The organism is Peribacillus sp. NPDC046944 (assembly GCF_050272735.1).
Taxonomy (GTDB): Bacteria; Bacillota; Bacilli; order Bacillales; family DSM-1321; genus Peribacillus.
On record NZ_JBNNML010000015.1, the window covers coordinates 1 to 56,457 of the forward strand.

Sequence of the window (56,457 nt, forward strand, 5' to 3'; positions counted from 1 at the left end):
AAATGTTTGACTTGCTCATTTTGCTTTTTTATAGTGTGTGCTCACTCAAAATTTACGTTGGCGCTTTGTTTTGTTCAGTTTTCAAAGAGCAATTTGTGTCACTCTGTTTCAGCGACTTTAATATCTTATCATGCTATTACTGTTTCGTCAATAACTTTTTTTAAAAAGTTTTTTAAACTCTTTTTAAAAGCTAATGTCTTGCAGCAACTTTTATAATATACCAGCGAATAAATTAATAGTCAATAGATTTTCAAAATATTATTCTTAATTTTTTTCTGTGTTTTGTTTTTCTCTCACATACGCTAGACATTCTCTTTCCGTCCCCATTCTTTTAAACAGATTGAATAGGATCTTATACTTCTCATTGATAGCCCTTTTCACTACATGGTCAATCCTCCCATCCTGTAAATCGAATAAAATTTCATCCATCTCTCTTTTAAGGAGATACATCAATTCCTCCTTTTCCTTTTCATTGATTAGAAGACCCAGCATATATCTAACACCTCCACAAACCATCTTTCCCCACTCTCCCCGTTTATATAAAGTTTCATATTATATTTTTTTGCATATCTCTACAATGCGCGCATAAATATGTGACAAGAGCATTTGGACAAGGGGATGGGTGAATGAAATTCTTCATGGTGCTTCAGGCAAAAAACATTAAACAGTATTCGTTAATTATACTTACGGCTTTATTCACCGCTTGGTTTCTTTTCGTGCAAAATATCATACATGCCCCTGTTTTCTCTACAGAGGATGGGCCAAAAGCCGTTTATAAAGGGGATAAGAATATTGCTATCACATTCAATATTGGCTGGGGGGATGAGAAAGCCGCTCCTATATTAGAAACGTTAAAGAGGGAAAAAATTAAATCGGCCACCTTTTTTCTTTCAGGTTCTTGGGCTGAGCGCCACCCAGACATGGTAGCCACCATTGAAAAAGAAGGATATGAAATAGGAATCCTAGGTTATGACTATAAAGATTACTCCGATCTCAAAGATCAGGAAATCATCCGGGATATTTCCAAAGCGCAGGAAGTATTCAAAAAGCTAAATGTTAAAAATATCGAGCTTTTACGTGCGCCCACCGGTCACTTCGATAAGCGACTTCTTAAAATCAGTGAGAATTTCGGTTATACCGTGGTCCATTGGAGCATAGATTCAAAAGATTGGACCAATCCAGGCGTTGAACAGATCGTCCAAAATGTTAACAAAGCCCATAAAGGGGATATCATCTTATTGCATGCCTCGGATTCTGCAAAACAAACGAATAAGGCATTGCCTGATTTAATAAAGGAACTTCGTGCAAAAGACCTGAACTTCGTTAATGTTTCAGAGATGATTTCTAATTCTTCAGCAAGAAGTGAGGAAATTAAGTAATCGACTAAGCACAATTTAAGAACATAAAAAACCTGACCATAGGATAGTCAGGTTTTTTTATGTCGGCAAGCATCTCCGCTTTCAGCGATTTTACTTACCTCCTATTCCATCAGTATTAAAATTCTTCTTAGGGACTTGCATCCTCGCTTTTTTGCCTGCCAACTCCTTTTGGGATTGATTGATCAATTTGTTTAAAATCATTAATTGATAGGCATTACAGACAAGCAGGGGAAACAACATAAAATAGAGCCATCCGTCATCATTGGTCCTTAAGACTGGCACCCACTCCAATACTGTCGCCACCACCATGAAGAACAATGCAGGAATAAAAGCTTGTCTATTCGTTTGCTTCATTTTAAAGTAGGCCGTCACCAACCCGATCAACAGCACTACCACAGCTGATGAGATATATGAGCCAAGCCCCTCACCGGATTCAAACTTAATATACCGTAAATAGACTAAATCAAATAAAACAAAGATAATCAGTACAATTTGCACCGCATTCCACAAGTACACACTTTTAAAAATTCCCAGACCGAAACGATGTATCGTTAAATAAGCAAAAAAGCCAGCTTGGCTTATTACACTGAAAATCAATCCCACTCCAAACAACCAAACAAACGTTGAAAGTATGGATGTAATTTCTAACGATGTGAAATACGATTCAAACTCACTCCACCGGGCTATAAATCCCACAACTCCGCCCGTTACTCCACCTATAAGTAATGTTGTCATAAACAATCGAACTAAATTACGGCTGTTCATCATTTTCCTCCATACATTTCTATTTCTTTCATTAATTGTACCAACCATATTTGGAAAAATCCACTTATTATACCAATGGATAATATCCTGCAAAGAAACCATATTAACAGTATGGAAGATTAAAGAGGGGGGCTCTACGTATGAAAATGGGGTTTACTTTGTTCCTTGCTTCATTCTTGTTCTTTTGTACGGGCTGTTCGCAGAATGGAACGAGTGAAGGAAAAATGGATTATGAGGAAACAAAGAAGATGGTCGTCGATATCTTGAAAACAGATGAGGGAAAAAAAGCCATCCAGGATACCATTGCTGATGATAAAACAAAAACTGAACTTATTATGAACTCGGATATCATAAAAAAATCCATTGAAGAGACTGTTACCTCTGATAAAGGAAAGGAGTTCTGGAAAAAGGCCTTTAAAGATCCTGAATTCACCGCAGCCTATGCCAAAGCTCTAAAAGAAGAACACAAAAGGCTATTAAAAGACTTGATGAAAGACCCACAGTATCGGGGAATGCTAATAGAGGTCTTACAAGAACCCGATTTAGAAAAAGAAATGAACAAGTTACTGAAAACGAAAGAAATGAGAGCCGTATATAAAAAGACGATCATCGAGACGATGGAAAGCCCTCTCGTTCAAGCTAAAATGCAAGAAAGCTTAGACAAGGCCGCTACTAAGGCTACAGAAAAGGCGGAGAAATCCAAAACCGAGGATAAGTCAAAGGAATAAAAAAATAAAGGCTACTTCCAAATACGATGGGAAGTAGCCTTTATTTTTATTTCAATTTTTCAATGACTTTATTCGCAATATCTTCATAAATCTTACCTAATCTATGGTCAGCCGCATATATAGAAGGTGCGAAATCTTCTTCATTCCAATCTGGTTGTTGAAGAGGTAGTTGTCCTAAGACCTCTGTACGAAGTTCTTCTGCAAGCTTCGCCCCTCCACCTTTACCAAATACGAATTCCTTCTCACCAGTGGTCTTGCTTTCGAAATAAGACATATTTTCGATTACACCGATAACCTCATGTTCGGTTTTAATGGCCATGGCTCCTGCCCTTGCTGCCACAAAAGCCGCAGTCGGATGTGGAGTTGTGACGATGATTTCTTTACATGAAGGAAGCATCGTATGAACATCTAATGCGACATCTCCTGTACCAGGTGGTAAATCCAGTACCAAATAGTCCAATTCGCCCCATTCCACTTCATTAAAGAAACTGTTTAACATTTTTCCGAGCATTGGCCCTCTCCATATAATAGGCGCGTTATCTTCCACAAAGAAGCCCATCGAAATAACCTGAACGCCAAAACGCTCGACAGGGATGATTCTCTCCCCGCGTACGACGGGTCTTTTTGTGATCCCCATCATATCCGGTACACTGAACCCATATATATCAGCATCAACCAGTCCAACCTTTTTACCAAGACGAGCAAGGGATGTGGCTAAGTTAACCGAAATCGTGGATTTACCCACTCCACCTTTACCACTTGCGATGGCGATGAATTGTGTTTTGTTATTTGGTCCAAGCAACCCTAAGTCTTTCTCTTCCTCAGGCATACTGTCACGATGTTTAGCCAATTCTTCTTCCGATAGTTCTGCGAAACGTATTCCTACCGAATCCGCCCCGTTCCCTTTCAAGAGACCGACAACTTCTGTTTGCATTTCCATTTGCTCGGCAGTTCCTGTCTTTGCGATAGCAAGCTTAACGCTCACATGACTTTTCTCAGGCTTTATTTTTACTTCTAAAATTCCATTTGTTTCTTCAAGGCTTTTATGTAGAAAAGGGTCCTTAAGATCCTTTAATAAATTTAGTACTTTCTCTTCAGTTAACAAGTCGAGCACCCCTTTGTATTCGTTTTCTTTTCCCAATTGTAGTATAACATAATCCGGAAATAAAGCTTATTATCTGCACCAGGGGGTTAACCCTTTTTCACCATAACAAAAAGGCCTTGTACACCCACCAAGACCTTACAAGGTGTCAATCCGGTTCCGATAGCTTCTCCTCAGTGAAATACCGCAGAATACCCATATATATCGAACTTGCAATCTTCTCTTGGTATTTGTCACTCATTAACCTTTCGCGCTCCTCGGTATTAGAGAGGAACCCAATCTCCACCAACGCCCCAGGTTTCTTGGCATAATTCATCAAATATACATGGTTGATCGTTTTTGCATCCCGTGTTGTATTTTCTAAGTTTCTTATAATTTCGGTCTGGATAAACTTGGCCACCTGTTTATTTTCCTCGAACCGGTTTGTATAAAAAGTTTGAGCCCCTTTTGAGGAGGCAGATGGAAATGCGTTCAGGTGGATGGTTAAAAATAAGTCCGCTTCCGAATCATTGATCATTTCAACCCGGTTCCTGAGATCTTCCTGTTTTCGTTTACGGATCCCTTGTGTATCTTCCGTTGCCAAATCCACATCTTTTTCCCGTGTCAACATAACAAGGGCACCTTGTTCCTGCAAATAGTCCCTTACCTTTAGCGTAACCGAAAGCGCAATTTCTTTTTCCATTACATCCTGAACATTCGCCCCTCCGTCCATCCCCCCATGACCCGCATCCAGAATGATGACCTTACCCGTCAACGGAAGGTTCCAAGACTCCCAAGAATCATCTTCAACGAATTTGAAAGTCACAATCAAAAAAAGGACAAACAATCCGATAGAGATCCCTGTATATTTCAGTTTTCTACGCATCACCGTTCTCCTCCCACAAGTCCCTTTATCTATAAAATATGGGACAACCCACGGAAAAAGAACTGATACTTTTCAGGGATCTCCTTCAGCTTAATGAAGCTTCATCTTATAACGCTTTTCACCCGTCTTAAACCCATCCTTCCACCATTCTCCTACAAACCCTTCACAGCAATAAAATACCCCTTCATCAATAGCATTGCTTACCGTGACTTCACGCCAATATAGGATAAAATTGAAGAGAGTATCGATCAAAAACTTTTCTTCCCTTCTGCACCGGGCCCTCACATCATCTTCCGACTCTCCATAATACCCAAACTTGCTATAGTTTGCCCCTAATAAATACGCCTCTATAGCCACATCAAAATACCCCTCTTCCAGAACGTCCTGGTATTCCTCTCCAAAGTACCGTTTTATCCTCCCCCTCATATCCTCGATTGATAGCTCCCTAAGTAACCTACGTTCAAACTTCAACTGCCGTTCTCGTTGCATCTCCTGCAAACCTATAACCACACTCATCCATTCACCTCCGGGGTCAGACCCCATTTCCCAAATTATTTCCCATGATGCCATTAGTTTTTGACGTAACACCCTGAACGATTCATTGATTCCTTTGGAAATATTTAATGAGAGTAATCCTTAGTCGGCAAGATAACAAAAAAAGCTCCAGCCACATAAGAGTGGCTGGAGCTTTTTGAAGTTCCAAACGATTAACGTTTTGAGAACTGAGGTGCACGACGTGCGCCTTTAAGACCGTATTTTTTACGTTCTTTCATACGTGGGTCACGTGTTAGTAATCCAGCAGTTTTAAGAGCTGGACGGAATTCTGGGTCTACATGAAGCAATGCACGAGCGATACCGTGACGGATTGCTCCAGCTTGTCCAGTGTATCCACCACCGCTAACGTTTACAAGAACGTCGTAATTTCCAGTAGTTTCTGTAGCAACTAGTGGTTGGTTTACAACTTCACGTAATGCTGCGAAAGGAATATATTCATTAATGTCACGACCGTTGATAACGATGCGACCTTCGCCTGGTACTAAACGTACACGAGCTACTGAGCTCTTACGGCGACCAGTACCATAATATTGAACTTGTGCCAAGATAGTAACCTCCTTAGTAATTATCCGCGTAATTCGTAAACTTCTGGTTGTTGAGCAGCGTGTGGGTGCTCAGCTCCAGCGTATACGTGTAATTTTTTGTAGATTTGACGACCAAGAGAATTCTTTGGAAGCATACCTTTGATAGCAAGTTCAAGCATTCTCTCAGGGTAGTTTGTACGCATCTCAAGAGCAGTTCTAGTTTTAAGACCGCCTGGGTGCATAGTGTGACGGTAATAAATTTTGTCAGTCAATTTTTTACCAGTCAAGTGGATTTTTTCTACATTGATTAAGATTACATGATCACCAGTGTCGATGTTCGGTGTAAAAGTTGGTTTATGTTTACCACGTAAGATGGATGCTACTTCAGTAGAAAGGCGACCTAAAGTTTTGCCTTCAGCGTCAATCACATACCATTTACGTTCTACTTCATTAGCTTTCGCCATAAATGTCGTACGCATGGTTAACCTCCTAAAAAACTTTTAATTTTTTATATTTATTTTCAATCACAATAAACTTCCGGGGCTTATCGTGGGATTAAAATACATACCATATTATATTAACTTCTCCCAGTTTCATTGTCAAGCGAATGTTACACTAGGATAAGTTGTCTTAAAAAAAGAATCGATCACTCCACGAAAAGATTCTACATGGCGTTAGGCCATAACCATAGCGCCATTCACGGATTCAAGTCTTTTCATTACTTGTAAAAAACTTGGTCTGGCACGAAAAAATTATTTGTAAAATACTTTCCATAAATACAATCCATGTCCGGGTGCTGTTTTACCTGCGAAGCTGCGATCCTTTTTGTTCAAAATATCTATCATTTCCCGAGGTGCTATTTTCCCGCTGCCGACTTCAAGCAGCGTTCCGACCAAGATACGAACCATATTATACAAGAATCCTTCTCCAACGAAGCGAAAAACTAAAAATCCATCAGTCTCTTGGAAATCAATCTCCTGAATGGTCCTTACTTTATCCACCACTTCCGTCTTCGCCGAACAAAAACTTGTAAAATCATGGGTTCCCACTAAATACGAAATGGCTTCGGTCATTGCACCCTCATCTATTGGATAAGGGTAATGATAGGCGTAATTGCGCTGAAATGGATTTCTTAGGGTAGAGCGGTCAATGATATACCGGTATTCCTTGCCTGTTGTGTGGAATCGTGCATGGAAATCATCAGGAACGACCTCAACTTCCAACACAATGATATCATCTGGAAGAAGGGCACTGAATGCCTTCACCCAATTATCCGTAGGAAAGACAAGAGGCGAATCGAAGTGAAGAACCTGCCCCTTGGCATGAACCCCTGAATCTGTCCTTCCCGAAGCAGTCACTTTGACAACTGTCCCCTTGTGGATTTGGGCTAATACCGCCTCGAATTCACGTTGTATCGTTCTTTTCTCTGGCTGTACCTGATAACCAGCAAATTCCGTACCATCATAGGCGATTACACATTTATACTTTGGCATTTACTCTTACCTCTTATGAACGTAATATGAATAACATGACTGTAAGTACAGCCATTGATACCATTAACAGGCTATCACTGATTTTCCAATTTAATTGCCGGTATTTCGTACGGCCCTCCCCGCCACGGTATCCCCTGGATTCCATGGCAGTTGCTAACTCTTCCGCCCGTTTGAAGGAACTGACAAACAAAGGGACCAGTAATGGCACAATGGATTTAACTCGATCCTTAATGGGACCTGAAGAGAAATCCACCCCTCTTGCTGTTTGTGCCTTCATGATCTTGTCCGTTTCTTCCATAAGTGTCGGGATAAACCGAAGAGCAATCGACATCATCAATGCCAACTCATGAACGGGCATTTTCCACTTCTTAAGAGGTCCTAAAAGTTCCTCCATTCCATCCGTTATGGAGATAGGGGTAGTTGTCAAAGTTAGGAGCGACGTAACCAATATCAATAACGTGAATCTTACAGATATGAATAAGCCCTGAATTAAACCGCCTTCGTATATCTCTATCCACCCAAATTCGTAGAGTAATTCCCCTTCCTTCGTAAAAAAGATATGGAGAAGGAAGGTGAAGATGATTAAGAATAGAATAGGTTTTAAACCATTATAAAGATAACGAAGCGGAATCTTGGATAAGGCAATCAGCAATACTGTGAATGCTGCAAGAAGGGCGTAAGAAACTACATTATTCGCCAAAAAAATCACGCAGACAAAAAGGAACACCAGCAATAGCTTTGCCCTCGGATCCATTTTATGCACCACAGAGTCAGCAGGGACATATCGCCCGATAATCATTTTATCAAGCATCAGCGGTTCCCCCGTTTCATGGCTTTATCGATTTCTATCGCCAAATCCTCGATGTTGAGACAGGGATGATCAAAGCGAACACCCAACTCTTTCTGAAGTTTAAGTTGAAAGCGAACCGTGTCCGGCACATCTAATCCCAACTCAATCAATTGTTCCGGTTGAGAAAAGATCTCTTGAGGCGTTCCTTTCCGAAAAACGGTCCCCTGATGCATAATGATGATATCGTCCGCGTACTTAGCGGCATCTTCCATACTATGGGTCACCAATATAGTCGATAAGCCTCTCACTTTATGCAATTGATAGAACATATCCATGATTTCTTTCCTACCACGCGGGTCAAGCCCAGCCGTCGGCTCATCTAATACTAATACTTCAGGTTCCATCGCTAAGACACCAGCAATCGCCACTCGACGCATTTGTCCACCGGATAAATCGAAAGGAGACTTATCAAGGATATCTTCACTAAGGCCTACCTGAACGATGGCCTTTTTGGCCAGTTCTTTAGCCTCTGCTTCAGAGACTCCAAAATTCATCGGCCCAAAACATATATCCTTCTCGACCGTTTCATCAAAAAGTTGATGTTCGGGAAACTGAAAGACTATCCCTACTTTTTTTCTAATTGGTCTCAAAAGCTTTTCTTTTCTTCCAGCTTCTATCGTACGGTCGCCAATGATGACCTGCCCCTTAGTCGGTTTCAGGAGAGCATTTAGATGCTGCAGTAGCGTGGATTTACCTGAACCCGTATGACCGATGATTGCTGTATACGTCCCCGATTCCATCGATATATTGACATCATGAAGGGCCAAATGTTCAAATGGAGTATTCACCTGGTAGCGGTACTCTACATCATCGAGTGTAATTCGCATAAATCCTTCACCAACTCTTCCTCTGTCAAATGCCCATTCACGACACGGATGCCATTTTTCTGCAGTTCTTTGCTTAGTTTCACAGAAAAAGGTATATCCAGTCCAAGCGCAATCAATTCATCCTCTAGTTTAAAGATGTCCTCTGGAGTCCCTTCACGGAATAACCGGCCTTGATTCATGACTATCATCCTGTCAGCTTTCGCAGCTTCCTCAAGGTCATGGGTAATGGATATGACGGTAATCTCATTTTCTTGCTTTAATTGTCTAACCGTTTCAAGCACTTCTTCACGGCCTCTTGGGTCAAGCATGGAAGTTGCCTCATCTAAAATGATTATATCTGGTTGCAAGGCAATAACACCGGCTATAGCCACTCTCTGCTTTTGACCGCCGGATAGATGGTGCGGCTCTTGATTAAGAAAGGCATTCATTTTAACCTTATTTAGTGCACCATGAACACGCTCCACCATAACCTGCTGAGAAACACCGGCGTTTTCTAAACCAAAAGCCACATCATCCTGAACTGTAGTGCCTACAAACTGATTATCGGGATTTTGAAAAACCATACCAATCTTTTTTCGTACGTCCCAAACTGTTTCTTCTGTCAATGTTTGATCATTAATCAAAATTGCACCTGAGTGGGCGAACTGAAGTCCATTCAACAATTTCGCTAAAGTCGACTTGCCGGAACCGTTATGACCAACAATTGCAAGCCACTCCCCTTGATAAATATCAAAAGAAACATCATCTAAGGCGTTTCGAGACTGCCCCTCATATTTGAATATAATATTATTTAAAGAAACCAGCTTCTTACTCATGTGGCCCTCCTCATCCTCGACTGCACTCATCTTACTAACTCGGCTCAATACTAAAAACATCAATGAACTAGCTATATTTATTTCTGAACATATAAAAAAACGCTGCACCCCTTCCACCGAAAGAATTTTCGGTAAATTAAGAGCAGCTTAAAGCAGTCCTGTTACGAAAAACAGGTTATCTTATTGAATCGCTTATCAAAAGCGGGAAGGGATGCTTGAGCTAGACGTGAAGGCTCCCTTATATATAAGGTTTCGCCAGCCATCGTAACACTCAATGCGAATTTCTAACATACAGAATTAAAAATAAAAAAAGAAAAAGGGCAAAGAACAAGTGAGTATATTCCTTTGTCCTGCCCTTTTTCATCGTTGTTATTAAACTAATTCAATAACCACGACTGGTGCACCGTCACCGCGGCGTGGACCAACTTTCATGATACGAGTGTATCCGCCTTGACGTTCTTCATAACGTGGAGCAACGTCACTGAATAGCTTTTGAAGGGCATCAGTGCCTTTCTCAGCGTCAGCGATTTCGTTACGGATGAAAGATGCAGCTTGACGGCGTGCATGCAAGTCACCACGTTTACCAAGAGTGATCATTTTATCTACTACAGAACGTAATTCTTTAGCACGTGCTTCAGTAGTTTCGATGCGCTCATGGATAATAAGATCCGTAGCTAAATCACGAAGTAATGCTTTACGTTGTGCGCTAGTGCGTCCTAACTTTCTGTAACCCATTAGAGATTCCCTCCTTTGTTGAAGTTCTATATTGTGTGTCTAGTACAAGGCTCACAACATAATGGATGATTCCGCCATGTTATCAGTCGTCTTTACGAAGACCTAAGCCTAATTCTTCTAGTTTCGCTTTCACTTCTTCAAGTGATTTACGACCTAGATTACGAACTTTCATCATATCTTCTTCCGTTTTATGAGCAAGCTCTTGAACGGTATTGATTCCAGCACGTTTCAAGCAATTATAAGAGCGAACAGAAAGATCCAATTCTTCGATAGTCATCTCAAGAACTTTCTCTTTTTGGTCTTCTTCTTTTTCAACCATGATTTCTGCATTTTGAGCTTCATCAGTTAACCCAACAAAGATATTTAAATGCTCTGTTAAAATCTTAGCTCCAAGTGCTACCGCTTCTTGCGGACCCGTACTGCCATCAGTCCAAACATCGAACGTTAACTTGTCAAAGTTAGACAACTGTCCTACACGTGTATTTTCCACTTGGAAAGCTACGCGTGAAACTGGAGTGTAAAGAGCATCAATTGGAATTACACCAATAGGTTGATCTTCTCTCTTGTTTTGAACAGCAGGAGTGTAGCCGCGGCCGCGACGTGCAGATAAGCGCATGCGCATATGACCGTTTTTACCGATTGTAGCAATATATAAATCCGGGTTAAGAATTTCTACATCACTATCATGAGTGATATCAGCAGCCGTAATGACTCCTTCACCCGAAACGTCAATTTCTAGCGTCTTTTCCTCATCGGAATAAATCTTTAGAGCTAGCTTTTTCACATTAAGGATGATTGAAGTTACATCTTCTACGACGCCTTCAATAGTTGAGAACTCATGTAGCACTCCATCAATTTGTATAGCTGTGACAGCAGCACCTGGGAGTGAGGATAATAGGATACGACGTAAGGAGTTACCCAATGTTGTACCATACCCACGCTCTAGTGGCTCTACGACGAATTTACCGAATTTGGCATCGTCGTTGATTTCAACCGTTTCGATTTTTGGTTTTTCTATTTCGATCATCAACAAACCCTCCTTCAAAACGTCAAAACCCCGGTAAGTAAGCTTGTCACTTAACCGAAATTCCCCATGTATACGTTCCCGCTGTGCGCAACAACTGAAAAATTAATCTTCTGTAAGAACGCAAACTTAGTATTATATCCCATTATTGACAGGAATACAAAATCTATACAGAAAAATTAAACACGGCGACGTTTTGGCGGACGACATCCGTTATGTGGTACTGGAGTTACATCTTTAATTGCAGTTACTTCTAGTCCAGCAGCTTGAAGTGCACGAATAGCAGCTTCACGTCCTGCACCTGGTCCTTTAACTGTAACTTCAAGAGTTTTCATACCATGTTCAATAGATGTTTTAGCAGCAGTTTCTGCAGCCATTTGTGCAGCGAAAGGAGTAGATTTACGAGATCCACGGAATCCTAATGCTCCAGCACTTGACCAAGAAATAGCATTACCATGTGCATCAGTGATAGTAACGATAGTGTTGTTGAATGTTGAACGAATATGTGCAATACCAGTTTCTATATTCTTTTTCACACGACGTTTACGTGTATTAGTTTTGCGTGCCATGAAAAGTAACCTCCTTTACTAATTATTTTTTCTTGTTAGCTACTGTACGACGAGGTCCTTTACGCGTACGTGCATTGTTTTTTGTGTTTTGTCCACGAACAGGAAGACCACGACGGTGACGTAAACCACGGTATGAACCGATTTCCATTAAACGTTTGATGTTAAGGGAAATTTCACGACGTAGATCGCCTTCTACTTTTAACTTGTCAATGATATCACGAATTTTGTTTAATTCGTCTTCCGTTAAATCACGAACGCGAGTTTCTTCAGAGATACCAGCTTCTGCAAGAATTTTAATCGCTGTTTGTTTTCCAATACCATATATATATGTTAATGAGATAACAATTCGTTTGTCACGGGGAATATCTACTCCAGCAATACGTGCCATGCTTGAGTGCACCTCCTTCTATTTAGCCTTGTTTTTGTTTATGTTTAGGGTTTTCGCAAATAACCATAACTTTACCTTTTCTGCGGATAACTTTACACTTTTCGCAGATTGGTTTGACTGATGGTCTGACTTTCATTGCTATCTAACCTCCTTATACAGATCGGAGCGTAACCGGAATTATTTAAACCGGTATGTGATTCTGCCGCGAGTTAGATCATACGGGGAAAGCTCAACCGTAACTTTATCTCCAGGCAAAATGCGAATAAAGTGCATACGAATTTTACCGGATACATGAGCTAAAACAGTATGACCATTTTCTAATTCTACCTTAAACATTGCATTTGGCAAAGTCTCTTGTACTGTGCCTTCTACTTCAATTACATCGTCTTTCGCCATTAAAGTGATTCTCCCTTCTCTATGCGTGAACCTATTACAGGTACACATCTTTCCGTCAACTTTACTCCAGTCCAATTATCCTCAAAAGTCTTACAATTCTGCATCAAGTATTCACCATTTTTGTAGAACCAGGCTTTAACTGAGGACCTTATCAGCTGGACCGAAATGAGGATTTTATGGGTCCTCATGTAAGTCTTGACCGATTCCGTGACCGACATACTCTCAAAAAAAGAGAAGCAATTAGTCTCGACATAGGCTTGAATAGCATGGGAGATGTTTGAAAGGCGCACGCCTGGCATAGCTACTTTCTACCCTCTATATCACGACTCTTTAGGAAATCTACTAGAGTCGTTGCATTTCTTCAACAATTTTGCCGACCGGATATGTCCATGAAGATTACTTAAAACGTAATCGCCCAATTCAGGGAATACCAAGTGCAAGAACCTGATCGATAAATGTGTAAATGCCGTTGCGAAATCCATTATACCCTTTGTATGAAAGGAATGCACCATATTTAAACAGGAAGTTTTAAAATGGCAGGATTTCATAAATTATCAAGAATGATTATTTTTGCAATGGATCAAGTAGCACATCAATGTTTTCAAATACCTTATTAATATCTTGCTGTCCATTAATGTCGACCAAGTACCCTTTTTCTCCGTAGAAATCAAGAAGTGGCTTAGTTTGTTTCAAATTCACATCTAAGCGATTTTGAACCGTTTCTTCATTATCGTCAGCACGTTGATATAAGTCTCCGCCGCAACGGTCACATACATCTTCTTTTGTTGGAGGATTGAAAACAAGGTGATATGTCGAACCACAAGATTTGCAAATGCGACGACCTGTCAATCTTTCCATTAAGATGCTTTTATCAACATTGATATTAATTACAAAATTAATTTTTCGATCTAAATCAGCAAGAATGTTTTCAAGAGCTTCTGCTTGTGCCACAGTACGTGGGAAACCATCAAGTAGAAATCCTTTTACGCAATCTTCCTTGCTTAAACGCTCACGAACAATGCCGATGGTTACTTCATCAGGAACCAATTCGCCCTTATCCATGAATGATTTAGCCTTTAGACCTAATTCTGTTCCATCTTTGATAGCTGTTCGGAACATATCTCCAGTAGAAATATGAGGGATGTTATATTTTTCTACGATTTTTTCGGCTTGAGTACCTTTACCAGCACCCGGTAGCCCCATTAAAACTAGATTCAATGTTCTTCCCCCTCAAACTCTATAATGGGTAAAGGGAACATATCGTTCCCAGAACTCATTACTTTATAAAGCCTTTATAGTGTCTCTTCACTAGTTGTGCTTCTAGCTGTTTCATCGTATCAAGGGCAACCCCGACTACGATTAGCAAACTAGTTCCGCCAATCTGAGCAGATTGTGGAAGATCAGCAAGTTTTATGAAGAATACCGGTAAAACGGCAATGGCTGCTAAGAATAAAGAGCCAACGAACGTTAAGCGATATAAAACACTAGTTAAATATTCTTGTGTACTCTTACCTGGACGAATCCCTGGCACATAGCCACCTTGCTTTTTCAGATTTTCAGACATTTGCTCAGGATTAACCTGAATGAACGCATAAAAATATGAGAAGGCAATAATAAGAGCAACATATATGATCATGCCAATTGGCTTAGTATAATCAAGGTTTGTTGAAATCCAAGTAGTCACGCTATTCTTCCCGAAGAAAGAGGCGATCGTTGTTGGAGTGATAATAAATGCAGTTGCGAAGATTACCGGGATAACACCCGCAGCATTTACTTTCAATGGTAAATGGGTAGATTGACCACCCATTTGCGTACGACCCACCGCAGCACGTTTGGCATATTGGATTGGAATCTTACGTAATGCTTGCTGAATGAAGATTACAGCAACCACGATTGCTAATACTGCTACTATGATAAGGATAATGGTTACAATTCGTAAGAATAGTTGGTCCCCAGCATTTTCAAACTGCTGTGCATAGATCTGGTTGGCCGTATTAGGCAAACTAGATACAATACCAGCAAAGATAATAATGGAAATCCCATTACCGACACCTTTAGCAGTAATCAACTCTCCTAACCACAAAAGAAAAGCTGTTCCTGCCGTTAAGACAGTCGCAATAAGCAAGTATGTTGCAACCCCAGGAGATTCAATTAACGAGCCACCCGACATATTGTTAAATCCATAAGACATACCCAAAGCTTGGATAAATCCAAGGACAATAGTGAAGTAACGTGTAAATTGAGCCAATTTACGGCGCCCTGCCTCCCCTTGTTTCGACCATTCAGTGAACTTTGGAACAACGTCCATCTGTAATAGCTGTACGATGATTGATGCCGTGATATACGGCATGATCCCCATCGCCAAAATAGAGAAGTTTTGCAGTGCTCCGCCGCCAAAAGTATTTAAAAGACCGATGACGCTCATTTGGTCCTGTTCAGCAAGAAAACCGGCATTCACATGCGGTACAGGAATAAATGTACCGATGCGATAGACGATTAACATGAGAAGGGTAAAAATTATCTTATTTCTTATTTCACCCACGCGCATAAAATTGGAGATCGTGCGAAACATTAGATCACCTCTGTGTTACCGCCAGCAGCTTCGATAGCTTCTTTTGCAGTAGAAGAGAATTTGTGAGCTTTAACAGTAAGCTTTTTCTCAATGTTTCCTTTAGCAAGAATCTTGATTCCTGCTTTTTCTTTACTTACGATACCAGTCTCAAGTAAAAGAGCTGGAGTTACTTCAGTACCGTCTTCGAAAAGATTTAACGTATCAAGATTTACGATAGCATAGTCTTTACGGTTAACGTTGGTAAATCCACGTTTAGGCAAACGTCTGAATAGAGGAGTTTGACCCCCTTCAAATCCAAGGCGTACACCGCCGCCAGAGCGAGCGTTTTGTCCTTTGTGTCCTTTACCTGCTGTTTTACCGTTACCAGATCCAATACCGCGACCTTTACGTTTACGTTCTTTACGAGAACCTTCTGCAGATTTTAACTCATGAAGTTTCATGTTGGCACCTCCTTGTTAAGTTAAAAATTATTTTATTGTTCTTTTACAGTAACAAGATGAGATACTTTGGTAATCATACCACGAATCGCAGGGTTGTCATCTTGAACAACCGTTTGATGCATTTTGTGTAAACCCAAAGTGTTAACTGTAACACGTTGATCTTCAGGACGACCGATCAAGCTGCGAGTGAGGGTAATTTCTAATTTATTAGCCATTATACGATTTCCCTCCTTATCCTAACAGTTCTTGTACTGATTTACCACGTAACTTAGCTACGTCCTCAGCACGTTTTAATTGCTTCAATCCTTCGATTGTTGCACGAACCATATTAATAGGTGTGTTAGTACCTAATGATTTAGACAAGATATCACTAATTCCGCCTAATTCAAGGACCGCACGAACAGGACCACCAGCAATAACTCCTGTACCTTCAGAAGCTGGTTTCAAAAGAATGTGACCAGCGCCAAAGTGACCATTCACAAGGTGAGGAATTGTAGTTCCTACCATTGGTACAGTAATTAGATTTTTCTTAGCATCCTCAATAGCTTTACGGATTGCATCCGGAACTTCTTGAGCTTTACCAGTACCAAATCCAACATGACCGTTTTTATCACCTACAACAACTAGTGCAGTGAAACGGAAACGACGTCCGCCTTTAACAACTTTAGCTACACGGTTTACGGTAACTACGCGTTCTTCAAGTTCTAATTTATTAGGATCAATGCTACGCATCTGTATATGTCCCTCCTTATCCATTAAAATTCTAAGCCGTTTTCACGAGCAGCGTCAGCTAATGCTTTAACACGACCATGGAAGAGGTAACCACCGCGGTCAAATACCACAGCTTTTAAACCTTTTTCAATAGCACGTTTCGCAATAAGTTCGCCAACTTTTTGAGCTGCTTCAGCGTTGCTACCAGCTTCAATGCTAATCTCTTTATCAAGAGTTGAAGCACTTGCTAATGTTACGCCTTTTGCATCGTCAATCAATTGTGCGTAAATGTGTTTGTTTGAACGGAACACATTTAAACGAGGACGAGCTTCCGTTCCAGAAATCTTTGCACGTACACGTGCATGGCGTTTCTGACGAGTAGCATTTTTATCAAGCTTCGTAATCATTTACGTCACTCCTTTCGTTTACTTAAGCAGCATTACTTACCAGTTTTACCTTCTTTACGACGAACGAATTCGCCAACGTAACGGATACCTTTACCTTTATACGGTTCAGGTGGGCGAGTATCACGAATGTTAGCTGCAAGAGCACCTACACGTTCTTTACTAGCACCTTTAACGATTACTTTTGTATTAGAAGGAACTTCGACTTCAACGCCTGCTTCTGGTTCTATTTCTACAGGGTGAGAATATCCTACGTTAAGGATAAGCTTAGTACCTTGCTTTTGAGCACGGTACCCAACCCCAATAAGTTCTAGTGACTTTTCGAATCCTTTTGAAACTCCTTCAATCATGTTAGCGATAAGAGCGCGAGTAGTACCGTGTAAAGAACGGTGAGCTTTCTCGTCAGACGGGCGTGTAACAGTTACCACGTTCTCTTCAACAACGATTGTAAGATCAGGATTAAATGATCTAGTTAATTCACCTTTAGGGCCTTTAACAGTTACTTCACTTCCGTTTACAGTAACTGTTACGCCTGCAGGGATTTCAACAGGTTTTTTACCTATACGAGACATATTGTGCACCTCCATTCTTGTGAAAATGTATTACCAAACGTATGCTAAAACTTCTCCGCCAACTTGTTTAGAGCGAGCTTCCTTGTCTGTTAAAACTCCGTGAGAAGTAGAAACAATTGCGATACCTAAACCGTTTAGAACGCGTGGTACCTCTCCAGTTTTTGCATATACACGCAAACCAGGTTTGCTGATACGTTTAAGACCAGTGATAACACGTTCGTTGTTTGCACCGTATTTTAAGAAGATACGGATGATACCTTGTTTGTTGTCTTCGATTAATTCAAAGTCACGTACGAAGCCCTCACGCTTTAAGATCTCAGCAATTTCCTTTTTGATCTTTGAAGCAGGAACTTCTAGCTTTTCGTGACGAACCATATTCGCATTACGGATGCGAGTAAGCATATCTGCAATAGGATCTGTCATGACCATTTTATTTTACCTCCTTCCCAAACTCGGGTTTTACCAGCTAGCTTTTTTAACGCCAGGAATTTGTCCTTTATGTGCAAGTTCGCGGAAACAAATACGACATAGTTTAAATTTACGTATTACAGAATGTGGACGGCCGCAACGTTCGCAACGTGTATATTCTTGTACTTTAAACTTTTGTTCGCGTTTTTGCTTTACGATCATAGACTTTTTAGCCACGATTTCGCCTCCCTTTATTTAGAGATTACTTTTGGAACGGCATTCCAACTTGAGTAAGTAGTTCACGAGCTTCTTCGTCAGTGTTGGCAGTCGTTACGATAACGATATCCATACCACGAACTTTGCTCACTTTATCGTAATCAATCTCAGGGAAGATAAGTTGTTCTTTAATACCTAATGTATAGTTCCCACGTCCGTCAAAAGATTTCTTTGAAACGCCGCGGAAATCACGTACACGTGGTAAAGATACAGATACTAGCTTATCAAGGAATTGATACATACGTTCTCCACGTAGTGTAACCTTCGCTCCGATAGGCATACCTTCACGCAAACGGAATCCTGCGATTGATTTTTTAGCTTTAGTTATTACTGGTTTTTGACCAGCGATAAGTGTTAATTCTTCAACTGCTGTATCTAAAGCTTTTGAGTTAGATACTGCGTCACCAACACCCATGTTAATAACGATCTTTTCAATAGTTGGTACTTGCATTACTGATTGATAGTTGAATTTACCCATTAATGATGGTGTAATTTCGCTGTTATATTTTTCTTTAAGGCGGCTCATTGCTTCGTGTACCTCCCTTCATTTATGACTTATTTATCTAAAGATTCACCTGATATTTTAGCTACGCGTACTTTCTTGCCGTTTTCAATCTTATATCCAACACGAGTCGGTTTACCTGTTTTCGGATCAAGAGGCATTACATTGGATGCGTGAATAGCAGCTTCTCGGCTGATAATTCCACCTTGTGGATTAACTTGAGATGGCTTAGAGTGCTTTTTCACAATATTAATTCCTTCAACAAGCACACGATTTTGTTTCGGATATGCTTCAAGAATTGTTCCTTGTTTGCCTTTGTCCTTACCAGAGATGACTACGACTTTGTCACCTTTTTTAACATGCATTAGCTTGGCACCTCCTTGAAAGGCTTTACGAAATTTAACTATTATAAAACTTCTGGAGCTAGAGAAACGATCTTCATGAAACTGTTATCACGTAATTCACGAGCAACAGGTCCAAAAATACGAGTTCCACGTGGGCTCTTATCGTCACGGATAATTACACATGCGTTCTCATCGAAACGAATGTAAGAACCGTCAGGACGACGCATACCACGTTTTGTACGAACAACAACAGCCTTAACGACTTCACCTTTTTTAACAACGCCTCCAGGTGTTGCTTGTTTAACGGTACAAACTATAACATCGCCGATATTAGCATATTTACGTCCAGAACCACCTAGTACTTTAATAGCTAGAACTTCACGTGCACCTGAATTGTCAGCGACTTTTAAACGAGATTCTTGTTGAATCATGTACGGTACCTCCCTTCGGAATTAACTTAATCCGAACAAAATTAAATGATTACTGATTTTTCTACTACTTCTAGAAGACGGAAACGTTTTGTAGCTGAAAGTGGACGAGTTTCCATGATACGTACTACATCGCCTGCTTTAGCTTCATTCAGCTCGTCATGAGCTTTTAACTTTTTAGAGTATTTTACGCGTTTACCGTATAAAGAATGCTTTTTATAGGTTTCTACAACGACTGTTACGGTTTTATCCATTTTGTCGGATACTACGCGGCCAGTGTAGACTTTGCGTTGGTTGCGTTCGCTCATTATGCAAACCTCCATTCATTATCGATTAGTGACACCGATCTCTCTTTGACGAACAACTGTTTTCATACGAGCGATCGATTTGCGAACTTCACGGATGCGAGCTGTATTTTCAAGTTGTCCAGTAGCTAACTGGAAACGAAGATTAAATAGTTCTTCTTTAAGAGATTTTAGTTTTTGTTCAATTTCAGCAGTGGTTAGATCTTTGATTTCATTAGCTTTCATTTGTTTCACCACCAATTTCCTCTCTTTTTACAAACTTACATTTGATTGGAAGTTTGTGTGCTGCAAGGCGCAATGCTTCTCTTGCCACCTCTTCAGATACACCAGAGATTTCAAACAATACTTTGCCCGGTTTAACGACTGCTACCCAACCTTCAGGAGCACCTTTACCGGAACCCATCCGTACTTCAAGCGGCTTAGCAGTGTAAGGTTTGCTTGGGAAGATCTTGATCCAAACTTTACCTCCACGCTTCATGTAACGAGTCATCGCTACACGAGCTGCTTCGATTTGACGGTTAGTGATCCAGGAAGCTTCTTGAGCTTGAAGTCCAAATTCTCCGAAATGAACTTCACGTCCGCCTTTAGCCATCCCTCTCATCTTACCGCGATGTTCACGACGGTATTTTACGCGTTTTGGCAATAACATATTATTTTCCTCCTTCCTCAGATTTCTTCTTAGTAGGAAGAACTTCTCCACGGTAGATCCAAACTTTCACGCCTAGCTTCCCGTAAGTAGTATCTGCTTCAGCATGAGCATAATCTATGTCAGCACGAAGTGTGTGAAGTGGAACTGTTCCCTCGCTGTAGTGTTCAGCACGAGCAATATCTGCACCGCCAAGACGACCAGAAACTTGAGTTTTGATTCCTTTAGCGCCTGAACGCATTGTACGTTGAATAGCTTGTTTTTGAGCACGACGGAATGAAACACGATTTTCTAATTGACGAGCGATGTTCTCAGCAACCAATTTCGCATCAAGATCTGCTCTTTTGATTTCGATGATATTGATGTGAACTCTTTTGCCAGTTAATTGGTTTAATGCTTTACGAAGTGCTTCAACTTCAGTGCCGCCCTTACCGATAACCATACCTGGTTTAGCAGTATGAACTGATACATTGATGCGGTTAGCTGCACGTTCGATTTCAACCTTGGATACAGAAGCATCACTTAGACGTTTCGCGATATACTCACGAACTCTAAGGTCTTCATGCAAAAGAACTGCGTAGTCTTTATCAGCGTACCATTTGGATTCCCAATCACGGATGATCCCGATACGCATACCGACTGGATTTACCTTTTGACCCACAGATTACCCCTCCTTCTTTTCTGATACAACGATTGTAATATGACTAGTACGTTTGTTAATTGCACTCGCACGACCTTGAGCGCGAGGACGGAAACGTTTTAATGTTGGTCCTTCGTTAACGTATGCCTCTGAAACGACTAGGTTATTGATATCCATTTCGTAGTTATGTTCTGCATTTGCGATAGCAGATTTCAGAATTTTTTCTACGACTGGAGAAGCAGATTTTGGTGTTAAGCGAAGAATCGCTACTGCTTCACCTACTTGTTTTCCTCGAATTAAGTCTGCGACTAAACGCACTTTACGAGGAGCAATACGAACTGTTCTAGCGACAGCTTTTGCTTGCATGAGATGCCCTCCTCTCATTAACGTCTTGTTTTCTTGTCATCACTTGCGTGACCTTTATAAGTGCGTGTAGGCGCGAATTCGCCTAGTTTGTGACCTACCATGTCTTCTGTTACATAAACCGGCACATGCTTACGACCGTCATAAACAGCGATTGTATGTCCGATGAATTGCGGGAAGATTGTTGAGCGACGAGACCAAGTTTTTACTACCTGTTTCTTGTCTGCTTCATTTAATTTTTCAACTTTTACCAATAAATGATCATCAACAAAAGGCCCTTTTTTTAAGCTACGACCCATGCGAGTACCTCCCTTCGTGATCGTTCTACGGTCCGATTAATGAACCGTAGCTCAACCCCGTTATTTTTTACGACGACGAACGATAAATTTATCGGATTTATTTTTCTTCTTACGTGTTTTGAATCCAAGAGTTGGTTTACCCCAAGGAGACATTGGTGATTTACGTCCGATTGGTGCTTTACCTTCACCACCACCGTGTGGGTGATCATTCGGGTTCATTACTGATCCACGTACAGTTGGGCGTTTACCTAACCAACGATTACGACCAGCTTTACCAATGTTGATAAGTTCATGTTGTTCGTTACCAACTTGACCGATTGTAGCACGGCAAGTAGCAAGAATCATACGAACCTCACCAGAATTTAAACGTACAAGAACATAACGACCTTCTTTACCAAGTACTTGTGCAGATGTACCTGCAGAACGGACTAATTGTCCACCTTTTCCTGGTTTTAATTCGATGTTATGAATTACTGTACCAACTGGGATGTTAATTAGAGGAAGTGCGTTACCCACTTTAATATCGGCTTCTGGGCCAGACATAACTTCCAAACCTACTTCTAGGTTTTTAGGAGCTAGGATATAACGTTTTTCTCCATCAACGTAATTAATTAATGCAATGTTTGCAGAACGATTTGGATCGTACTCAATAGTAGCAACGCGTCCTGGTATACCATCTTTATTCCGTTTGAAATCGATGATACGGTATTGACGCTTGTGGCCGCCACCTTGATGACGAACTGTTAACTTACCTTGGTTATTACGGCCGCCTTTATTGTGTAAAGGAGCAAGTAATGATTTTTCGGGTTTGTCTGTAGTAATCTCAGCAAAATCCGAAGTTGTCATATTACGTCGACCGTTAGAGGTAGGTTTATACTTCTTAATCGCCATTTGTATTTCCCTCCTTCTCTAATGAATTAAGCTTCGAATAGCTCGATTTCTTTGCTGTCAGCAGTTAATTTAACAATAGCTTTACGGCGCTTGTTAGTATAGCCTGCATGTTTGCCCATGCGTTTGAATTTACCTTTGTAGTTCATGATATTTACCTTTTCAACTTTTACGCCGAAAACTTCTTGAACCGCATCTTTAACTTGAGTTTTGTTAGCTCTAACATCAACTTCAAAAGTATACTTCTTTTCAGCCATAGCGTCTGAAGAAGCTTCTGTGATTACGGGGCGCTTAATGATATCGCGTGCATCCATTATGCAAGCACCTCCTCTACTTTTTCGACAGCTGATTTAGTCAAGATCAATTTGTTGTGTGAAACAACATCAAGAACATTAAGACCAACAGCTTCAACCACAGTAACACCTGGGATGTTACGTGCAGAAAGAGCAACCTTCTCATCTAAACCGTCAGTAACGATCAACGTTTTAGTATCTACAGAAAGATTTTTTAGTACAGCTACAAATTCTTTCGTTTTTGGAGCTTCGAAAGTCAAGCTTTCAAGTACTAAGATGTTTTCTTCCAATGCCTTTGCAGACAATGCAGATTTAATAGCTAAGCGACGTACCTTTTTAGGCAACTTGTAAGAGTATGATCTTGGAGTTGGTCCAAAAACGATACCACCGCCACGCCATTGTGGAGAACGGATAGAACCTTGACGCGCACGTCCAGTTCCTTTTTGTTTCCAAGGTTTACGTCCACCGCCTGCAACTTCAGAACGGTTTTTAACTTTATGAGTTCCTTGACGTAAGGAAGCTCGTTGCATGATGATTGCTTCAAATAATACATGATTATTAGGTTCGATACCAAAGATGGATTCGTTTAGCTCGATGTCGCCAACTTGTGAACCTGTTTGGTTGAACAATGTAACTTTTGGCATTCTATTGCTCCTCCTTTCTCAGAAATTACTTTGCTTTAACAGCAGTTTTAACTTTGATCAGCGCTTTTCTAGCACCAGGTACATTACCTTTGACCAATAGTAGATTACGTTCAACATCAACTTTAACGATAGCTAAGTTTTGAACAGTAACTTGTTCCCCACCCATACGTCCTGGTAATAGTTTACCTTTGAATACGCGGTTTGGAGCAACAGGACCCATTGAACCTGGGCGACGGTGGTAACGAGAACCATGAGTCATCGGTCCGCGAGATTGTCCGTGGCGTTTAATAGCACCTTGGAAACCTTTACCTTTTGAAATTCCTATTACATCTACTAAATCGCCTTCAGCGAAAATACTAACATTGACTTCTTGACCGATCTCGTATGAAGCAAGATCCGTTCCGCGGAATTCGCGAATGAAGCGCTTAGGAGTAGTATTTGCTTTTTCAACGTGTCCCTTTTCAGGTTTGTTAGAAAGCTTTTCGCGTTTGTTTTCAAAACCAACTTGAATTGCTTCATAACCGTCAGTTTCAACAGTTTTCTTTTGAAGTACTACATTGTTAGCAGCTTCGATTACTGTTACCGGGATAAGTTCGCCATTTTCAGCAAAAACTTGAGTCATACCGATTTTTCTTCCTAAGATTCCTTTGGTCATAAGTCACACCTCCTAGAGTAATTGTTCTTATTATATAAATTATAATTTAATTTCGATGTCAACGCCTGACGGTAAATCTAAACGCATCAATGAATCAACTGTTTGCGGAGTTGGATTAACGATATCGATTAGACGTTTATGCGTACGCATTTCGAATTGTTCGCGAGAGTCTTTGTATTTATGAACCGCACGAAGGACCGTATAGATAGATCTTTCAGTTGGCAATGGAATTGGACCAGCAACAGTCGCACCAGAACGTTTTGCAGTTTCAACAATTTTCTCAGCAGATTGATCAAGGATTCTGTGATCATATGCTTTCAAACGAATACGAATTTTTTGTTTTGCCATAATTTTCCCTCCTTTTCGCCTATTTTATAAAATAGACCTTCTCAATGGAAATTTCCCACACACTCGCCATGGCAAAGCGGCCGGGTGTGTCAGCAACCTTCCATATCATCGCAGTCAAAGACCAACATTGTCTATTATACATAACACACAAGTTAAATGCAAGTTAAACTTAAATCTTTCTTGTGCAACACACTTTTATTATTATACATACAATCTTTAGGATTTACAAGTAGATTCTATATCTCTATTTCTAACCAGTTTCTTCTATTATAATCCTAAAGGCAAAAAAAAGAAGCAGACGGCGTCCCATCTGCTTCTTCCGGAAGGCGTCCCTTCCAATATTCGATTTAGAATCGATTATTCTTGGATTGTAGCAACTACACCAGCGCCTACAGTACGTCCACCCTCACGGATAGAGAATTTAGTACCTTCTTCGATAGCGATAGGAGCGATAAGTTCTACTGACATTTCAATGTTATCTCCAGGCATAACCATTTCTACGCCTTCAGGAAGGTTACAAATACCAGTTACGTCAGTTGTACGGAAGTAGAACTGCGGACGGTAGTTTGTGAAGAATGGAGTATGACGTCCACCTTCTTCTTTAGAAAGAACATAAACTTCAGCTTTGAATTTGCTGTGTGGAGTGATTGTATTTGGCTTAGCAAGTACTTGTCCACGTTGGATATCTTCACGAGCAACACCACGAAGTAGAGCTCCGATGTTGTCACCAGCTTCAGCATAATCAAGAAGTTTACGGAACATTTCAACACCAGTTACAGTTGTTGGTTTTGCTTCGTCGTTGAAACCGATGATGTCTACAACGTCACCGACTTTAACTTGTCCACGTTCAACACGTCCTGTAGCAACTGTTCCACGACCAGTGATTGAGAATACATCCTCAACTGGCATCATGAATGGTTTGTCAGTGTCACGAGTTGGTTCTGGAATGTACTCGTCAACAGCAGCCATTAATTCATGAATTTTTTCTTCCCAAGCAGCATCTCCTTCAAGAGCTTTAAGAGCAGAACCTTTGATAACTGGAACGTCATCGCCAGGGAAATCGTATTCAGAAAGAAGATCACGAATTTCCATTTCTACTAATTCAAGAAGTTCTTCGTCATCAACCATGTCGCATTTGTTCATGAATACAACTAGGAAAGGAACACCAACTTGTTTAGAAAGAAGGATGTGCTCACGAGTTTGAGGCATTGGGCCATCAGCAGCAGAAACTACTAAGATACCACCATCCATTTGTGCAGCACCAGTGATCATGTTTTTAACATAGTCAGCATGTCCTGGGCAGTCAACGTGTGCATAGTGACGAGTAGCTGTTTCGTACTCAACGTGTGCAGTAGAGATTGTGATACCACGTTCTCTTTCTTCTGGTGCACCATCAATTTGGTCATACGCGCGTGCTTCTGCTCCACCAGCTTTAGCAAGTACAGTAGTGATTGCAGCAGTTAGAGTTGTTTTACCATGGTCAACGTGTCCAATTGTTCCAACGTTAACATGCGGTTTTGAACGATCATATTTAGCTTTTCCCATTAGGAATTCCTCCTTAAAAATATAAAAATAGTTTAAGTATATAAGGGCTGTGAAAGAAGATAAATTCTTCCAACACAGCTTACATAAGTAGTTATACTTTAATAAGAGATGAAAATCAATTATTCACCTTTATTTTTTTTGATGATTTCTTCAGAAATGCTCTTAGGTACTTCTTCATAGTGATCGAAGTGCATAGAGAATGTTCCGCGTCCTTGAGTGTTTGAACGTAATGAAGTTGCATAACCGAACATTTCGGATAGTGGAACCATCGCTTTAACCATTTGAGTGTTTCCGCGAGCTTCCAAACCTTCTACGCGTCCACGACGAGATGTAATATCTCCCATGATATCGCCTAGGTAATCTTCAGGGATTACAACTTCCACTTTCATGATAGGTTCAAGGATAACCGGCTTACATTTTGAAGCAGCATTTTTAAGCGCCATTGATGCAGCGATTTTAAATGCCATTTCATTGGAGTCAACGTCATGGTAAGATCCGTCGAATAATTTTGCTTTAATATCAACTAATGGGTAACCAGCAAGTACTCCACGGTCAAGTGAATCAACTAATCCAGCTTGTACTGCAGGAATATACTCACGAGGTACTACACCACCGACGATAGCATTTTCAAATTCGAATCCTTTACCTTCTTCGTTTGGTCCAAATTCAATCCAAACGTGTCCGAATTGTCCACGTCCACCAGATTGACGAACGAATTTACCTTCAACTTTAGCTGAACCACGGAAAGTTTCACGGTAAGCAACTTGAGGAGCACCTACGTTAGCTTCCACTCTGAATTCACGACGCATACGGTCAACAAGGATGTCCAAGTGAAGTTCACCCATACCAGCGATAATTGTTTGACCAGTTTCTTGGTCAGTATGCGCACGGAATGTTGGATCTTCGTCTTGAAGCTTTTGTAAAGCTTGAGACATTTTGTCTTGGTCTGCTTTCGATTTTGGTTCAACAGAAAGTGAGATAACTGGTTCTGGGAATACCATTGATTCAAGGATAACTTGATCCTTATCATCACATAGTGTATCACCAGTAGTCGTATCTTTCAAACCAACAGCTGCAGCGATATCCCCAGCATATACTGTAGAAATCTCTTCACGGCTGTTTGCATGCATTTGAAGGATACGTCCAATACGTTCACGTTTACCTTTTGTTGAGTTGATTACATATGATCCAGATTCTAATGTACCAGAGTACACACGGAAGAATGTAAGCTTACCAACATAAGGGTCTGTCATAACTTTAAACGCTAAAGCAGAGAACGGTTCAGAATCATCTGAGTGACGTTCTACTTCTTCTTCAGTATCCGGAAGAGTACCTTTGATTGCAGGTACGTCTAATGGAGATGGAAGGAAGTCAATAACGTTATCAAGCATTAATTGAACACCTTTATTTTTGAACGCTGAACCACAGATAACTGGGAAGAATTCAACATTAACGGTTGCAGTACGGATAGCAGCTTTTAATTCAGCAATGCTGATTTCTTCGCCACCAAGGTATTTTTCCATTAAGTCTTCATTAACTTCAGCCACCGCTTCGATTAATTTCTCACGGTACTCTTCAGCTAATTCAAGGTGTTCTGCAGGAATTTCACCAACAGTGATATCAGTTCCTAAATCATTTGAGTAGAAATGAGCTTTCATTTCAATTAAGTCAATGATAGCGGAAAAATTATCTTCAGCACCAATTGGTAATTGGACCGGATGAGCGTTTGCTTGCAAACGATCGTGGATAGTTCCTACTGAATAAAGGAAATCCGCACCGATTTTGTCCATTTTGTTAACGAATACGACACGTGGTACACCGTATGTTGTAGCTTGGCGCCAAACTGTTTCAGTTTGAGGCTCAACACCTGATTGGGCATCAAGTACAGCTACAGCTCCATCAAGTACACGTAGAGAACGTTCAACTTCAACTGTGAAGTCTACGTGTCCCGGTGTATCAATGATGTTTACGCGGTGACCTTTCCACTGTGCAGTTGTTGCAGCGGATGTGATCGTGATTCCACGTTCTTGTTCTTGCTCCATCCAGTCCATTTGTGAAGCACCTTCGTGTGTTTCACCAATTTTGTGGATTTTACCAGTATAGTAAAGAACGCGTTCTGTTGTAGTCGTTTTACCAGCATCAATATGTGCCATGATACCGATATTACGAGTATTTGCTAAGGAGAACTCTCTTGCCATTTGTCTTTCTCCTTCCTATTATAAGGATTTTATTGTTATTGATCTTACCAGCGATAGTGAGCAAATGCTTTGTTAGCTTCTGCCATTTTGTGCGTATCTTCACGTTTCTTAACAGCTGCTCCAGTGTTGTTTGCAGCATCCATGATTTCGAAAGCTAAACGCTCTTCCATCGTTTTTTCTCCACGAAGGCGAGAGTAGTTTACTAACCAACGAAGACCTAGAGTTGATTTACGGTCTGGACGTACCTCAACTGGTACTTGGTAGTTAGCTCCACCCACACGGCGTGCTTTTACTTCTAATACAGGCATGATGTTTTTAAGTGCTTGATCAAACACTTCGATTGGCTCATTGCCAGTACGTTCTTTAATTAACTCAAATGCAGAGTAAAGTATTTTTTGTGATTTTCCTCTTTGTCCATCAACCATTAATTTGTTGATTAAGCGAGTCACAAGTTTAGATTTATAAATTGGATCTGGTAATACATCTCTTTTTGTTACGGGTCCTTTACGAGGCATTATATTTCCTCCTTTCTCGGATTATTTTTTTGCTGCTTTCGGACGCTTAGTACCGTATTTAGAACGGCTTTGCATACGATTGTTAACTCCTGCTGTATCAAGAGCACCACGTACGATATGGTAACGTACCCCTGGTAAATCCTTTACACGTCCACCGCGGATTAGTACCACGCTGTGTTCTTGTAAGTTGTGACCGATACCTGGGATATAAGCTGTTACCTCGATACCGTTAGTTAAACGTACACGCGCATATTTACGTAAAGCGGAGTTTGGTTTTTTCGGTGTCATAGTTCCCACACGAGTACAAACACCACGTTTTTGCGGAGATGATACGTTAGTTTGTGCTTTCTTAAAGCTGTTGTAGCCTTTGTTAAGTGCTGGAGAGTTAGATTTAACCTCTTTAGACTCGCGTCCTTTACGCACTAATTGATTAATAGTAGGCATTACATTTTTCCTCCCTTCGCAATTTCATGTCTAGTACCACACATCCAGGTGGTTCATAAATGGGTAAAAACAAAGTCCTTGCAAATAGTATTGCAAAAACATTTTTACTTTTTAATGGCAACAGTTGCTGCTCCGACATCAATACCACATGCTTTTCCAAGCATTTTCATCGAATCAACATATGTGATAGGAACATCCACTAGTTTAGCGGTCTCAACAACACGCCCAGTCAAGTATATATCTGCATCATCAGCGATGATAACTTCTTGAATTAAATTGTTCTTCAAAGCTCTAACTGTTTGTTTCGTTCCTATAACCACTGACTTTGCCTGTATTACTTTTTCATAAGACATGGTCCATATCCTCCAAAGTTACAGGGTAACATAGGAGCACCTTTGCTATAGTATCATTTTTAGTCAGATGCTGTCAACTTGTTTCAAAAAAATATTTAAGCAAAAGGTTTTCCAGTTAAATCATTCTATAGGTTTTTAAGTCTACCAAATTGGTTCTATCATAACTAGTTTTTTACTGATTACTCTTTATTAATAAAAAGAAACCAGCTCATTTAATCCGAACCTCAATCCCCCAATATCGTTAGGGGGATCAAGTTCTTCAGTATTTATATGAGCTGGGTCTAATTATCCTTTAGTCAACCGATACTGTCTCAGGATTCTCTACGACAACAGGGTTAGCTTTTCTGTAGCGAGGCATACCTGTTCCAGCTGGAACAAGTTTACCGATGATAACATTTTCTTTCAGTCCAAGCAATTCGTCGCGTTTTCCTTTAATTGCTGCATCAGTTAATACTCTAGTTGTTTCTTGGAATGATGCTGCAGACAAGAAGGAATCCGTTTCAAGTGATGCTTTTGTAATTCCTAGTAATACAGGACGACCTGTAGCAGGTAGCTTGCTGGTTAGCAATGCGTTTGTGTTTGCCACGGTGAACTGGTTAACATCCAATAGCGTACCTGGAAGAACTTCAGTTTCCCCTGCATCAAGAACACGAACTTTACGCATCATTTGTCTAACCATAACCTCGATATGTTTATCGCCGATTTCTACCCCTTGCATCCGGTATACTTTCTGTACTTCATGAAGTAGGTATTCCTGAACAGTAAGAACATCCGTAACTTTCAACAATTCTTTAGGATCGATAGAACCCTCTGTTAACTCCTCGCCTCGACGAACGAAAGTATCAACAGACACTCTTAAACGCGCTGTGTATGGCGCTGTATAAGTACGTGATTCAACCGCACCTTGGACCACGATTTCTTGTTGTTTATCGCGGATTTCATTGATTGAAACGATAGTTCCCTCAATTTCAGAAATAACTGCTTGACCTTTAGGGTTTCTCGCTTCAAATATTTCTTGGATACGAGGTAAACCTTGAGTAATATCGTCTCCGGCAACCCCACCTGTATGGAATGTACGCATTGTTAACTGAGTACCAGGTTCACCGATTGATTGGGCAGCAATGATACCAACTGCTTCTCCCACTTCAACTTCCTGACCGGTAGCCAAGTTACGTCCGTAACATTTCTTACATACACCATGACTGGTGTTACATGTAAAGGCAGAGCGAATCCATGCAGTTTCAATACCTAGAGATGCAATATAAGCTGCTAGATCCTCAGTGATAAGGTCATTTTCAGCCACAATTACTTCATCTGTTTCTGGATGTCTAATGGCTTTTCTTGCATATCGGCCAATTAAACGTTCTTCAAGATGCTCGATTATTTCTGTTCCCTCTCTCAAGGCAGAAATTTTCAAGCCGCGGTCTGTTCCACAGTCATCATCACGGATGATAACATCTTGGGCTACGTCTACTAGACGACGTGTAAGGTAACCAGAATCGGCAGTTTTAAGGGCTGTATCGGCAAGACCTTTACGAGCACCATGTGTAGAGATAAAGTACTCTAACACTGTTAAACCTTCACGGAAACTTGATTTGATCGGTAATTCGATGATACGTCCAGCCGGGTTGGCCATCAGTCCACGCATACCCGCAAGCTGCGTGAAGTTGGAAGCATTACCACGGGCACCGGAGTCACTCATCATGAAGATCGGATTGCGTCGGTCAAGAGATTTCATCAGTTTAGACTGAATAGTATCTTTTGCTGCGCTCCAGATCGAAATGACGCGATCATAACGCTCATCTTCGGTAATTAGACCACGTCTAAATTGTTTTAGGACGTTATCCACTTTTGTTTGAGCTTCCGTAATGATTTCTTGTTTTTCTTTTAATACAACAATATCAGCTACACCAACAGTGATACCTGCTTTTGTCGAATATTTGAATCCAAGATTTTTCATCCGGTCAAGCATTTTAGATGTTTCGGTGATTTTGAAACGTTTAAACACTTCCGCAATGATATTACCAAGAATTTTCTTCTTGAATGGATCAATAGCTGGTTGTGCTTTAATCAATTCAGGGATATTAGCGCCTTTTTCCACGAAATATTTCTCTGGAGTTTTAGTTTCCAAGTTATAACGTGTAGGTTCGTTAATATATGGGAATGATTTTGGCAAAATTTCATTAAAGACCAATTTACCAACGGTAGTGATTAGAAGCTGGCTGTTTTGTTCTTCCGTGAACGTTTCATTATTCAGTGATGATGCATGCACTGCGCAACGAGAATGTAAGTGAACATAACCATTTTGGTATGCAAGCAACGCTTCACTAGTATCTTTAAAGATCATACCTTCACCGATAGCGCCTTCTCTTTCTAATGTTAGGTAGTAGTTACCTAATACCATATCTTGAGAAGGAGTAACGACTGGTTTTCCATCTTTAGGATTCAAGATATTCTGGGCAGCAAGCATTAGCATACGTGCTTCAGCTTGAGCTTCAGAAGATAAAGGAACGTGGACGGCCATTTGGTCACCATCAAAGTCAGCGTTATATGCTGTACATACTAACGGATGCAAACGAATTGCACGGCCTTCAACCAATGTTGGCTCAAACGCTTGAATACCAAGTCTATGAAGAGTTGGTGCACGGTTAAGTAATACTGGATGCTCCCTAATGACTTCTTCAAGTACATCCCAAATCTCAGGAGATAGTCGTTCAATTTTTCGTTTTGCAGATTTGATGTTATGAGCTAATCCTCTTTGAACGAGTTCCTTCATAACGAATGGTTTGAATAATTCAATCGCCATCTCTTTCGGCAGACCACATTGGTACATTTTCAGGTTAGGACCAACTACGATTACAGAACGACCAGAGTAATCGACACGTTTACCAAGAAGGTTCTGACGGAAACGACCTTGTTTACCTTTTAACATGTGTGATAAAGATTTCAATGGGCGGTTACCCGGGCCAGTTACTGGGCGACCACGACGTCCATTATCGATTAAAGCGTCAACGGCTTCTTGAAGCATACGCTTTTCATTTTGGACGATAATGCTTGGAGCGCCAAGATCAAGCAATCTTTTCAAACGATTGTTACGGTTAATAACACGACGATATAGATCATTTAAGTCAGATGTCGCAAAACGACCGCCATCTAATTGAACCATTGGACGAAGTTCTGGTGGTATAACTGGAAGCACATCAAGAATCATCCATGAAGGCTCGTTACCAGAATTACGGAAGGCTTCTAATACTTCCAAGCGTTTGATTGCACGAGTTCTACGTTGTCCTTGAGCTGTCTTAAGCTCTTCTTTCAACGTTTCTACTTCTTTTTCCGTATCAATGTCTTGTAAAAGTTTTTTAATAGCTTCCGCACCCATTGCAGCTTGGAACTTCTTACCGTATTTTTCACGGTATGTACGATATTCTTTTTCAGAAAGAAGTTGTTTCTTTTCTAAAGTTGTATCGCCAGTTTCAGTTACCACATAAGATGCGAAGTAAATAACTTCTTCTAATGCCCGTGGAGACATATCCAGGACAAGACCCATACGACTCGGAATTCCTTTGAAATACCAAATATGTGAAACTGGTGCTGCCAGCTCAATATGACCCATTCGTTCACGACGGACTTTAGCACGCGTGACTTCAACCCCACAACGGTCACAAACTACGCCTTTATAACGAACACGTTTATATTTACCACAGTGACATTCCCAGTCCTTTTGAGGTCCGAAAATTCTCTCACAGAATAAACCGTCTTTTTCTGGTTTTAACGTACGATAGTTGATTGTTTCTGGTTTTTTAACTTCCCCATGAGACCAAGAACGAATCTTGTCTGGTGAAGCAAGACCAATTTTCATATACTCAAAATTATTAACATCTAACAAGGGGCCTACCTCCCTTTTAATCTCCAGGTTTTACCCTGATTGCCTTCATTCATTCGGGCAATCTAAACCGGATGATGGGTGATTGAATCAATAAGACTCCGACAAGGCAGCAGGATCTTTAAAGAAAAACCTTGCTGCCAGTCAGAGCTGATAATATATAGATTTATTTATTTAAATTATTTACTCTTTTGATGGTGCTCCTGCTTCAGTAGCAACCATATCTTTTGTTTCTGCATCTAGGCTTAATTTGTCTGACTGATTAGGGTCTTCTTCATCTTCTAAATCACGCATTTCAATTTCGCGGTCTTCAGCATTCATGATTTTAACATCTAATCCTAAGCTTTGAAGTTCCTTAATCAATACTTTGAATGACTCAGGGACACCAGGCTCAGGGACATTTTCGCCTTTGACAATCGCTTCGTATGTTTTCACACGGCCCACGACATCATCTGATTTAACGGTAAGGATTTCTTGTAATGTATAAGCAGCTCCATATGCTTCAAGTGCCCATACTTCCATCTCACCAAAACGTTGTCCACCGAATTGCGCTTTACCACCAAGTGGTTGTTGCGTAACAAGGGAGTAAGGTCCAGTTGAACGAGCATGAAGTTTATCATCAACCATATGTGCAAGTTTAATCATGTACATGACACCAACAGACACACGGTTATCGAATGCTTCACCTGAACGGCCATCGTAAAGTACCGTTTTTGCATCACGTGACATGCCAGCTTCTTCGATCGTACTCCAAACGTCTTCCTCAGTAGCTCCATCAAATACCGGTGATGCTACGTGAATGCCTAGTGCACGGGCTGCCATACCTAAGTGAAGCTCAAGTACCTGACCGATATTCATACGGGAAGGTACACCCAGTGGGTTTAACATGATGTCAACCGGTGTTCCATCAGGCATGTAAGGCATATCTTCTTCAGGAAGGATCCTTGAGATTACACCTTTGTTACCATGACGTCCGGCCATTTTATCGCCTTCATGTATTTTACGTTTTTGAACGATATATACACGTGCAAGTTGATTTACACCAGGTGGTAGCTCGTCGCCATCTTCTCTGTTAAACACTTTAACATCGAGGACGATTCCGCCGCCGCCGTGGGGAACACGCAATGATGTATCCCGTACTTCGCGCGCTTTTTCACCAAAGATTGCATGTAAGAGACGTTCTTCCGCCGTTAGTTCCGTTACCCCTTTAGGAGTTACTTTACCTACTAGAAGGTCACCGTCTTTTACTTCAGCACCGACACGGATTATTCCACGCTCATCAAGGTTGCGAAGCGCATCTTCTCCGACGTTCGGAATATCACGAGTGATTTCTTCAGGTCCCAATTTCGTATCGCGAGACTCAGATTCATATTCTTCAATATGGATGGAAGTGTACACATCATCTTTAACTAGACGTTCACTCATGATGATGGCATCTTCATAGTTGTATCCATCCCAAGTCATGAAGGCAACTAATACATTTCGTCCAAGTGCTAATTCACCTTTTTCCATTGAAGGACCATCGGCAAGAATTTCACCTTTGACAACATTGTCACCAACACTAACGATAGGACGTTGGTTATAACACGTTCCTTGGTTAGAACGAATGAATTTTAATAAACGGTATTTATCAAGGTTTCCTTTTACTTGTTGACCGTCAACCTCACTTACCCGGCGTACCCATACTTCACGTGATTCCACGTGTTCGACGATACCAGGGTGTTTACAGATGACAGCTGCCCCAGAGTCTTTCGCTGAAACATATTCCATACCTGTTCCAACTCTTGGTGCCTCTGGTTGTAATAAAGGTACTGCTTGACGTTGCATGTTCGCTCCCATTAGGGCACGGTTGGAGTCATCATTTTCCAAGAAAGGAATACATGCTGTCGCTGCAGATACGACTTGTTTAGGCGATACGTCCATATAATCTACGCGGTCACGCGGAACAACGGTATTTTCACCGCGGAAACGTGCAACAACCATATCATCAAGGAATGTTCCATCATCGGATAGACGAACATTCGCTTGGGCAACTACGTAGTTATCTTCTTCATCAGCCGTTAAGTAATCGATTTTGCTCGTAATTTTCCCTGTCTCATGGTCAACACGTCGGTATGGTGTTTCAATGAATCCATAAGGGTTAACCTTTGCAAAACTTGATAGGGAGTTAATCAATCCAATATTCGGTCCCTCAGGCGTTTCAATCGGACACATACGGCCATAGTGGGAGTAATGAACGTCACGTACTTCGAAACCAGCACGCTCACGAGTCAAACCACCAGGTCCCAATGCAGATAGACGACGTTTATGCGTCAATTCGGCCAATGGGTTCGTTTGGTCCATAAATTGTGAAAGCTGTGAGCTACCAAAGAATTCTTTAATGGATGCTATAACAGGACGAATGTTAATCAATTGCTGTGGAGTGATCGTATTCGTGTCTTGAATAGACATTCTTTCACGCACGACACGCTCCATACGAGATAAACCAATTCTGAATTGGTTTTGCAGCAATTCACCAACGGAACGCAGACGACGATTTCCTAGATGGTCAATATCATCTGTAATTCCCACGCCATGAAGCAAGTTAAAGAAATAGCTAATAGAAGAGATGATATCAGCTGGAGTAATGTTTTTAACCTGATCGGTTACATACGCATTACCAATGATATTGATCACTTTTTCGCCTTCAGCGTCATTTGGAGCAAAGACTTTGATTGGTTGAAGAAGGGTTTCTTCTTCGACTACGCCACCAGACGGGTGGAACGTTTTAAAACCGATTCCTGCTTCAAGATGAGGCAGAATTTTATCAAGTGTCCTTCTATCAAGCAAAGTACCCTTTTCGACAATGATTTCCCCTGTTTCAGGATCGATTAAAGTCTCGGCGATCTTTTGTCCGAATAGACGATTCTTGATATGCAGTTTTTTGTTGATTTTATAACGACCTACGTTAGCTAGATCATAACGTTTTGGATCGAAAAAGCGGGATACTAGTAGACTTTTCGCGTTATCGACTGTAGGTGGTTCACCCGGGCGAAGACGTTCATAGATTTCTAGCAATGCTTTTTCTACACTCTCCGTGTTGTCTTTTTCAAGAGTGTTGCGAAGATACTCATTATCACCGATTAAATCAATGATCTCTTGATCAGTTCCAAAGCCCAATGCACGCATCAATACCGTGATAGGTAATTTCCTAGTGCGGTCGATTCGAACATAAACTACATCCTTGGCATCTGTCTCATATTCGAGCCATGCACCACGGTTAGGAATAACGGTCGCAGAGAAGCCTAACTTACCGTTCTTATCCATTTTCCCATTATAGTAAACACTCGGTGAGCGTACTAATTGGGATACGATTACACGTTCAGCACCATTGATGACAAACGTGCCCGTTTCAGTCATAAGTGGGAAGTCACCCATGAATACATCTTGGTCTTTTACTTCCCCTGTTTCTTTGTTAACAAGACGCACTTTCACACGAAGTGGTGCAGAATACGTAACATCGCGTTCTTTTGTTTCTTCAACAGAATACTTCGGTTCAGCAAGGCTGTAATCGATGAATTCTAATGACAAATTACCTGTAAAATCCTCAATAGGAGAAATGTCCTGGAACATTTCTTTTAAACCTACATCTAAAAACCATTGATAAGAAGCCGTTTGAATTTCAATCAGATTCGGAAGATCCAAAACCTCACTGATTCTTGCATAACTTCTACGTTGGCGGTGTCGTCCATACTGAACAAGTTGACCTGTCAACTGATTCACCCCTTAAATCAAGCGTTATAAGGATCTATTTGCCACGGAAAAAAGCAATCTAATCCATAGACAAAAAGAAAATGGTTTTTATTTTAAAAACCACTATTTCTCATAAAACGAACTATTATTTATATATTTTTCCCATATTATCCATTGGTTATACACCAATGGTATAAAAATTGCATAGTAACGGAATTATATATATGCATTTTATAATACTAACATAGCGAAAATTTAGAGTCAAACTTTTTTGGATAATAGTATGTAGTAGCCTTTTTTCTTTACAGCCACTTCGACATTACCAAATAACAGCTCTAGTTTATCCATGGCGGAAGGAGCGCCTTGCTTTTTTTGAATGACAACCCATAGTTCTCCACCAGTCACCAAACTTCGATAACTTTCTTCTAGAATTTCGTGGACTACACTTTTACCTGCGCGAATGGGAGGGTTCGTAAGAATTGCAGCGAATTGTTTAGATCCTACCTTTTCAAAACGGTCGCTTTCGTACACTTTAACATTAGCGATTCCGTTTGTAGCGGCATTTTCCTTCGATAATTCAACTGCCCGGCTATTTATATCTATCATTTCTACCGTTCTTTCGGGATAAGCCGCAGCAATTGATATTCCAATGGGGCCATAACCGCAACCAACATCAAGAATATTCCCTTTTACAGCTTTATTAAGATTGAAGGATTCTATCAAAAGACGAGAACCAAAATCAACTTCTTTTTTTGAAAAAACACCATTATCACTTTTAAAGTGGAATGTGCGTCCTTTTAATACAAAATCCCAAAATTTAGGATTGCTTTCGACATCCGGTTTTTGTGAGTAGTAATGCTCTGTCAGAGTCATCTCCCCCTATCAGAAAGGAATATTGAAGATTTAACGAGAGAAGAGATATGAAGAATGGATACTTACCTGTCATAAAGTTTGTACATCTTTACTAAATCGTCTACCATTTTTCTTTAAAAATGAAGAGAAAAAAGCTCGCCAGTGATAGCGAGCTTTTTGTTTATGCAAGATTACTTAACTTCAACGCCAGCTCCAACTTCTTCAAGTTTAGCTTTAAGTTCTTCAGCTTCCTCTTTAGAAACGCCTTCTTTGATTGCTTTTGGAGTGTTATCAACAACTTCTTTCGCTTCTTTAAGTCCAAGACCAGTTGCTTCACGAACAGCTTTGATAACTTTGATTTTTGAATCTCCAGCAGATGTAAGAACTACATCAAACTCAGTTTTTTCTTCAGCAGCAGCGCCACCAGCAGCAGCTACAGCTACAGGTGCAGCAGCAGTTACGCCAAATTCTTCTTCGATTGCTTTTACAAGGTCGTTTAATTCTAAAACAGTCATGTTTTTAACTGCTTCAATGATTTGATCTTTAGTCATTGTTATTTCCTCCTCGAAATGGTTGGTTTTTTTTTGAATCAATAGGCAAGATAAGCGGTTAGCTTACGCGCCTTGTTCTTCTTTTTGTTCTGCAACTGCTTTTGTAGCAAGAGCAAGACCGCGCATAGGTGCTTGTAGCACACTTAGCAACATTGAAAGTAGGCCTTCGCGTGAAGGTAGTTCTGCAAGAGCTTTAATGTCTTCAGCAGATGCTACGTTTCCTTCGATAACTCCAGCTTTGATTTCTAACGCTTCATGTTTTTTCGCAAAATCGTTAAGGATTTTAGCTGGCGCAATAACATCTTCATTTGAGAATGCAATTGCGTTTGGTCCTGTTAAAGATTCGTTTAAAGAGCTAAGTTCAGCACTTTCAGCAGCACGACGAGTTAAAGAGTTTTTGTAAACCTTGAACTCAACGCCAGCATCACGAAGTTGCTTACGAAGTTCTGTTAATTCAGCAACAGTCAATCCACGGTAGTCAACAACAACTGTGGATTTGCTAGCTGTTAATTTACCAGTAATCTCAGCAACGATAGTTTGCTTTTGTTCAATAATTGCGTTCATCCTTACACCTCCTGTAGATTTGCTTGAAAACATTTATACCGTTTCAAAGAAAAAGCCTTCATCTCTAATACAGACATGAAGGCAGTAATTTCAAAGGTCATAGTCAACGACTATTTTTATCGAATTACCTCGGCAGGGAATTAAGCTCTTGTGGAGCACCTACTGTCTTCGGTACAAATGATATTCATTTATCACAACAAAACATATTATAACAACAATAGTTTTGGAATGTCAAATTATTTATTGAAAGAAGAAGAATCAACTTTCACACCAGGGCCCATTGTAGTCGTTACAGAAATATTCTTCATGTAAGTTCCTTTAGCAGCCGCAGGTTTAACTTTCATTAATGTATCAAAGATAGTAGTGAAGTTTTCCACTAGTTTAGCATCTTCGAAAGATACTTTACCGATTGGAGCATGGACGTTACCAGCTTTATCTACGCGGTATTCAACTTTACCTGCTTTGATCTCATTAACAGCTTTTGTTACATCAAATGTAACTGTGCCAGTTTTAGGGTTTGGCATTAAGCCTTTAGGTCCTAATACGCGACCAAGTTTACCAACTTCACCCATCATGTCAGGAGTCGCAACGATTACGTCGAATTCGAACCATCCTTGTTGGATTTTGTTGATGTAGTCAGATTCGCCAACGAAGTCAGCACCAGCAGCTTCAGCTTCTTTTGCTTTTTCGCCTTTTGCGAATACTAATACGCGTTGAGTTTTACCAGTTCCGTTCGGAAGCACAACTGCTCCACGAATTTGTTGGTCAGCTTTCTTAGGGTCTACACCCAAACGGAAAGCAACTTCAACAGTCGCATCGAATTTTGTGAAGTTTGCTTTTTTAACAACTTCAATCGCTTCAGTTACAGCGTATGCTTTTGAAACTTCAACAAGCTTAGCTGCTTCAAGATACTTTTTACCTTTTTTAGCCATGATATAAATCCTCCTAAATTGTGGTTTTAACGGAATTACCTCCCACGAATAAAGGTTGCGAGTATCAATCGCAACCCCGTAGAAACAAATAACAATTACATGGATTAGTCTTCGATGACAATACCCATGCTGCGAGCAGTACCTTCAACCATACGCATTGCAGCTTCAACGTTTGCAGCGTTTAGGTCAGGCATTTTAGTTTCAGCAATCTCGCGCACTTGATCACGCTTGACTGTAGCAACTTTTTTACGGTTAGGTTCACCAGAACCAGACTCGATACCTGCTGCTTTCTTAAGTAGTACTGCAGCGGGTGGAGTTTTTGTAATGAATGTAAATGAACGGTCTTCAAATACCGTGATTTCAACAGGAATAATTAGACCAGCTTGGTCTGCTGTACGAGCGTTGAACTCCTTACAGAATCCCATGATGTTTACACCAGCTTGACCTAATGCAGGACCAACCGGCGGTGCAGGATTCGCTTTACCAGCAGGAATTTGCAATTTAACCATTTTAATTACTTTTTTAGCCACGAGACACACCTCCTTATAAGTCCGTGATGTGGTAATAGGGATATACCCTCCCACTCATCTTGAATTCTTTATATGTTAATAAAGAATACTTGTATCGTTGAGGCCTAAAAATTTGAAACATACTGACCTTTGAAATTTTACCACTTCCAAAAGGCTTTTTCAAGTTTTTTTCCGTTTATAATTTTTCCACTTGATTAAAGTCTAGTTCTACCGGCGTATCGCGGCCGAACATATTAACAAGAACTCGGACTTTTCCTTTATCTGTATCAAGTTCTTCGATAGGCCCAGCAAATGTTGCAAATGGTCCTTCTTTCACTTGAACAGTGTCGCCGACTTCAAAGTCGATGTCAAATTTACTTTCGTCAACACCCATGCGTTTAAGGACAACTTCTATTTCTTCATCAAGCAGTGCTGTCGGTTTAGATCCCGCTCCTGATGAACCTACGAAACCTGTTACACCAGGTGTATTGCGGACTACATACCAAGAATCATCGGTCATGATAATTTCTACCAGTACATATCCTGGGAAAACCTTTTTCTTCGTTACTTTCGTTTTGCCATCTTTGACTTCGGTTTCTTCTTCTTCAGGAACTACTACGCGGAAGATTCTATCTTCCATCCCCATTGTTTCAACACGCTTCTCCAGATTGGCCTTTACCTTGTTTTCATAACCTGAATAGGTGTGAACTACATACCAATTCTTTTCCATTTTTTAGGACTGTGACGTCCTTCCCTCCCTGCAATCAATCATTTTCTTTATGAAACTTTATTTTCTAACGATCTAGCCAAAATTAACATCCTGCACTATCCCGACTTGTCTAAAGAATAACAGCAATGCTAGAGTTTGAACTTTTTCTTAAAAAAGACAAATTAAAAAACCCGTTTCCGGGCTTTTCTGCTGACACATATTATTCTATCACTATTATACCTTATTTTCGAATCTCTTATTCAATAACTAAGCGAATTAATTCGGAAATGCCCATATCGACCACTAAAAAGAATAAAGCCATAAACAACACAGTCGTCACTACAACGATTGTATATTTGGTTAATTCTTTACGTTTTGGCCAGCTTACTTTACGCATTTCACGAGTGACTCCGCTGAAAAATTCGGTTAAGCGTTTCATGAATGTATCCTCCAAGCATTAGACTGCTTCTGTCAATCTATTTATAAAACGGTTATTTTGTTTCCCTATGATTCGTATGTGAATTACAGGTGCTGCAAAATTTCTTTAATTCTAGTCGTTCAGCGTTGTTTGACTTATTGCTTTCATAATTATAATTTCTTGAACCACAATCGGTGCAAGCTAGTGTGATTTTCTTTTGCAATTGATACACCTATCCTATCTACTATTTCCATAAAACCTTATCACGGCTGGCTTTTATTGTCAATAACAAGGTGAGGCCACCTAAGTCCATGTCAACTCTATCAGCCTATGTCTACCATAAGTGAATGCATCATCCAAGTGGAGTTAGTGTCAGATGAAATAAAGCGGAAAAGGCGGAGGGACTATAAACTGATCTCCCTTACTTCCAGATAACGCTCGAGCTTTCTTTTCACCCTCTGGAGGGCATTATCGATTGACTTCACATGACGATTCAACTCTTCTGAGATTTCCTGATAGGTTTGCCCATCTAAATAAAGGGCTAATACCTTTCTTTCCAAATCGCTCAGCAGCTCGGCCATTTTCAATTCGATATCGTCAAACTCTTCTTTATTGATAATCAGTTCTTCTGGGTCTAATACCTTCGTACCCGATATAATATCCATGAGAGTACGGTCGGACTCCTCATCATAAATGGGCTTGTCCAGGGAAACATAGGAATTGAGCGGAATATGCTTTTGACGTGTTGCTGTTTTAATAGCGGTAATGATCTGTCTCGTAATACATAATTCGGCAAATGCTTTAAAAGAAGAAAGCTTATCGCCTTTAAAATCACGGACAGCCTTATACAAACCAATCATGCCTTCTTGAACGATGTCTTCCTTATCTGCACCTATTAAAAAATATGTCCTTGCCTTCGCTCTTACAAAATTACGATACTTTTGAATCAGATAATCCAGTGCTTCACTGTCTCCAGTGTGTACTAACTCAATTAATTCTTCATCATCGAACTGCAGATACTTTTCGTTCAGTTTCATACCGAAATTGAGACCCAAATTATATCCCCCTGACCTGACTCAGATAGAAATATTATACAGCAGGTAAAAAATACCCGTCAATGGTTCAAATTTTCCCCCGACGCCATTTTTCGAATATTTCCGCTACTTCTTCACTTAAAGGAATTTTAGCCGTAGGTTTTACCGCCGCTGTTTTTTGGACATCTTTTTTTATTTCTCCCTGAATTTCCTCCATATCCATTAGCAGTTCACGGGCAGATTTCCTTAGGGCCCCTTGGCCAAAGATGACCCATTGCTCCGTAAAGTCTGAAGTAGCCACTTGAATCTGCGTCTTGATATTATTCAGTTCAATCGCCATCTTTTCTATTCTCTCATCGGCTGTTTCATTTTCTTTCGTGAAAATTACGTCGACTTTATGATTCTTGAAAATACGGGCTATTCCCTGGACATATTGGGCATCGAATACGACAATGACCCGGGACCCAGTAAACGCCTGATATTCCGCCATCATTTCTATCAGTCTGTCTCTTGCTGCAGCAAGGTCTCTTTCTTTCAATTCTCTCAGTTCCGGCCAGGCTCCAATAATGTTGTAACCGTCCACTAACAGAATATTCATCTCATTATTGCCCTAGAGGGTTTCTTTTTCTGTAGACCTCATACATCAATAAACCTGCTGCCACCGATGCATTTAATGATGTTACTTTCCCGGCCATAGGAAGACGAATTAGAAAATCACATTTTTCTTTCATTAACCGTGCCATTCCCTTGCCTTCACTTCCAATAACAAGGCCAATAGGCATATTCCCATCCATGTTCCGGTAATCATCGCTACCTTTCGCATCGGTACCCACAATCCAGACACCGCGTTCTTTTAACTCTTCGACTGCTCTTGCCAAATTCGTGACCCGTGCAACCGGAATATACTCAATGGCCCCTGTCGATGCTTTCGCAACCGTTGCCGTTAAACCAACTGCTCTACGCTTTGGAATGATGATTCCGTGAGCTCCGACCGCATCCGCTGTTCTCATGATTGACCCTAGATTATGTGGATCTTCTACTTCATCCAGAATCATGAAGAAGGGAGCCTCATCCCGTTCAGCCGCTTTGGCAAATAAATCGTCCAACTCTACATAATCGTAAGCTGCGACTTGCGCTACGACTCCTTGATGGATACCTTCTACCATTTGGTCTATTTTTTTCTTAGGTACGATTTGTACGAATACCTTTTTTTCTTTTGCAAGTCCGATTAGCGGAAGCATGGACCCTTTCTGTGAGCCCTCTGATATCCAAATTTTATTAATATCCCGTTCGGAGCGAAGTGCTTCCAAGACGGGGTTTCTTCCAATGATAAATTCTTCACTCATGGGTTATTTCCCCTTTTCTTCTTCAATGAATTGAATTGATTTTTCAACAAGGTCTTCCATTCTTTCTATTCGGCCGGATAAATACAGAAAGCCCATAAGCGCCTCAAAGGCAGTGCTATACCGATACGTTTGCACATCTGTATTCTTCGGAACCGACCCGGACTTCGCATTACGACCTCTACGGACGACAGCGGTCTCTTCTTCTGATAACCAACCTGACTCTAGAAAAAAGTGAATGATTTTGCTCTGCGCTTTAGCCGATACAAAAGATGTCGCTTTTTTATGAAGCAGATTAGGCTTAACTGCCCCGTTTTGAATAAGGTGATGCCGTATGTAGGTTTCGTATACGGCATCTCCCATATAGGCTAGAGCAAGACTATTTAACATTTTTTCGTCTACCTTATTATCATATTGAAGCATCTGTTACCCTCTTTTCCATCTTGTACCTTGAGGGGTATCCTCTAATATAATGTTCATGCTCTTTAGACGATCACGAATCTCATCAGACAACCCAAAGTTACGGTCTTTCCTAGCTTGAATCCTTTGTTGAATTAAACTCTCGATTTCCTCGTCCAGTAATCCCTCTTCCTCTTCAAGGGAAAAGCCCAGTACGGAGAGTAGATTTTGGAATTTACCAAGAAAAGCTTTAATGACTTCCTGGTTAGTATTCTTCTCCATCAAGTAATAATTCGCTTGCTTAGACAGTTCAAAAAGAATGGATATCGCGTTCGCCGTATTGAAATCATCATCCATTTCCTTAATGAATTGTTCGTGCAGTTCATCGATTTTCTGCAACCATACCTCATTATTTTCTGTTAACCCATCGCTTACTTGAAGGCGATGTTTCAGGTTTTGATAGGATGTTTTCAAGCGATCGAGAGCAGCCGTTACATTTTCAAGCACTTCTTCACTATAATTGATTGGATGACGATAATGTACGGATAACATGAAGAAACGCAATACTTGTGGGTCATACTTCTGTATGATGTCATGAACAAGAATAAAATTGCCTAATGACTTCGACATTTTTTCATTATCAATATTGATGTATCCATTGTGCATCCAATAATTCGCAAAGGATTTTCCCGTTAACGCCTCGGATTGTGCAATTTCATTTTCATGATGGGGAAAAGCTAAATCCTGACCGCCTGCATGGATATCAATCGTATCACCAAGGTACTTCTTAACCATCGCTGAGCATTCTATATGCCAGCCAGGGCGCCCCATCCCCCATGGGCTTTCCCAAGAAATTTCGCCAGCCTTCGCCGCTTTCCAGAGGGCAAAGTCAAGTGCATCCTGCTTCTTCTCGCCGACTTCAATACGAGCTCCGACCCGCAGTTCATCAATGGATTGATGAGACAACTTCCCATACCCATCGAATTTACGAGTGCGAAAATACACATCCCCTTCAGATTCATACGCATAGCCTTTTTCAATCAACGTCGAAATGAATTCAATGATTGTATCCATGTTTTCCATTACGGTTGGATGTTCATCCGCTTTTTTGCAACCTAGAGCAGAAACATCTTCAAAATACGCTTGAATAAAACGCTCTGAGATGGTTGGGACATCCTCCCCTAGTTCTTTGGCAGCTCGAATTAGCTTATCATCAACATCCGTGAAATTCGAAACGAAATGCACATCGTATCCTCTATACTCCAAGTATCTTCTCACGGTATCGAATACGATTGCTGGCCTAGCATTCCCAATATGAATGTAGTTATAGACTGTAGGCCCGCATACATACATTTTCACTTTTCCTTCTTCCATCGGTACGAAGGTTTCCTTCTGTCTAGTCGCTGTGTTATATATTTTTATCGCCATTTTTATAAACTCCTTTCTTGCTGCTTCCATTTTGCTAACTCTGTTTTCAAAGCATGAATTTCCCTATCCATTTCCTTTAGACGGTCAGCAATTGGATCAGGAAGATCTGAATGATTAAAATCTTTCTTGATTTTTATGCCATCTTGAATGACGACTTTTCCAGGAATGCCAACCACCGTTGAATTAGCGGGCACTTCCTTTAAAACGACCGAGCCTGCACCAATTTTGGAATTTTCACCGACGGTAATCGAGCCAAGCACTTTGGCTCCCGTGGCAATCAATACGTTATCTTTTATCGTAGGATGACGTTTGCCTTTTTCCTTTCCCGTTCCTCCAAGTGTCACTCCTTGGAAGACAGAGACATTGTCACCAATCTCGCATGTCTCACCAATGACAATCCCCATCCCATGATCGATGAAGAAACGACGACCTATTGTAGCCCCGGGGTGAATCTCAACCCCGGTAAAAAACCGACTGATTTGTGATACACTTCTGGCCAGGAAAAAGAACTTTTTCTTGTATAGTACATGAGCCATCCGATGACTCCATATTGCATGCAACCCTGCATACGTTAAAATAACTTCTAAATAGCTACGCGCTGCAGGATCCTGTTCAAAAACCACTTCGATATCCTCTTTAAACATCTTTAACATGATGATTCCCCCCTATGCTATATCCTTTTAGTCATCCCTTATTTTAAAGCATATAAAAAAGCGCCTCTGTCCAAATAGACAGAGACGCTTTGAAGCGCGGTTCCACTCTGTTTGGAATGAATAGCAGGACCAAAGGCCAACTTGTTCCATTCCCAACTTTTATCCTGTAACGGAGGACATTCCGCCTATGCCTACTAGAGGTTAGTTCAGCAAAGGACTCAAGGGTGCATTTCGGAAAACGAGAGGCTTGAACCATTTTCAGCAGGTTATGGTTCTCTCTAATAAGCTTCGTTTACTTACTTCTCCCTATCTACGCGTTCTTTTGTAAGATTATTAATTACTATATTACATTTTTGTCTAATTGTTAATATTAAATACTTAGAATGCGTTGTTTAATTTTTTCTTTGCCCAGTAGGGAAATCGCTTTTGGTAGGTCAGGACCATGAGTTTGACCAGTCACCGCCGCACGGATTGGCATGAATAACTTTTTACCCTTATGTCCTGTGCTTTTTTGTACCGCTTTGATCGATTTCTTGATTTCGTCGGCTTTAAATTCCTCAAGCCCTTCTATTTCTTTAAGGAAGGCTTCCATGACTTCAGGTACTTGTTCCTCCGCTAGGACTTCTTTCGCTTCAGGCTCATATTCAAGATCATCTTTGAAGAATAGTTCGGAAAGTTCAACGATTTCCGCCCCATAACTCATCTGTTCTTGATAAAGAGAAACTAGACCACGCACCCACTCTTCTTCTTCCGGAGAACGTGTTTCAGAAATCTTGCCGGCCTTCACTAGGTGAGGGATGGACAATTGCACTGCACGTTCCTCATCCAATTGCTTCACATACTGATTATTCATCCAAGTGAGTTTTTGCTTATCGAATAGGGCCGGTGATTTGGATAGACGGTCCGCTTCGAAAAGTTTAATGAACTCTTCCTTAGGGAAGATCTCTTCCTCGCCGCCTGGTGACCATCCAAGTAAAGCAATGAAGTTGAATAAAGCTTCAGGCAAGTAACCCAACTCTTCATATTGTTCGATGAATTGGATAATTGATTCATCACGCTTACTTAATTTTTTCCGGCTTTCATTGACGATCAACGTCATGTGTCCGAACACAGGAGGCTCCCACCCGAATGCTTCATAAATCATTAATTGCTTAGGTGTATTAGAAATATGGTCATCACCGCGAAGTACATGCGAAATCTTCATTAGGTGGTCATCGACCGCTACCGCAAAGTTATACGTCGGGATTCCATCTTTTTTGATAATGACAAAATCGCCAAAGCCATCCGTCTCAAATGAAACATCATCCTTAACCATATCTTTGAAAGTAAGGACTCTGCCCGAAGGAACGGCGAATCGAATACTCGGTTTTCTGCCTTCAGCCTCTAGTTTTGCTTGATCTTCCGCTGTTAAATGACGACACTTACCGGAATACTTGGGTGTTTCGTTCCTTTCAACCTGTCCTTCACGTTCTGCTTCAAGCTCTTCTTCCGTACAATAGCATTTATAAGCCAACCCTTTGTCAAGAAGCTCTTGGTACAACCCTTGATAAATGTCGTTCCGCTCTGATTGACGATACGGTGCGAACTCCCCGCCAATATCAACGCCTTCATCCCAATCCATTCCAAGCCATTTTAAATACTTCAGTTGGCTTTCTTCTCCGCCCTCTATATTTCTTTTTTTGTCAGTATCTTCAATGCGGATTATGAATTTTCCACCATTATGACGTGCATACAGATAATTAAATAAAGCAGTCCTCGCATTTCCTATATGTAAATGTCCAGTCGGACTTGGTGCATAGCGAACTCGAATATCGCTGTTCATGATATATATAGACCTCCCAGTCTCTCTTTTCTTCGTTTTATTTTACCATTTAACCTCAAGGGAATAAAGGTTTCCACCTAAACGACAATCAGTTAGTTTTAACCAACAAGACAACAGCCTGTGCTGCGATTCCCTCGCTTCTGCCCGTGAATCCAAGTTTCTCGGTCGTAGTCGCCTTCACATTGATTTGATCCACTGAAGCATCTAAAAGCTCTGCTATCCTTACACGCATTTCTTCAATATACGGCGCCATTTTAGGGCTTTGGGCAATAATTGTACAGTCTGCATTACCCAACTCATAACCTTCTTTTTTGACGATTGCCCAAATATACTGCAATAACTTAGCGGAATCAGCATCCTTAAATTCCGGATCGGTATCCGGAAAATGCTTGCCGATATCACCTGCACCAATTGCACCCAAACAAGCATCTGCAACCGTATGTAGCAATACATCAGCATCTGAATGCCCAAGTAACCCTTTCTCATGCGGGATTGTTATCCCTCCAATTATTAAAGGCCTACCTTCAACTAGCTGATGTACGTCATATCCTTGGCCAATTCGAAACATCTCATTCTCCCCTATCTTCACTTTTCAAGTTGTTGTTTATGTAAAATCGCGTCCGCAAAATATAAATCTTCCTGAGTCGTAATCTTAATATTATCATAATTGCCTTCAATAATGACTACCTGTTCATCGATCCGTTCTAGCAAGCTTGAATCATCCGTACCTAAATACGACTCCGCTTCCGCTTTTTCATGGGCGTTAATTAATATGGATGCACGAAAAGCTTGTGGTGTCTGTACCGCCCACAAGCTTGATCGTTCCACTGTTTCCGTGACTGACCTGTCATTTGCTTTTTTAATCGTATCCTTTACGGGGACTGCAATGATGGCTCCACCATGGAGACTGGCTGCGGACGTTAATTCACTAATTTGCTCTTGGGCGATAAAAGGACGTGCCCCGTCATGGACTAGAATTATCTCTTCCCTCACATACTTCAATGCATTATGGACGCTCTGTTGACGTTCCTTACCACCTTCAACGAGTTTCTTGACCTTCTTAAATCCGAAGGAAGCCACCATTTCCTTGAAGTAATCCTCTTCTGTTGGGTTTATCGAAAGGAAAATACCCCGGCAGTTTGGATCCTCTTCAAAGACACGAAGGGTGTAGACAATGATCGGGGTACCCGATAGTTCAATAAAAAGCTTGTTCTTGCCGGCCTTCATTCTCTTTCCTTGTCCGGCTGCAGGTATCACTACTTCATAAAACATAACGGTTTCTCCTACTCTTCTTTATAATGCTTTTTCTAATAGTTTAGGTTTAGCAAAGATCATCCGACCCGCTGATGTTTGAAGAACGCTTGTCACAAGGACATCAATACGTTTTCCAATATAATCGCGTCCGCCTTCGACAACGATCATCGTCCCATCATCCAAATAGGCAACACCTTGATTTTGCTCTTTCCCATCCTTAATCACCTGTACATTCATTTCTTCCCCGGGTAGTACGACGGGTTTTACGGCGTTCGCTAAGTCATTTATATTGAGGACCGCTACATTTTGGAACTCGCATACTTTATTTAAATTGAAATCATTAGTGACCACCATGCCACCTGAAATCTTGGCAAGCTTCACTAATTTACTATCGACTTCCTGGATGTCTTCGAAATCCCCTTCGTACATCTCCACTTTAATCGGAAGGTCTCTTTGAATCCTATTCAGGATATCCAAGCCCCTTCGACCCCGGTTTCTTTTCAAGGCATCAGAGGAATCCGCAATGTGTTGAAGCTCATTTAATACAAACTGAGGTATCACGATGGTTCCTTCGAGGAAGCCGGTCTGACAAATATCCGCAATTCTCCCATCAATGATAACGCTTGTATCGAGGATCTTCAACCGTTTGCTGTAGCCTTCCTCATCCTCTTCGGCCATTTCCCCGTCAGAGGCTTTTTTCTTATTGTTTTTGGAGAAAAGATTCAGCAGTTCATCACGCTTTTTAAAACCGACCTGAAACCCTAGGTATCCAAATAAAAGCGTAAGAATAATAGGCACGACTGTATTTAAAATGGGGACTCGAATTGCACTGAAGGCCGACCCTACTAAAAACGCCGCAAGCAGACCAACTAAAAGGCCCACACTTCCAAAAATTATATCGGTAATTGGAAACTTAACCAGTTGTTCTTCTAACCACTTCATAAAATAGACCACATGATCTACTGCCCAAAAAGTAATAAGATAAAAGATAATAGCACCCAACAGTACACTAACATAAGGATTGTTTAATAAAGCAATATCATCTGCATGGACAACACTTAATAATTCAGGAATAAGTAGCATACCAAGTGTCCCACCAATTATTAAGAAACATGCCTGTATAATGCGTTTTAACATTCCCTTTCACCTCCCTCTTCTCATTATTGACCAATACAAAAAAAATGAAACCATTGAAAATTCGTTTTCACTATATATCAAGAAATTCCCTGAAGGACTCCTGTGATGTATCCATATTGTCCCTTCTCTTTTTCGTAATTTTAGCCTAGCATCCTGGGTTTTGGGTGTCAAAAATAAACACTATTCAATTTCAAGCTAAAATAGGAAAATTTAGAAAGTGGGATCACTTTACATCCTTCGATTAGTGACAAGTTGATTTTTTAATATCCGAAGACCCTCTCTAATTTTATTCGCGCGAACTTCCCCAATTCCTTCCACTTCATCAAGTTGCTCAACCGTCGCCTTATTGATTTCTTTAAAGCAATCAAATTGTTTCACTAGATTATCGATGATCAGACCTGGTAATCGGGGGATTTTATGAAGGATTCGGTACCCCCTGGCATGGACAGGGGCATCTACATGAATATGACCCTGGTACCCCAGTATCTTCAGCAGGATGCTCTCATCTAGCTTTTCCTGCATGGCAAGTTCCTGAAGGCGAAGAATGGTTTCCTCCGGATTATCTTCCTTATTGGACGAGTAATCTTTGATAAGCCATTTTCCTTCTGTTTCGATATCTGCTAATATCTCATTCATCTGCAGGCGAATCAGCCTACCTTCTGTACCCAGTTCATTGAGGTATGTCAGTAACTCCGCTTTGATTCGAAGAACCATCACGTACCGGTGGAACACTTGCAAAAGATCCTCGTACGTTACTATTTCCTCGAATTCGAGGGCTCCCAATACCGAAATGCTCTGCTGTAGCACGACCTTATACTTTTCCAGGGTCTGGATGGCCAGATTGGCTTTCGCGAGGATGACTCCTATATCTTTAAGGGCATATCGAAAATTCCCCTGGTATAGGGTGATAACAGTCCTCCGCTGAGAAATGGCAATCACTAATGATTTCGTCTCCCTCGCTACCCTTTCCGCTGTTCGATGCCTCATTCCGGTCTCTGTAGATGGCGCACTATTATCCGGGACCAATTGTGCATTGGCAAAAATGATTTTGTCGGCCTTCTCGTTCAAAATGATGGCTCCATCCATTTTTGCCAACTCATATAATGTACTTGGGGTACAGGCACAGTTAATTTGGAAACCACCATCCACAATCGCTCGTACCTTTTCGTTGTACCCCACAACAATCAATCCACCCGTATTCGCCCTTAATACATTTTCAATTCCTTCTCGAAGAGGTGTGCCTGGGGCCACAATTTGCAAAATCTCCAACTTTGTTTTCTCATACCCTTTTTTCTCTGTCATCCTTAACCCCCTAGCGTATGGTGAAGCGCCTCAGAAACTGATGAAACCCCAATGATTTTGATGCCTTTTGGAGCAGTCCAGCCCCCTATATTATTGGCTGGGATGATGACCCGTTCAAATCCGAGCTTCGCTGCCTCCTGAACTCGTTGTTCAATCCGGGAGACCCTTCTAACTTCCCCCGTCAACCCCACTTCACCAATAATGCAATCGGCTGGATTCGTGGACTTGTCACGGAAACTTGATGCAATACTAATGGCAACTGCCAGATCTATGGCTGGTTCATCCAATTTAACGCCCCCCGCGACTTTTAGGTACGCATCTTGGTTTTGCAGGAGCAAACCGACTCTCTTTTCTAAAACTGCCATTAAAAGTGAAACTCGGTTATGGTCAATTCCAGTGGCCATTCTCCTTGGGTTTCCGAAACTAGTCGGTGATATCAGGGCTTGTATTTCGACAAGTACTGGTCTTGTCCCCTCCATCGAGGCGACAACGGTCGATCCTGAAGCACCTTGGGAACGCTCCTCAAGGAAGATTTCCGATGGATTCGCCACTTCTTCCAAACCATGTTCCTTCATCTCAAAAATGCCCATTTCATTTGTCGAACCGAATCGATTCTTGACTGCACGGATTATCCGATATGTATGGTGTCTTTCTCCCTCAAAATATAAAACGGTATCCACCATATGTTCAAGCAGACGAGGTCCGGCAATCGCCCCTTCTTTTGTAACATGTCCCACGATAAAAATGGCAATTCCATTGGTCTTGGCAATGCGCATTAAAGAAGATGTACATTCCCTCACTTGGGAAACGCTTCCCGGGGCTGAAGTCACTTCCGAATGGTACACGGTTTGAATGGAATCAATGATGACCAGGTCTGGCTTTACCTCTTGGATGGCCTGCTGGATATAGTCCATATCGGTCTCGGCATACACCAATAAGTTCTCCGACATCGCTCCTAACCGATCCGCTCTTAACTTAGTTTGTTTGATGGATTCTTCCCCAGAAATATATAATACTTTCTTCTGTTTATGAGCTAATTGTGCAGACACTTGCAAAAGGAGTGTTGATTTGCCTATCCCCGGGTCTCCGCCGATCAATACAAGTGATCCTTGGACAATACCACCGCCAAGTGCACGATTCAATTCTGCCAAATCCGTCGTAATGCGTGGTTCTTTGTCCGACTGAATGGTTGTGATGGGTGTCGCCTTTTCACGCTCTGCAGATCCCCTCACTTCTGAATGGGTAAATGCTCCCTTTCGAGCTGGCTTAACAATCTCCGTCTCTTCAACCATCTTGTTCCATTCCCCGCATCCAGGGCATTTTCCCATCCATTTTGCTGACTCATACCCACAAGATTGACACATGAATTTCGTTTTCTTTTTTGCTGCCATAGTAACTCCTCTTTCTCATAATACTCATGTAAAAGATATTATATATTGGTTTTATTTAATCCTTCTTATTTAAAGTTATTAAGAAATTTATTTTTACTCTCTATTCGATTTATCTTATAGAGTAGTTCCTCTAGGTACAATTTCGTTATGAATAAAAACAGAGGTACACTGCTGAGAAATCTGAGTGTACCTCGAAGTTAAAGAATGACTTTATTCACTTATGTTGACGGGATCGCCATTTCTGACCGCAAATTTATTGTCCACGACATCCATCACGACCGTTTGCCCTTTTTTCACATTTCCTTTGAGCAGTTCTTCAGATAGGTAATCTTCGACATGTTTTTGTAGTGCCCTGCGAATTGGACGTGCCCCATATTCCGGATCATATCCTTCAGATGCTACTTTTTCTCTAGCTGCATCTGTAAGCTCTAAGAAAATTTCCTGTTCCTTCAAACGGGAGATGAGCTGATTGGACATCAACGTAACGATTTGTTTCAAATGATCCTTTTCTAATGAATGGAAGACGATCGTCTCATCAATACGATTCAGGAATTCTGGACGGAAGGCACGTTTTAATTCTTCCATCACTTTCCCTTTCATATTTTTGTAGTCTTGACCAGTGTCCTGAATATTGAAGCCTACATACTTATCAGTCTTCAATGCAGAAGCTCCGACATTCGATGTCATAATCAGAATCGTGTTCCTGAAATCAACAGTACGGCCTTTTGAATCCGTCAATCTTCCGTCTTCAAGGACCTGTAGAAGAATGTTGAATACATCTGGATGTGCCTTTTCAATTTCATCAAGTAGAACGACGGAGTATGGCTTTCTACGTACTTTTTCAGTCAGTTGTCCGCCCTCCTCATATCCCACATAGCCTGGAGGAGAACCAACTAGGCGTGAAGTTGAATGTTTCTCCATATATTCCGACATGTCGATACGGATCATGGCATCTTCATCTCCGAACATGGATTCAGCCAATGCACGACCAAGTTCCGTTTTACCGACTCCTGTTGGCCCTAGGAAGATGAATGAGCCGATTGGACGTTTAGGATCCTTCAGCCCCGCTCTTGCACGTCGTACTGCTTTGGAAACGGCTATAACAGCCTCTTCCTGACCAATTACACGATCATGGAGAATAGCTTCCATATTTAGAAGTTTATCTGACTCCGTTTGTGCCAATTTAGTAACCGGGACTCCAGTCCAGCTGGATACGACATGTGCGATGTCTTCCACCGTCACTTCACTATTTTCTTGCCCTTGTTTCTCTTTCCACGTTTTCTTTGTTTCTTCCAATTGTTCTCTTAAGCGTTGCTCCGTATCACGAAGCGATGCAGCCTTTTCAAACTCCTGGCTTTGAACGGAAGCGTCCTTTTCTTTCCGGACTTCATCTAATTTCACTTCAAGTTCTTTTAAGTTTGGAGGTGTAGTATATGAACGCAACCGGACTTTCGAACCTGCTTCATCAATTAAATCGATTGCTTTATCCGGAAGGAAACGGTCGGAAATATATCGATCAGATAACTTAACAGCCGCATCGATAGCCTCATCAGTGATTGATACACGGTGATGGGCTTCATACCGGTCACGTAACCCTTTAAGAATTTGAATGGACTCTTCTGTTGTTGGTTCATCCACTTGGATGGGTTGGAAGCGGCGTTCGAGTGCAGCATCCTTTTCGATATATTTACGGTACTCATCCAATGTGGTTGCACCGATACATTGCAGTTCACCACGGGCCAATGATGGCTTAAGGATATTAGATGCATCGATGGCACCTTCCGCCCCACCAGCACCAATCAATGTATGCAATTCATCAATAAACAAGATGATATTTCCTGCTTGACGGATTTCGTCCATCACTTTCTTTAATCGATCCTCGAATTCACCACGGTATTTCGTCCCCGCTACGACCGTCCCCATATCAAGTGTCATGACACGTTTATCACGTAGGATTTCAGGAACCTCATTATTGATGATTTGCTGTGCTAGGCCTTCAGCAATAGCAGTTTTACCCACCCCTGGCTCACCAATTAATACAGGGTTATTCTTCGTGCGTCTGCTCAACACTTCGATGACACGCTGAATTTCCTTGCCTCTACCAATGACAGGGTCCAAGCTGTCTTCACGAGCGATGGCCGTTAAATCCCGAGCAAGACTATCAAGGGTTGGAGTGCTTGCATTAGAGGCGGTTGAACCTTGATGTCCACCTGACTCATTGCTACCTAATAGTTGTAATACTTGCTGTCTTGCTTTATTTAAACTGACGCCAAGGTTATTTAACACACGGGCTGCTACACCTTCTCCTTCTCGAATAAGTCCAAGGAGTACATGTTCTGTGCCTACATATGAATGACCTAATTTCCTTGCTTCATCCATGGATAGTTCAATGACTTTCTTCGCTCTTGGCGTATAATGAATCGTTTGGGCTTTGTCCTGGCCACGGCCGATTAAGTTTTCCACTTCTTTCTGGATCTTTTCCGCACCTAATCCGAGAGCGTATAATGCTTTGGCTGCAATACCGTCTCCCTCGCGAACTAAACCTAAAAGGATGTGCTCCGTACCAATATTATTATGACCTAACCGGATAGCTTCTTCTTGGGCTAATGCTAATACTTTCTGGGCTCTTTCAGTAAAACGACCAAACATCATAGGGAATTCCTCCTTTAGAATTTTCGTTTTGAATAAAGCTTTTGACTCTGCATAAAATCTTGCAGATGCTTCGCTTTAACATGT

Annotated in this window: 70 protein-coding genes and 2 other annotated features; of the genes, 2 read left to right on the plus strand and 68 right to left on the minus strand. The window is 41.0% G+C overall.

The window, feature by feature from the left end; all coding sequences use genetic code 11:
• Nucleotides 1-264: 264 nt before the first annotated feature.
• The gene (locus tag ACQKIC_RS18810) at nt 265-492 is read right to left on the minus strand and encodes a hypothetical protein (protein ID WP_402875656.1); all 228 of its coding nucleotides are present in this window, start codon (nt 490-492) and stop codon (nt 265-267) included.
• Nucleotides 493-626: 134 nt separating this feature from the next.
• On the opposite strand from ACQKIC_RS18810, the gene pdaB reads away from it, so the two are divergent.
• On the plus strand, nt 627-1,379 hold the full coding sequence (pdaB, locus tag ACQKIC_RS18815) for a polysaccharide deacetylase family sporulation protein PdaB (protein ID WP_402875658.1): 753 nt from the start codon (nt 627-629) through the stop codon (nt 1,377-1,379).
• Between the two features lie 90 nt (nt 1,380-1,469).
• Here pdaB and ACQKIC_RS18820 read toward each other — a convergent pair whose 3' ends face one another.
• Nucleotides 1,470-2,144: a KinB-signaling pathway activation protein gene (locus tag ACQKIC_RS18820; RefSeq protein ID WP_402875660.1), complete on the minus strand. Its 675-nt coding sequence runs from the start codon at nt 2,142-2,144 to the stop codon at nt 1,470-1,472.
• Between the two features lie 140 nt (nt 2,145-2,284).
• Here ACQKIC_RS18820 and gerD point away from each other — a divergent pair, with 140 nt between their 5' ends.
• Complete coding sequence (gene gerD / locus ACQKIC_RS18825) at nt 2,285-2,872, plus strand: spore germination lipoprotein GerD (protein ID WP_402875662.1); 588 nt, start codon at nt 2,285-2,287, stop codon at nt 2,870-2,872.
• Between the two features lie 46 nt (nt 2,873-2,918).
• Here the strand turns inward: gerD and ACQKIC_RS18830 are convergent, their stop codons facing one another.
• The 66 genes from ACQKIC_RS18830 to clpC form a co-directional block, all read right to left on the minus strand.
• Nucleotides 2,919-3,977 carry a P-loop NTPase gene (locus tag ACQKIC_RS18830; RefSeq protein WP_402991665.1) on the minus strand — a complete coding sequence of 353 codons (1,059 nt, stop codon included), beginning with the start codon at nt 3,975-3,977 and terminating at the stop codon, nt 2,919-2,921.
• A 145-nt stretch (nt 3,978-4,122) separates the two neighbouring features.
• Nucleotides 4,123-4,839 (minus strand): N-acetylmuramoyl-L-alanine amidase CwlD, encoded by a 717-nt coding sequence (gene cwlD / locus ACQKIC_RS18835; protein ID WP_402875666.1) that lies wholly within the window; start codon nt 4,837-4,839, stop codon nt 4,123-4,125.
• Nucleotides 4,840-4,929: 90 nt separating this feature from the next.
• Entirely contained in the window at nt 4,930-5,355 is a 426-nt protein-coding gene (locus tag ACQKIC_RS18840; protein WP_402875667.1) for a DUF2521 family protein, read from the minus strand.
• Nucleotides 5,356-5,546: 191 nt separating this feature from the next.
• The gene (rpsI, locus tag ACQKIC_RS18845; protein ID WP_402875668.1) at nt 5,547-5,939 is read right to left on the minus strand and encodes a 30S ribosomal protein S9; all 393 of its coding nucleotides are present in this window, start codon (nt 5,937-5,939) and stop codon (nt 5,547-5,549) included.
• Between the two features lie 20 nt (nt 5,940-5,959).
• Nucleotides 5,960-6,397, minus strand: a complete 438-nt coding sequence (gene rplM, locus ACQKIC_RS18850; RefSeq protein WP_034304960.1) for a 50S ribosomal protein L13 — start codon at nt 6,395-6,397, stop codon at nt 5,960-5,962.
• Nucleotides 6,398-6,670: 273 nt separating this feature from the next.
• Complete coding sequence (gene truA, locus ACQKIC_RS18855; protein ID WP_402875669.1) at nt 6,671-7,411, minus strand: tRNA pseudouridine(38-40) synthase TruA; 741 nt, start codon at nt 7,409-7,411, stop codon at nt 6,671-6,673.
• Between the two features lie 13 nt (nt 7,412-7,424).
• Nucleotides 7,425-8,222 carry a cobalt ECF transporter T component CbiQ gene (gene cbiQ, locus ACQKIC_RS18860; protein WP_402875670.1) on the minus strand — a complete coding sequence of 266 codons (798 nt, stop codon included), beginning with the start codon at nt 8,220-8,222 and terminating at the stop codon, nt 7,425-7,427.
• A complete protein-coding gene (locus ACQKIC_RS18865; protein WP_402875671.1) occupies nt 8,222-9,088 on the minus strand; it encodes an energy-coupling factor ABC transporter ATP-binding protein in 867 nt (288 codons plus the stop codon). The genes cbiQ and ACQKIC_RS18865 overlap by 1 nt, the downstream gene beginning before the upstream one ends.
• Entirely contained in the window at nt 9,064-9,903 is an 840-nt protein-coding gene (locus ACQKIC_RS18870; protein WP_402875672.1) for an energy-coupling factor ABC transporter ATP-binding protein, read from the minus strand. Before ACQKIC_RS18870 ends, ACQKIC_RS18865 begins: the two co-directional genes overlap by 25 nt.
• A gap of 372 nt (nt 9,904-10,275) precedes the next feature.
• Nucleotides 10,276-10,638 (minus strand): 50S ribosomal protein L17, encoded by a 363-nt coding sequence (rplQ, locus tag ACQKIC_RS18875; protein WP_061440393.1) that lies wholly within the window; start codon nt 10,636-10,638, stop codon nt 10,276-10,278.
• Between the two features lie 82 nt (nt 10,639-10,720).
• Entirely contained in the window at nt 10,721-11,665 is a 945-nt protein-coding gene (locus ACQKIC_RS18880) for a DNA-directed RNA polymerase subunit alpha (protein WP_402875674.1), read from the minus strand.
• A gap of 176 nt (nt 11,666-11,841) precedes the next feature.
• A complete protein-coding gene (rpsK, locus tag ACQKIC_RS18885) occupies nt 11,842-12,231 on the minus strand; it encodes a 30S ribosomal protein S11 (protein WP_040372575.1) in 390 nt (129 codons plus the stop codon).
• A 22-nt stretch (nt 12,232-12,253) separates the two neighbouring features.
• The gene (gene rpsM, locus ACQKIC_RS18890) at nt 12,254-12,619 is read right to left on the minus strand and encodes a 30S ribosomal protein S13 (protein ID WP_063235804.1); all 366 of its coding nucleotides are present in this window, start codon (nt 12,617-12,619) and stop codon (nt 12,254-12,256) included.
• A gap of 22 nt (nt 12,620-12,641) precedes the next feature.
• Nucleotides 12,642-12,755 (minus strand): 50S ribosomal protein L36, encoded by a 114-nt coding sequence (gene rpmJ / locus ACQKIC_RS18895; protein WP_003156543.1) that lies wholly within the window; start codon nt 12,753-12,755, stop codon nt 12,642-12,644.
• A gap of 41 nt (nt 12,756-12,796) precedes the next feature.
• Nucleotides 12,797-13,015, minus strand: a complete 219-nt coding sequence (gene infA, locus ACQKIC_RS18900) for a translation initiation factor IF-1 (RefSeq protein WP_028390440.1) — start codon at nt 13,013-13,015, stop codon at nt 12,797-12,799.
• Between the two features lie 564 nt (nt 13,016-13,579).
• Nucleotides 13,580-14,233, minus strand: a complete 654-nt coding sequence (locus tag ACQKIC_RS18905; RefSeq protein WP_402875676.1) for an adenylate kinase — start codon at nt 14,231-14,233, stop codon at nt 13,580-13,582.
• Nucleotides 14,234-14,291: 58 nt separating this feature from the next.
• Nucleotides 14,292-15,587 (minus strand): preprotein translocase subunit SecY, encoded by a 1,296-nt coding sequence (gene secY, locus ACQKIC_RS18910; RefSeq protein WP_402875677.1) that lies wholly within the window; start codon nt 15,585-15,587, stop codon nt 14,292-14,294.
• Nucleotides 15,587-16,027 (minus strand): 50S ribosomal protein L15, encoded by a 441-nt coding sequence (gene rplO / locus ACQKIC_RS18915; RefSeq protein ID WP_402875679.1) that lies wholly within the window; start codon nt 16,025-16,027, stop codon nt 15,587-15,589. Before rplO ends, secY begins: the two co-directional genes overlap by 1 nt.
• A gap of 32 nt (nt 16,028-16,059) precedes the next feature.
• Nucleotides 16,060-16,242 carry a 50S ribosomal protein L30 gene (rpmD, locus tag ACQKIC_RS18920; RefSeq protein ID WP_402875681.1) on the minus strand — a complete coding sequence of 61 codons (183 nt, stop codon included), beginning with the start codon at nt 16,240-16,242 and terminating at the stop codon, nt 16,060-16,062.
• A 16-nt stretch (nt 16,243-16,258) separates the two neighbouring features.
• Nucleotides 16,259-16,759, minus strand: a complete 501-nt coding sequence (gene rpsE / locus ACQKIC_RS18925) for a 30S ribosomal protein S5 (RefSeq protein WP_402875683.1) — start codon at nt 16,757-16,759, stop codon at nt 16,259-16,261.
• 23 nt (nt 16,760-16,782) lie between these two features.
• The gene (gene rplR, locus ACQKIC_RS18930) at nt 16,783-17,145 is read right to left on the minus strand and encodes a 50S ribosomal protein L18 (RefSeq protein ID WP_402875684.1); all 363 of its coding nucleotides are present in this window, start codon (nt 17,143-17,145) and stop codon (nt 16,783-16,785) included.
• 32 nt (nt 17,146-17,177) lie between these two features.
• On the minus strand, nt 17,178-17,714 hold the full coding sequence (gene rplF / locus ACQKIC_RS18935) for a 50S ribosomal protein L6 (protein WP_402875686.1): 537 nt from the start codon (nt 17,712-17,714) through the stop codon (nt 17,178-17,180).
• Nucleotides 17,715-17,744: 30 nt separating this feature from the next.
• Nucleotides 17,745-18,143 (minus strand): 30S ribosomal protein S8, encoded by a 399-nt coding sequence (rpsH, locus tag ACQKIC_RS18940; protein ID WP_285769160.1) that lies wholly within the window; start codon nt 18,141-18,143, stop codon nt 17,745-17,747.
• Nucleotides 18,144-18,173: 30 nt separating this feature from the next.
• Entirely contained in the window at nt 18,174-18,359 is a 186-nt protein-coding gene (locus ACQKIC_RS18945) for a type Z 30S ribosomal protein S14 (RefSeq protein WP_402875689.1), read from the minus strand.
• 25 nt (nt 18,360-18,384) lie between these two features.
• A complete protein-coding gene (gene rplE / locus ACQKIC_RS18950; RefSeq protein ID WP_402875691.1) occupies nt 18,385-18,924 on the minus strand; it encodes a 50S ribosomal protein L5 in 540 nt (179 codons plus the stop codon).
• Nucleotides 18,925-18,953: 29 nt separating this feature from the next.
• On the minus strand, nt 18,954-19,265 hold the full coding sequence (rplX, locus tag ACQKIC_RS18955) for a 50S ribosomal protein L24 (RefSeq protein ID WP_402875692.1): 312 nt from the start codon (nt 19,263-19,265) through the stop codon (nt 18,954-18,956).
• A gap of 41 nt (nt 19,266-19,306) precedes the next feature.
• Entirely contained in the window at nt 19,307-19,675 is a 369-nt protein-coding gene (rplN, locus tag ACQKIC_RS18960) for a 50S ribosomal protein L14 (RefSeq protein WP_402875694.1), read from the minus strand.
• Nucleotides 19,676-19,716: 41 nt separating this feature from the next.
• Nucleotides 19,717-19,980, minus strand: a complete 264-nt coding sequence (gene rpsQ, locus ACQKIC_RS18965; protein ID WP_402875696.1) for a 30S ribosomal protein S17 — start codon at nt 19,978-19,980, stop codon at nt 19,717-19,719.
• A gap of 18 nt (nt 19,981-19,998) precedes the next feature.
• Nucleotides 19,999-20,202 (minus strand): 50S ribosomal protein L29, encoded by a 204-nt coding sequence (gene rpmC, locus ACQKIC_RS18970; protein ID WP_034305010.1) that lies wholly within the window; start codon nt 20,200-20,202, stop codon nt 19,999-20,001.
• Complete coding sequence (gene rplP / locus ACQKIC_RS18975) at nt 20,192-20,626, minus strand: 50S ribosomal protein L16 (protein ID WP_402875698.1); 435 nt, start codon at nt 20,624-20,626, stop codon at nt 20,192-20,194. Before rplP ends, rpmC begins: the two co-directional genes overlap by 11 nt.
• Before the next feature lies 1 nt (nt 20,627).
• Complete coding sequence (gene rpsC, locus ACQKIC_RS18980; RefSeq protein WP_402875700.1) at nt 20,628-21,284, minus strand: 30S ribosomal protein S3; 657 nt, start codon at nt 21,282-21,284, stop codon at nt 20,628-20,630.
• A 3-nt stretch (nt 21,285-21,287) separates the two neighbouring features.
• Nucleotides 21,288-21,629, minus strand: coding sequence for a 50S ribosomal protein L22 (rplV, locus tag ACQKIC_RS18985; RefSeq protein ID WP_061440384.1), 342 nt, complete (start codon nt 21,627-21,629; stop codon nt 21,288-21,290).
• Nucleotides 21,630-21,646: 17 nt separating this feature from the next.
• Entirely contained in the window at nt 21,647-21,925 is a 279-nt protein-coding gene (gene rpsS / locus ACQKIC_RS18990; protein ID WP_034305018.1) for a 30S ribosomal protein S19, read from the minus strand.
• 60 nt (nt 21,926-21,985) lie between these two features.
• Nucleotides 21,986-22,816, minus strand: coding sequence for a 50S ribosomal protein L2 (gene rplB, locus ACQKIC_RS18995; protein ID WP_402875702.1), 831 nt, complete (start codon nt 22,814-22,816; stop codon nt 21,986-21,988).
• A 26-nt stretch (nt 22,817-22,842) separates the two neighbouring features.
• Nucleotides 22,843-23,127 carry a 50S ribosomal protein L23 gene (gene rplW, locus ACQKIC_RS19000; RefSeq protein WP_402875704.1) on the minus strand — a complete coding sequence of 95 codons (285 nt, stop codon included), beginning with the start codon at nt 23,125-23,127 and terminating at the stop codon, nt 22,843-22,845.
• The gene (rplD, locus tag ACQKIC_RS19005) at nt 23,127-23,750 is read right to left on the minus strand and encodes a 50S ribosomal protein L4 (protein ID WP_402875706.1); all 624 of its coding nucleotides are present in this window, start codon (nt 23,748-23,750) and stop codon (nt 23,127-23,129) included. The genes rplW and rplD overlap by 1 nt, the downstream gene beginning before the upstream one ends.
• Before the next feature lie 25 nt (nt 23,751-23,775).
• Complete coding sequence (rplC, locus tag ACQKIC_RS19010; protein WP_402875708.1) at nt 23,776-24,405, minus strand: 50S ribosomal protein L3; 630 nt, start codon at nt 24,403-24,405, stop codon at nt 23,776-23,778.
• Nucleotides 24,406-24,444: 39 nt separating this feature from the next.
• Nucleotides 24,445-24,753, minus strand: a complete 309-nt coding sequence (gene rpsJ / locus ACQKIC_RS19015; RefSeq protein WP_402875709.1) for a 30S ribosomal protein S10 — start codon at nt 24,751-24,753, stop codon at nt 24,445-24,447.
• Nucleotides 24,754-25,110: 357 nt separating this feature from the next.
• Complete coding sequence (tuf, locus tag ACQKIC_RS19020) at nt 25,111-26,298, minus strand: elongation factor Tu (RefSeq protein ID WP_402875712.1); 1,188 nt, start codon at nt 26,296-26,298, stop codon at nt 25,111-25,113.
• Nucleotides 26,299-26,417: 119 nt separating this feature from the next.
• Nucleotides 26,418-28,496, minus strand: coding sequence for an elongation factor G (gene fusA / locus ACQKIC_RS19025; RefSeq protein ID WP_402875714.1), 2,079 nt, complete (start codon nt 28,494-28,496; stop codon nt 26,418-26,420).
• A gap of 44 nt (nt 28,497-28,540) precedes the next feature.
• Nucleotides 28,541-29,011 (minus strand): 30S ribosomal protein S7, encoded by a 471-nt coding sequence (rpsG, locus tag ACQKIC_RS19030; RefSeq protein ID WP_402875716.1) that lies wholly within the window; start codon nt 29,009-29,011, stop codon nt 28,541-28,543.
• A 21-nt stretch (nt 29,012-29,032) separates the two neighbouring features.
• Nucleotides 29,033-29,455, minus strand: a complete 423-nt coding sequence (gene rpsL, locus ACQKIC_RS19035; protein WP_402875717.1) for a 30S ribosomal protein S12 — start codon at nt 29,453-29,455, stop codon at nt 29,033-29,035.
• Nucleotides 29,456-29,559: 104 nt separating this feature from the next.
• Entirely contained in the window at nt 29,560-29,808 is a 249-nt protein-coding gene (locus ACQKIC_RS19040; protein WP_402875719.1) for a 50S ribosomal protein L7ae-like protein, read from the minus strand.
• A gap of 292 nt (nt 29,809-30,100) precedes the next feature.
• Nucleotides 30,101-33,694: a DNA-directed RNA polymerase subunit beta' gene (gene rpoC, locus ACQKIC_RS19045; protein ID WP_402875721.1), complete on the minus strand. Its 3,594-nt coding sequence runs from the start codon at nt 33,692-33,694 to the stop codon at nt 30,101-30,103.
• 180 nt (nt 33,695-33,874) lie between these two features.
• Nucleotides 33,875-37,444 carry a DNA-directed RNA polymerase subunit beta gene (gene rpoB, locus ACQKIC_RS19050; RefSeq protein ID WP_402875722.1) on the minus strand — a complete coding sequence of 1,190 codons (3,570 nt, stop codon included), beginning with the start codon at nt 37,442-37,444 and terminating at the stop codon, nt 33,875-33,877.
• A gap of 240 nt (nt 37,445-37,684) precedes the next feature.
• Entirely contained in the window at nt 37,685-38,290 is a 606-nt protein-coding gene (locus ACQKIC_RS19055) for a class I SAM-dependent methyltransferase (RefSeq protein ID WP_402875762.1), read from the minus strand.
• Nucleotides 38,291-38,466: 176 nt separating this feature from the next.
• Entirely contained in the window at nt 38,467-38,826 is a 360-nt protein-coding gene (gene rplL, locus ACQKIC_RS19060) for a 50S ribosomal protein L7/L12 (protein WP_402875724.1), read from the minus strand.
• 63 nt (nt 38,827-38,889) lie between these two features.
• Complete coding sequence (gene rplJ, locus ACQKIC_RS19065) at nt 38,890-39,390, minus strand: 50S ribosomal protein L10 (RefSeq protein ID WP_402875726.1); 501 nt, start codon at nt 39,388-39,390, stop codon at nt 38,890-38,892.
• Between the two features lie 39 nt (nt 39,391-39,429).
• Nucleotides 39,430-39,580 (minus strand) — a sequence feature (ribosomal protein L10 leader region).
• 46 nt (nt 39,581-39,626) lie between these two features.
• Nucleotides 39,627-40,322 carry a 50S ribosomal protein L1 gene (rplA, locus tag ACQKIC_RS19070; RefSeq protein WP_402875727.1) on the minus strand — a complete coding sequence of 232 codons (696 nt, stop codon included), beginning with the start codon at nt 40,320-40,322 and terminating at the stop codon, nt 39,627-39,629.
• A 104-nt stretch (nt 40,323-40,426) separates the two neighbouring features.
• Nucleotides 40,427-40,852, minus strand: a complete 426-nt coding sequence (gene rplK / locus ACQKIC_RS19075) for a 50S ribosomal protein L11 (RefSeq protein WP_402875728.1) — start codon at nt 40,850-40,852, stop codon at nt 40,427-40,429.
• Between the two features lie 175 nt (nt 40,853-41,027).
• Nucleotides 41,028-41,561, minus strand: a complete 534-nt coding sequence (gene nusG / locus ACQKIC_RS19080; protein ID WP_402875730.1) for a transcription termination/antitermination protein NusG — start codon at nt 41,559-41,561, stop codon at nt 41,028-41,030.
• 235 nt (nt 41,562-41,796) lie between these two features.
• On the minus strand, nt 41,797-41,979 hold the full coding sequence (secE, locus tag ACQKIC_RS19085) for a preprotein translocase subunit SecE (protein ID WP_402875732.1): 183 nt from the start codon (nt 41,977-41,979) through the stop codon (nt 41,797-41,799).
• 52 nt (nt 41,980-42,031) lie between these two features.
• Nucleotides 42,032-42,181, minus strand: a complete 150-nt coding sequence (rpmG, locus tag ACQKIC_RS19090) for a 50S ribosomal protein L33 (RefSeq protein WP_402875733.1) — start codon at nt 42,179-42,181, stop codon at nt 42,032-42,034.
• Between the two features lie 181 nt (nt 42,182-42,362).
• Nucleotides 42,363-42,995 (minus strand): RNA polymerase sporulation sigma factor SigH, encoded by a 633-nt coding sequence (gene sigH, locus ACQKIC_RS19095; RefSeq protein ID WP_402875764.1) that lies wholly within the window; start codon nt 42,993-42,995, stop codon nt 42,363-42,365.
• 85 nt (nt 42,996-43,080) lie between these two features.
• On the minus strand, nt 43,081-43,590 hold the full coding sequence (locus ACQKIC_RS19100) for an NYN domain-containing protein (protein ID WP_402875735.1): 510 nt from the start codon (nt 43,588-43,590) through the stop codon (nt 43,081-43,083).
• 4 nt (nt 43,591-43,594) lie between these two features.
• Nucleotides 43,595-44,338: a 23S rRNA (guanosine(2251)-2'-O)-methyltransferase RlmB gene (gene rlmB / locus ACQKIC_RS19105; protein ID WP_402875738.1), complete on the minus strand. Its 744-nt coding sequence runs from the start codon at nt 44,336-44,338 to the stop codon at nt 43,595-43,597.
• 3 nt (nt 44,339-44,341) lie between these two features.
• Complete coding sequence (locus ACQKIC_RS19110) at nt 44,342-44,758, minus strand: Mini-ribonuclease 3 (RefSeq protein ID WP_402875740.1); 417 nt, start codon at nt 44,756-44,758, stop codon at nt 44,342-44,344.
• A gap of 3 nt (nt 44,759-44,761) precedes the next feature.
• Complete coding sequence (gene cysS / locus ACQKIC_RS19115) at nt 44,762-46,162, minus strand: cysteine--tRNA ligase (protein ID WP_402991656.1); 1,401 nt, start codon at nt 46,160-46,162, stop codon at nt 44,762-44,764.
• 2 nt (nt 46,163-46,164) lie between these two features.
• Nucleotides 46,165-46,815 (minus strand): serine O-acetyltransferase, encoded by a 651-nt coding sequence (gene cysE, locus ACQKIC_RS19120; protein WP_427592151.1) that lies wholly within the window; start codon nt 46,813-46,815, stop codon nt 46,165-46,167.
• 77 nt (nt 46,816-46,892) lie between these two features.
• Nucleotides 46,893-47,137, minus strand: a binding site (T-box leader).
• Between the two features lie 48 nt (nt 47,138-47,185).
• Nucleotides 47,186-48,637 (minus strand): glutamate--tRNA ligase, encoded by a 1,452-nt coding sequence (gene gltX / locus ACQKIC_RS19125; RefSeq protein WP_402875745.1) that lies wholly within the window; start codon nt 48,635-48,637, stop codon nt 47,186-47,188.
• A gap of 88 nt (nt 48,638-48,725) precedes the next feature.
• On the minus strand, nt 48,726-49,205 hold the full coding sequence (ispF, locus tag ACQKIC_RS19130) for a 2-C-methyl-D-erythritol 2,4-cyclodiphosphate synthase (RefSeq protein ID WP_402875747.1): 480 nt from the start codon (nt 49,203-49,205) through the stop codon (nt 48,726-48,728).
• Between the two features lie 17 nt (nt 49,206-49,222).
• Nucleotides 49,223-49,909, minus strand: a complete 687-nt coding sequence (ispD, locus tag ACQKIC_RS19135; RefSeq protein ID WP_402875748.1) for a 2-C-methyl-D-erythritol 4-phosphate cytidylyltransferase — start codon at nt 49,907-49,909, stop codon at nt 49,223-49,225.
• A 21-nt stretch (nt 49,910-49,930) separates the two neighbouring features.
• Nucleotides 49,931-51,028, minus strand: coding sequence for a PIN/TRAM domain-containing protein (locus ACQKIC_RS19140; protein ID WP_402959583.1), 1,098 nt, complete (start codon nt 51,026-51,028; stop codon nt 49,931-49,933).
• Nucleotides 51,029-51,256: 228 nt separating this feature from the next.
• Nucleotides 51,257-52,330 carry a DNA integrity scanning diadenylate cyclase DisA gene (disA, locus tag ACQKIC_RS19145; protein WP_402875752.1) on the minus strand — a complete coding sequence of 358 codons (1,074 nt, stop codon included), beginning with the start codon at nt 52,328-52,330 and terminating at the stop codon, nt 51,257-51,259.
• A 2-nt stretch (nt 52,331-52,332) separates the two neighbouring features.
• On the minus strand, nt 52,333-53,721 hold the full coding sequence (gene radA / locus ACQKIC_RS19150) for a DNA repair protein RadA (RefSeq protein WP_403125376.1): 1,389 nt from the start codon (nt 53,719-53,721) through the stop codon (nt 52,333-52,335).
• Between the two features lie 210 nt (nt 53,722-53,931).
• A complete protein-coding gene (clpC, locus tag ACQKIC_RS19155) occupies nt 53,932-56,373 on the minus strand; it encodes an ATP-dependent protease ATP-binding subunit ClpC (RefSeq protein WP_427592150.1) in 2,442 nt (813 codons plus the stop codon).
• Nucleotides 56,374-56,457: the final 84 nt, after the last annotated feature.

Excerpts from the sequence above, each read along its gene's own strand:
- gltX (WP_402875745.1), bottom strand. The coding sequence starts at position 48,637 with ATGAACAGCGATATTCGAGTTCGCTATGCACCAAGTCCGACTGGACAT.
- fusA (WP_402875714.1), bottom strand. The coding sequence starts at position 28,496 with ATGGCAAGAGAGTTCTCCTTAGCAAATACTCGTAATATCGGTATCATG.
- cysS (WP_402991656.1), bottom strand. The coding sequence starts at position 46,162 with ATGGCGATAAAAATATATAACACAGCGACTAGACAGAAGGAAACCTTC.
- cysE (WP_427592151.1), bottom strand. The coding sequence starts at position 46,815 with ATGTTAAAGATGTTTAAAGAGGATATCGAAGTGGTTTTTGAACAGGAT.
- rplP (WP_402875698.1), bottom strand. The coding sequence starts at position 20,626 with ATGTTATTGCCAAAACGCGTAAAATACCGTCGTGAACATCGCGGTAAG.
- cbiQ (WP_402875670.1), bottom strand. The coding sequence starts at position 8,222 with ATGCTTGATAAAATGATTATCGGGCGATATGTCCCTGCTGACTCTGTG.
- rplF (WP_402875686.1), bottom strand. The coding sequence starts at position 17,714 with ATGTCTCGTATAGGTAAAAAACCTGTTGAAATCCCTGCAGGCGTAACA.
- ACQKIC_RS18870 (WP_402875672.1), bottom strand. The coding sequence starts at position 9,903 with ATGAGTAAGAAGCTGGTTTCTTTAAATAATATTATATTCAAATATGAG.
- nusG (WP_402875730.1), bottom strand. The coding sequence starts at position 41,561 with ATGGAAAAGAATTGGTATGTAGTTCACACCTATTCAGGTTATGAAAAC.
- rplM (WP_034304960.1), bottom strand. The coding sequence starts at position 6,397 with ATGCGTACGACATTTATGGCGAAAGCTAATGAAGTAGAACGTAAATGG.
- ACQKIC_RS19100 (WP_402875735.1), bottom strand. The coding sequence starts at position 43,590 with ATGAATATTCTGTTAGTGGACGGTTACAACATTATTGGAGCCTGGCCG.
- rplJ (WP_402875726.1), bottom strand. The coding sequence starts at position 39,390 with ATGAACGCAATTATTGAACAAAAGCAAACTATCGTTGCTGAGATTACT.
- rpmD (WP_402875681.1), bottom strand. The coding sequence starts at position 16,242 with ATGGCTAATAAATTAGAAATTACCCTCACTCGCAGCTTGATCGGTCGT.
- rplW (WP_402875704.1), bottom strand. The coding sequence starts at position 23,127 with ATGGATGCACGCGATATCATTAAGCGCCCCGTAATCACAGAAGCTTCT.
- infA (WP_028390440.1), bottom strand. The coding sequence starts at position 13,015 with ATGGCGAAAGACGATGTAATTGAAGTAGAAGGCACAGTACAAGAGACT.
- rplQ (WP_061440393.1), bottom strand. The coding sequence starts at position 10,638 with ATGGGTTACAGAAAGTTAGGACGCACTAGCGCACAACGTAAAGCATTA.
- rpsJ (WP_402875709.1), bottom strand. The coding sequence starts at position 24,753 with ATGGCAAAACAAAAAATTCGTATTCGTTTGAAAGCATATGATCACAGA.
- rplX (WP_402875692.1), bottom strand. The coding sequence starts at position 19,265 with ATGCATGTTAAAAAAGGTGACAAAGTCGTAGTCATCTCTGGTAAGGAC.
- rplE (WP_402875691.1), bottom strand. The coding sequence starts at position 18,924 with ATGAGCCGCCTTAAAGAAAAATATAACAGCGAAATTACACCATCATTA.
- rpsM (WP_063235804.1), bottom strand. The coding sequence starts at position 12,619 with ATGGCACGTATTGCTGGAGTAGATATTCCCCGTGACAAACGAATTGTT.
- rpsL (WP_402875717.1), bottom strand. The coding sequence starts at position 29,455 with ATGCCTACTATTAATCAATTAGTGCGTAAAGGACGCGAGTCTAAAGAG.
- ACQKIC_RS18880 (WP_402875674.1), bottom strand. The coding sequence starts at position 11,665 with ATGATCGAAATAGAAAAACCAAAAATCGAAACGGTTGAAATCAACGAC.
- clpC (WP_427592150.1), bottom strand. The coding sequence starts at position 56,373 with ATGATGTTTGGTCGTTTTACTGAAAGAGCCCAGAAAGTATTAGCATTA.
- truA (WP_402875669.1), bottom strand. The coding sequence starts at position 7,411 with ATGCCAAAGTATAAATGTGTAATCGCCTATGATGGTACGGAATTTGCT.
- ACQKIC_RS18865 (WP_402875671.1), bottom strand. The coding sequence starts at position 9,088 with ATGCGAATTACACTCGATGATGTAGAGTACCGCTACCAGGTGAATACT.
- gerD (WP_402875662.1), top strand. The coding sequence starts at position 2,285 with ATGAAAATGGGGTTTACTTTGTTCCTTGCTTCATTCTTGTTCTTTTGT.
- rpsG (WP_402875716.1), bottom strand. The coding sequence starts at position 29,011 with ATGCCTCGTAAAGGACCCGTAACAAAAAGAGATGTATTACCAGATCCA.
- ACQKIC_RS18810 (WP_402875656.1), bottom strand. The coding sequence starts at position 492 with ATGCTGGGTCTTCTAATCAATGAAAAGGAAAAGGAGGAATTGATGTAT.
- rplV (WP_061440384.1), bottom strand. The coding sequence starts at position 21,629 with ATGCAAGCAAAAGCTGTCGCTAGAACAGTTCGTATTGCTCCTCGTAAA.
- rplL (WP_402875724.1), bottom strand. The coding sequence starts at position 38,826 with ATGACTAAAGATCAAATCATTGAAGCAGTTAAAAACATGACTGTTTTA.
- tuf (WP_402875712.1), bottom strand. The coding sequence starts at position 26,298 with ATGGGAAAAGCTAAATATGATCGTTCAAAACCGCATGTTAACGTTGGA.
- rlmB (WP_402875738.1), bottom strand. The coding sequence starts at position 44,338 with ATGAGTGAAGAATTTATCATTGGAAGAAACCCCGTCTTGGAAGCACTT.
- rpsE (WP_402875683.1), bottom strand. The coding sequence starts at position 16,759 with ATGCGTAGCATTGATCCTAATAAATTAGAACTTGAAGAACGCGTAGTT.
- cwlD (WP_402875666.1), bottom strand. The coding sequence starts at position 4,839 with ATGCGTAGAAAACTGAAATATACAGGGATCTCTATCGGATTGTTTGTC.
- pdaB (WP_402875658.1), top strand. The coding sequence starts at position 627 with ATGAAATTCTTCATGGTGCTTCAGGCAAAAAACATTAAACAGTATTCG.
- rplB (WP_402875702.1), bottom strand. The coding sequence starts at position 22,816 with ATGGCGATTAAGAAGTATAAACCTACCTCTAACGGTCGACGTAATATG.
- secY (WP_402875677.1), bottom strand. The coding sequence starts at position 15,587 with ATGTTTCGCACGATCTCCAATTTTATGCGCGTGGGTGAAATAAGAAAT.
- rplO (WP_402875679.1), bottom strand. The coding sequence starts at position 16,027 with ATGAAACTTCATGAGTTAAAATCTGCAGAAGGTTCTCGTAAAGAACGT.
- rpsH (WP_285769160.1), bottom strand. The coding sequence starts at position 18,143 with ATGGTCATGACAGATCCTATTGCAGATATGCTTACTCGCATCCGTAAT.
- rplN (WP_402875694.1), bottom strand. The coding sequence starts at position 19,675 with ATGATTCAACAAGAATCTCGTTTAAAAGTCGCTGACAATTCAGGTGCA.
- rplC (WP_402875708.1), bottom strand. The coding sequence starts at position 24,405 with ATGACCAAAGGAATCTTAGGAAGAAAAATCGGTATGACTCAAGTTTTT.
- ispF (WP_402875747.1), bottom strand. The coding sequence starts at position 49,205 with ATGTTTCGAATTGGCCAAGGATATGACGTACATCAGCTAGTTGAAGGT.
- ACQKIC_RS19140 (WP_402959583.1), bottom strand. The coding sequence starts at position 51,028 with ATGTTAAAACGCATTATACAGGCATGTTTCTTAATAATTGGTGGGACA.
- rplD (WP_402875706.1), bottom strand. The coding sequence starts at position 23,750 with ATGCCAAAAGTTACATTGTTCAACCAAACAGGTTCACAAGTTGGCGAC.
- rplA (WP_402875727.1), bottom strand. The coding sequence starts at position 40,322 with ATGGCTAAAAAAGGTAAAAAGTATCTTGAAGCAGCTAAGCTTGTTGAA.
- secE (WP_402875732.1), bottom strand. The coding sequence starts at position 41,979 with ATGAAACGCTTAACCGAATTTTTCAGCGGAGTCACTCGTGAAATGCGT.
- disA (WP_402875752.1), bottom strand. The coding sequence starts at position 52,330 with ATGACAGAGAAAAAAGGGTATGAGAAAACAAAGTTGGAGATTTTGCAA.
- rplR (WP_402875684.1), bottom strand. The coding sequence starts at position 17,145 with ATGATTACGAAGCTTGATAAAAATGCTACTCGTCAGAAACGCCATGCA.
- sigH (WP_402875764.1), bottom strand. The coding sequence starts at position 42,995 with ATGAAACTGAACGAAAAGTATCTGCAGTTCGATGATGAAGAATTAATT.
- rpsS (WP_034305018.1), bottom strand. The coding sequence starts at position 21,925 with ATGGGTCGTAGCTTAAAAAAAGGGCCTTTTGTTGATGATCATTTATTG.
- ACQKIC_RS19040 (WP_402875719.1), bottom strand. The coding sequence starts at position 29,808 with ATGTCTTATGAAAAAGTAATACAGGCAAAGTCAGTGGTTATAGGAACG.
- ispD (WP_402875748.1), bottom strand. The coding sequence starts at position 49,909 with ATGTTTTATGAAGTAGTGATACCTGCAGCCGGACAAGGAAAGAGAATG.
- rpsQ (WP_402875696.1), bottom strand. The coding sequence starts at position 19,980 with ATGAGCGAACGCAACCAACGCAAAGTCTACACTGGCCGCGTAGTATCC.
- rpmC (WP_034305010.1), bottom strand. The coding sequence starts at position 20,202 with ATGAAAGCTAATGAAATCAAAGATCTAACCACTGCTGAAATTGAACAA.
- radA (WP_403125376.1), bottom strand. The coding sequence starts at position 53,721 with ATGGCAGCAAAAAAGAAAACGAAATTCATGTGTCAATCTTGTGGGTAT.
- ACQKIC_RS18820 (WP_402875660.1), bottom strand. The coding sequence starts at position 2,144 with ATGAACAGCCGTAATTTAGTTCGATTGTTTATGACAACATTACTTATA.
- ACQKIC_RS18840 (WP_402875667.1), bottom strand. The coding sequence starts at position 5,355 with ATGAGTGTGGTTATAGGTTTGCAGGAGATGCAACGAGAACGGCAGTTG.
- rpmJ (WP_003156543.1), bottom strand. The coding sequence starts at position 12,755 with ATGAAAGTCAGACCATCAGTCAAACCAATCTGCGAAAAGTGTAAAGTT.
- rpsK (WP_040372575.1), bottom strand. The coding sequence starts at position 12,231 with ATGGCACGCAAAACTAATACACGTAAACGTCGTGTGAAAAAGAATATA.
- ACQKIC_RS19110 (WP_402875740.1), bottom strand. The coding sequence starts at position 44,758 with ATGCTTCAATATGATAATAAGGTAGACGAAAAAATGTTAAATAGTCTT.